Annotated in this window: 52 protein-coding genes and 1 tRNA gene (1 of these 53 running past the window's edge); 30 read left to right on the top strand and 23 right to left on the bottom strand. The window is 67.2% G+C overall.

Annotated features, from left to right (window positions below; all coding sequences use genetic code 11):
• From MTR62_RS02180 to hisS, 8 genes are all read right to left on the bottom strand, one after another.
• On the bottom strand, window positions 1-313 hold the beginning of the coding sequence (locus tag MTR62_RS02180; RefSeq protein ID WP_244016639.1) for a glutathione S-transferase. Its footprint begins 317 nt before the window's first position; the window shows 313 of its 630 coding nt (coding positions 1-313); its start codon is at window positions 311-313; the stop codon falls past the left edge of the window.
• Complete coding sequence (gene trhO / locus MTR62_RS02175; RefSeq protein ID WP_407672579.1) at window positions 310-1,320, bottom strand: oxygen-dependent tRNA uridine(34) hydroxylase TrhO; 1,011 nt, start codon at window positions 1,318-1,320, stop codon at window positions 310-312. The genes MTR62_RS02180 and trhO overlap by 4 nt, the downstream gene beginning before the upstream one ends.
• Window positions 1,321-1,428: 108 nt before the next feature.
• The gene (gene metK / locus MTR62_RS02170; protein WP_244016638.1) at window positions 1,429-2,643 is read right to left on the bottom strand and encodes a methionine adenosyltransferase; all 1,215 of its coding nucleotides are present in this window, start codon (window positions 2,641-2,643) and stop codon (window positions 1,429-1,431) included.
• Between the two features lie 48 nt (window positions 2,644-2,691).
• Entirely contained in the window at window positions 2,692-4,347 is a 1,656-nt protein-coding gene (lnt, locus tag MTR62_RS02165; RefSeq protein WP_407672578.1) for an apolipoprotein N-acyltransferase, read from the bottom strand.
• A 186-nt stretch (window positions 4,348-4,533) separates the two neighbouring features.
• Complete coding sequence (locus MTR62_RS02160) at window positions 4,534-5,418, bottom strand: DUF4167 domain-containing protein (protein ID WP_268739613.1); 885 nt, start codon at window positions 5,416-5,418, stop codon at window positions 4,534-4,536.
• A gap of 244 nt (window positions 5,419-5,662) precedes the next feature.
• Window positions 5,663-6,538, bottom strand: coding sequence for a peptide chain release factor N(5)-glutamine methyltransferase (gene prmC / locus MTR62_RS02155; RefSeq protein ID WP_327194369.1), 876 nt, complete (start codon window positions 6,536-6,538; stop codon window positions 5,663-5,665).
• Window positions 6,535-7,605, bottom strand: a complete 1,071-nt coding sequence (gene prfA / locus MTR62_RS02150) for a peptide chain release factor 1 (RefSeq protein ID WP_244016636.1) — start codon at window positions 7,603-7,605, stop codon at window positions 6,535-6,537. Before prfA ends, prmC begins: the two co-directional genes overlap by 4 nt.
• Window positions 7,602-8,846, bottom strand: coding sequence for a histidine--tRNA ligase (hisS, locus tag MTR62_RS02145; protein WP_244016635.1), 1,245 nt, complete (start codon window positions 8,844-8,846; stop codon window positions 7,602-7,604). Before hisS ends, prfA begins: the two co-directional genes overlap by 4 nt.
• A 101-nt stretch (window positions 8,847-8,947) precedes the next feature.
• Here hisS and MTR62_RS02140 point away from each other — a divergent pair, with 101 nt between their 5' ends.
• Window positions 8,948-10,900: a M61 family metallopeptidase gene (locus MTR62_RS02140; RefSeq protein WP_244016633.1), complete on the top strand. Its 1,953-nt coding sequence runs from the start codon at window positions 8,948-8,950 to the stop codon at window positions 10,898-10,900.
• Between the two features lie 225 nt (window positions 10,901-11,125).
• Complete coding sequence (gene ppa, locus MTR62_RS02135; protein WP_244016632.1) at window positions 11,126-11,665, top strand: inorganic diphosphatase; 540 nt, start codon at window positions 11,126-11,128, stop codon at window positions 11,663-11,665.
• A gap of 243 nt (window positions 11,666-11,908) precedes the next feature.
• Here ppa and MTR62_RS02130 read toward each other — a convergent pair whose 3' ends face one another.
• From MTR62_RS02130 to MTR62_RS02120, 3 genes are all read right to left on the bottom strand, one after another.
• Window positions 11,909-12,235, bottom strand: a complete 327-nt coding sequence (locus MTR62_RS02130) for a WYL domain-containing protein (protein ID WP_244016631.1) — start codon at window positions 12,233-12,235, stop codon at window positions 11,909-11,911.
• A gap of 172 nt (window positions 12,236-12,407) precedes the next feature.
• Window positions 12,408-13,859 (bottom strand): NAD-dependent succinate-semialdehyde dehydrogenase, encoded by a 1,452-nt coding sequence (locus tag MTR62_RS02125; RefSeq protein ID WP_327194368.1) that lies wholly within the window; start codon window positions 13,857-13,859, stop codon window positions 12,408-12,410.
• Window positions 13,860-14,003: 144 nt separating this feature from the next.
• Entirely contained in the window at window positions 14,004-14,294 is a 291-nt protein-coding gene (locus MTR62_RS02120; RefSeq protein ID WP_244016630.1) for a GNAT family N-acetyltransferase, read from the bottom strand.
• Between the two features lie 72 nt (window positions 14,295-14,366).
• Here MTR62_RS02120 and MTR62_RS02115 point away from each other — a divergent pair, with 72 nt between their 5' ends.
• On the top strand, window positions 14,367-15,371 hold the full coding sequence (locus MTR62_RS02115) for a threonine aldolase family protein (RefSeq protein ID WP_244016629.1): 1,005 nt from the start codon (window positions 14,367-14,369) through the stop codon (window positions 15,369-15,371).
• Between the two features lie 11 nt (window positions 15,372-15,382).
• Window positions 15,383-16,288, top strand: coding sequence for a DMT family transporter (locus tag MTR62_RS02110; RefSeq protein ID WP_244016628.1), 906 nt, complete (start codon window positions 15,383-15,385; stop codon window positions 16,286-16,288).
• Here the strand turns inward: MTR62_RS02110 and MTR62_RS02105 are convergent.
• Complete coding sequence (locus MTR62_RS02105; protein ID WP_244016627.1) at window positions 16,198-17,043, bottom strand: Rossmann-fold NAD(P)-binding domain-containing protein; 846 nt, start codon at window positions 17,041-17,043, stop codon at window positions 16,198-16,200. The two genes, MTR62_RS02110 and MTR62_RS02105, sit on opposite strands and share 91 nt — an antisense overlap.
• A 109-nt stretch (window positions 17,044-17,152) precedes the next feature.
• Between MTR62_RS02105 and pepN the strand changes: the two genes are divergently transcribed.
• From pepN to MTR62_RS02055, 10 genes are all read left to right on the top strand, one after another.
• On the top strand, window positions 17,153-19,807 hold the full coding sequence (pepN, locus tag MTR62_RS02100; RefSeq protein ID WP_244016626.1) for an aminopeptidase N: 2,655 nt from the start codon (window positions 17,153-17,155) through the stop codon (window positions 19,805-19,807).
• Window positions 19,808-19,827: 20 nt separating this feature from the next.
• Complete coding sequence (pgeF, locus tag MTR62_RS02095) at window positions 19,828-20,622, top strand: peptidoglycan editing factor PgeF (protein WP_244016625.1); 795 nt, start codon at window positions 19,828-19,830, stop codon at window positions 20,620-20,622.
• Between the two features lie 267 nt (window positions 20,623-20,889).
• Window positions 20,890-21,423, top strand: a complete 534-nt coding sequence (gene petA, locus MTR62_RS02090) for a ubiquinol-cytochrome c reductase iron-sulfur subunit (protein WP_244016624.1) — start codon at window positions 20,890-20,892, stop codon at window positions 21,421-21,423.
• A gap of 23 nt (window positions 21,424-21,446) precedes the next feature.
• Window positions 21,447-22,727 (top strand): cytochrome b, encoded by a 1,281-nt coding sequence (locus MTR62_RS02085; RefSeq protein WP_244016623.1) that lies wholly within the window; start codon window positions 21,447-21,449, stop codon window positions 22,725-22,727.
• Window positions 22,728-22,758: 31 nt separating this feature from the next.
• Window positions 22,759-23,568 (top strand): cytochrome c1, encoded by an 810-nt coding sequence (locus tag MTR62_RS02080; RefSeq protein ID WP_244016622.1) that lies wholly within the window; start codon window positions 22,759-22,761, stop codon window positions 23,566-23,568.
• A 125-nt stretch (window positions 23,569-23,693) separates the two neighbouring features.
• A complete protein-coding gene (locus MTR62_RS02075) occupies window positions 23,694-24,230 on the top strand; it encodes an adenine phosphoribosyltransferase (RefSeq protein WP_244016621.1) in 537 nt (178 codons plus the stop codon).
• A 112-nt stretch (window positions 24,231-24,342) separates the two neighbouring features.
• A tRNA-Gly gene (locus MTR62_RS02070) sits at window positions 24,343-24,416 on the top strand.
• Window positions 24,417-24,690: 274 nt separating this feature from the next.
• Window positions 24,691-26,223, top strand: coding sequence for a CehA/McbA family metallohydrolase (locus MTR62_RS02065; protein WP_244016620.1), 1,533 nt, complete (start codon window positions 24,691-24,693; stop codon window positions 26,221-26,223).
• 44 nt (window positions 26,224-26,267) lie between these two features.
• Entirely contained in the window at window positions 26,268-27,263 is a 996-nt protein-coding gene (locus tag MTR62_RS02060) for an endonuclease/exonuclease/phosphatase family protein (protein WP_456152704.1), read from the top strand.
• Window positions 27,264-27,640: 377 nt separating this feature from the next.
• On the top strand, window positions 27,641-30,382 hold the full coding sequence (locus MTR62_RS02055; RefSeq protein ID WP_244016617.1) for a TonB-dependent receptor: 2,742 nt from the start codon (window positions 27,641-27,643) through the stop codon (window positions 30,380-30,382).
• Between the two features lie 37 nt (window positions 30,383-30,419).
• Here MTR62_RS02055 and MTR62_RS02050 read toward each other — a convergent pair whose 3' ends face one another.
• Window positions 30,420-31,094, bottom strand: a complete 675-nt coding sequence (locus MTR62_RS02050; RefSeq protein ID WP_244016616.1) for a dihydrofolate reductase family protein — start codon at window positions 31,092-31,094, stop codon at window positions 30,420-30,422.
• A 97-nt stretch (window positions 31,095-31,191) separates the two neighbouring features.
• Window positions 31,192-31,563 carry a DUF1428 domain-containing protein gene (locus tag MTR62_RS02045; protein ID WP_244016614.1) on the bottom strand — a complete coding sequence of 124 codons (372 nt, stop codon included), beginning with the start codon at window positions 31,561-31,563 and terminating at the stop codon, window positions 31,192-31,194.
• Between the two features lie 159 nt (window positions 31,564-31,722).
• Here MTR62_RS02045 and MTR62_RS02040 point away from each other — a divergent pair, with 159 nt between their 5' ends.
• Window positions 31,723-32,418, top strand: coding sequence for a winged helix-turn-helix transcriptional regulator (locus tag MTR62_RS02040; RefSeq protein ID WP_244016613.1), 696 nt, complete (start codon window positions 31,723-31,725; stop codon window positions 32,416-32,418).
• Window positions 32,419-32,516: 98 nt separating this feature from the next.
• Here the strand turns inward: MTR62_RS02040 and pyrC are convergent, their stop codons facing one another.
• The 3 genes from pyrC to panC all read right to left on the bottom strand — a co-directional run bounded on the left by pyrC (window position 32,517) and on the right by panC (window position 36,010).
• On the bottom strand, window positions 32,517-33,554 hold the full coding sequence (gene pyrC, locus MTR62_RS02035) for a dihydroorotase (protein ID WP_244016612.1): 1,038 nt from the start codon (window positions 33,552-33,554) through the stop codon (window positions 32,517-32,519).
• Between the two features lie 65 nt (window positions 33,555-33,619).
• A complete protein-coding gene (locus MTR62_RS02030; RefSeq protein ID WP_244016611.1) occupies window positions 33,620-34,912 on the bottom strand; it encodes an aminotransferase class V-fold PLP-dependent enzyme in 1,293 nt (430 codons plus the stop codon).
• Between the two features lie 237 nt (window positions 34,913-35,149).
• On the bottom strand, window positions 35,150-36,010 hold the full coding sequence (panC, locus tag MTR62_RS02025) for a pantoate--beta-alanine ligase (RefSeq protein ID WP_244016610.1): 861 nt from the start codon (window positions 36,008-36,010) through the stop codon (window positions 35,150-35,152).
• 225 nt (window positions 36,011-36,235) lie between these two features.
• On the opposite strand from panC, the gene MTR62_RS02020 reads away from it, so the two are divergent.
• The 4 genes from MTR62_RS02020 (at window position 36,236) to MTR62_RS02005 (ending at window position 41,863) form a co-directional block, all read left to right on the top strand.
• Window positions 36,236-37,048 carry a division plane positioning ATPase MipZ gene (locus MTR62_RS02020; RefSeq protein WP_244016608.1) on the top strand — a complete coding sequence of 271 codons (813 nt, stop codon included), beginning with the start codon at window positions 36,236-36,238 and terminating at the stop codon, window positions 37,046-37,048.
• Window positions 37,045-37,353 carry a molecular chaperone DnaJ gene (locus MTR62_RS02015; RefSeq protein ID WP_244016607.1) on the top strand — a complete coding sequence of 103 codons (309 nt, stop codon included), beginning with the start codon at window positions 37,045-37,047 and terminating at the stop codon, window positions 37,351-37,353. The genes MTR62_RS02020 and MTR62_RS02015 overlap by 4 nt, the downstream gene beginning before the upstream one ends.
• A 338-nt stretch (window positions 37,354-37,691) precedes the next feature.
• A complete protein-coding gene (locus MTR62_RS02010; protein ID WP_244016605.1) occupies window positions 37,692-39,191 on the top strand; it encodes a phosphomannomutase/phosphoglucomutase in 1,500 nt (499 codons plus the stop codon).
• 191 nt (window positions 39,192-39,382) lie between these two features.
• Window positions 39,383-41,863 (top strand): ligase-associated DNA damage response DEXH box helicase, encoded by a 2,481-nt coding sequence (locus MTR62_RS02005; RefSeq protein WP_327194367.1) that lies wholly within the window; start codon window positions 39,383-39,385, stop codon window positions 41,861-41,863.
• A gap of 140 nt (window positions 41,864-42,003) precedes the next feature.
• Here MTR62_RS02005 and MTR62_RS02000 read toward each other — a convergent pair whose 3' ends face one another.
• The 4 genes from MTR62_RS02000 to MTR62_RS01985 form a co-directional block, all read right to left on the bottom strand.
• The gene (locus MTR62_RS02000; protein WP_244016603.1) at window positions 42,004-42,438 is read right to left on the bottom strand and encodes an ExbD/TolR family protein; all 435 of its coding nucleotides are present in this window, start codon (window positions 42,436-42,438) and stop codon (window positions 42,004-42,006) included.
• A gap of 30 nt (window positions 42,439-42,468) precedes the next feature.
• Window positions 42,469-42,999, bottom strand: coding sequence for an ExbD/TolR family protein (locus MTR62_RS01995; protein WP_244016602.1), 531 nt, complete (start codon window positions 42,997-42,999; stop codon window positions 42,469-42,471).
• Between the two features lie 126 nt (window positions 43,000-43,125).
• A complete protein-coding gene (locus tag MTR62_RS01990) occupies window positions 43,126-43,902 on the bottom strand; it encodes a MotA/TolQ/ExbB proton channel family protein (RefSeq protein WP_244016601.1) in 777 nt (258 codons plus the stop codon).
• Between the two features lie 78 nt (window positions 43,903-43,980).
• Window positions 43,981-44,655: an energy transducer TonB gene (locus MTR62_RS01985; protein WP_244016600.1), complete on the bottom strand. Its 675-nt coding sequence runs from the start codon at window positions 44,653-44,655 to the stop codon at window positions 43,981-43,983.
• 544 nt (window positions 44,656-45,199) lie between these two features.
• Here MTR62_RS01985 and MTR62_RS01980 point away from each other — a divergent pair.
• Together MTR62_RS01980 and MTR62_RS01975 are read left to right on the top strand one after the other, a co-directional pair.
• Window positions 45,200-45,862 carry a hypothetical protein gene (locus MTR62_RS01980; protein ID WP_244016599.1) on the top strand — a complete coding sequence of 221 codons (663 nt, stop codon included), beginning with the start codon at window positions 45,200-45,202 and terminating at the stop codon, window positions 45,860-45,862.
• 133 nt (window positions 45,863-45,995) lie between these two features.
• On the top strand, window positions 45,996-47,303 hold the full coding sequence (locus tag MTR62_RS01975) for a homoserine dehydrogenase (protein ID WP_244016598.1): 1,308 nt from the start codon (window positions 45,996-45,998) through the stop codon (window positions 47,301-47,303).
• 107 nt (window positions 47,304-47,410) lie between these two features.
• Here the strand turns inward: MTR62_RS01975 and MTR62_RS01970 are convergent, their stop codons facing one another.
• Window positions 47,411-47,869 (bottom strand): hypothetical protein, encoded by a 459-nt coding sequence (locus tag MTR62_RS01970; RefSeq protein WP_244016597.1) that lies wholly within the window; start codon window positions 47,867-47,869, stop codon window positions 47,411-47,413.
• Between the two features lie 78 nt (window positions 47,870-47,947).
• Here MTR62_RS01970 and glpX point away from each other — a divergent pair, with 78 nt between their 5' ends.
• Window positions 47,948-48,925: a class II fructose-bisphosphatase gene (gene glpX, locus MTR62_RS01965; RefSeq protein ID WP_244016596.1), complete on the top strand. Its 978-nt coding sequence runs from the start codon at window positions 47,948-47,950 to the stop codon at window positions 48,923-48,925.
• A 207-nt stretch (window positions 48,926-49,132) separates the two neighbouring features.
• Window positions 49,133-50,068: a ribose-phosphate pyrophosphokinase gene (locus MTR62_RS01960; RefSeq protein ID WP_244016595.1), complete on the top strand. Its 936-nt coding sequence runs from the start codon at window positions 49,133-49,135 to the stop codon at window positions 50,066-50,068.
• A gap of 78 nt (window positions 50,069-50,146) precedes the next feature.
• Here MTR62_RS01960 and MTR62_RS01955 read toward each other — a convergent pair whose 3' ends face one another.
• Window positions 50,147-51,106 (bottom strand): helix-turn-helix domain-containing protein, encoded by a 960-nt coding sequence (locus MTR62_RS01955; RefSeq protein ID WP_327194366.1) that lies wholly within the window; start codon window positions 51,104-51,106, stop codon window positions 50,147-50,149.
• Between the two features lie 137 nt (window positions 51,107-51,243).
• Here MTR62_RS01955 and hisN point away from each other — a divergent pair, with 137 nt between their 5' ends.
• The 7 genes from hisN to pheT form a co-directional block, all read left to right on the top strand.
• Window positions 51,244-52,071, top strand: coding sequence for a histidinol-phosphatase (gene hisN, locus MTR62_RS01950; protein WP_244016594.1), 828 nt, complete (start codon window positions 51,244-51,246; stop codon window positions 52,069-52,071).
• On the top strand, window positions 52,068-52,517 hold the full coding sequence (locus MTR62_RS01945; protein ID WP_244016593.1) for a gamma-glutamylcyclotransferase family protein: 450 nt from the start codon (window positions 52,068-52,070) through the stop codon (window positions 52,515-52,517). The genes hisN and MTR62_RS01945 overlap by 4 nt, the downstream gene beginning before the upstream one ends.
• Window positions 52,518-52,674: 157 nt before the next feature.
• Window positions 52,675-52,878, top strand: a complete 204-nt coding sequence (gene rpmI / locus MTR62_RS01940; protein WP_007012839.1) for a 50S ribosomal protein L35 — start codon at window positions 52,675-52,677, stop codon at window positions 52,876-52,878.
• Between the two features lie 13 nt (window positions 52,879-52,891).
• The gene (gene rplT / locus MTR62_RS01935; RefSeq protein ID WP_244016592.1) at window positions 52,892-53,251 is read left to right on the top strand and encodes a 50S ribosomal protein L20; all 360 of its coding nucleotides are present in this window, start codon (window positions 52,892-52,894) and stop codon (window positions 53,249-53,251) included.
• 180 nt (window positions 53,252-53,431) lie between these two features.
• A complete protein-coding gene (locus MTR62_RS01930) occupies window positions 53,432-54,319 on the top strand; it encodes a helix-turn-helix domain-containing protein (protein ID WP_244016591.1) in 888 nt (295 codons plus the stop codon).
• A 110-nt stretch (window positions 54,320-54,429) separates the two neighbouring features.
• A complete protein-coding gene (gene pheS / locus MTR62_RS01925; RefSeq protein ID WP_244016590.1) occupies window positions 54,430-55,527 on the top strand; it encodes a phenylalanine--tRNA ligase subunit alpha in 1,098 nt (365 codons plus the stop codon).
• A gap of 23 nt (window positions 55,528-55,550) precedes the next feature.
• The coding region (gene pheT, locus MTR62_RS01920; protein WP_244016589.1) for a phenylalanine--tRNA ligase subunit beta at window positions 55,551-57,056 on the top strand (1,506 nt) is incomplete at its 3' end.

Here is a 57,056-nt window from a genome sequence, read left to right as displayed (position 1 = left end):
CGAGATGGTGCTTGAAGGCGCCGTCGTTGCGCGCCACGAGCGCCGCGTCATCGCGTTCCAGCCAGCCTTCGGGATCATGCCGGGCGAGCGCGTGGCGCATCACGTCGAGGCTCTGCGCAATCACCGTGCCATCGCGCAGCACCAGCACCGGCACCGTGCCCTTGGGCGAGGCGTCGAGCATGGCGGCGGGCTTGGCGGCCAGCTTCACTTCGCGCAAGGCGCACGCCAGTCCGGCGACCTTCACCGCGAGCCTGGCGCGCATGGCGTAAGGGCAGCGGCGAAAGCTGTAGAGAACCGGCAGGTCCGCGCTCATCCGGCGTCGGGGCTTTCGTCCGATGTCTTTTCGCGCGCGCCGGACTTGGGGTTGACGCCGATGTGTTCCTCGCCGCGCGCGTGGGCGAGCTGTTGCTGGCGGTGGCGTTCGCGGTAGCGTTCGCGCTGCTCCTCGCTGCGCGCCGCGTGGCAGTGCGGGCACATCACCCCTTCCTCATAGAAGGGCGAGGCGCGGTCCTGCGCGCTCAGGGGAACGCGGCAGGCGTAGCACAGCGAATAGTCACCCTGTTCGAGCCCGTGGCCGACCGACACGCGGCTGTCGAACACGAAGCATTCACCCTGCCACAGGCTGTCCTCGGGCTTGACCGTCTCGAGGTACTTGAGGATGCCGCCCTTGAGGTGGAACACCTCCTCGACACCCTCCTGCTTGAGGAACGCGGTCGATTTTTCGCAGCGGATGCCGCCGGTGCAGAACATGGCGACCCTGGGCGCCTTGCCCTGGCCGAGCAGCGTTTCGCGGTGCTCGCGAAACCACTGCGGGAACTCGCGAAAGCTTGCCGTTTCGGGATCGATCGCGCCCTTGAAGGTGCCGATCGCCACTTCGTAGTCGTTGCGGGTGTCGATCACGATCGTCGCGGGATCGGCGATGAGCGCGTTCCAGTCCTCGGGCGCGACATAGGTGCCCACCGTCGCGAGCGGATCGGTGCCTGGCTCGCCCATGGTCACGATCTCGTTCTTGAGGCGCACCTTCATGCGCAGGAACGGCATTTCGCGCGCACCCGAATACTTGACCTCGAGCCCGCCGCAGCCCGGCAGGGCGCGAATATGCGCGATCACGCACGAAATGCCCGAATGCGTGCCCGCAATGGTGCCGTTGATCCCCTCGTGCGCCAGCAGCAGCGTGCCCTTGATCCCTTCGGCCTCGCACAGCGCCGCCAGCGGCGCGCGCAAGGCGGCGTGATCGGCAAAGGGGGCGAACTGGTAGAGCGCGGCGACGCAGACCGGCGCGTTGTGCGCGGTGGGCGGAAGATCGGCGGGGTTCATCATCGGACGCGCCCATAGCGCAAACCCGCGCGCAAGGGGAGGGGGCGTGAAAAGGCCCGGCCAGCCGTGTGGGCTGCCGGGCCTTTTCGAATATTTACGATGGCTTCAGGATCAGGCCACAGCGGCCTTGAGATCCTCGACCAGGTCGGTGCGCTCCCAGGGGAAGAAGTCGCCCTGCGCCTTGCGGCCGAAGTGGCCGTAGGCGGCCGACGGCTTGTAGATCGGCTTGTTGAGGCCCAGGCCCAGGCGAATGCCGCGCGGGGTCAGGCCGCCCAGCTTCTCGGCTGCGATCTTGGTGATCGCCGCTTCGATCGCCTCGTCGGCCACGGTGCCGGTGCCGCTGGTGTCGACATAGAGCGACAGCGGCTGGGCGACGCCGATGGCGTAGGAGATCTGGATCGTGCACATCTTGGCAAGACCCGCCGCGACGACGTTCTTGGCGAGGTAGCGCGTGACGTAGGCCGCCGAACGGTCGACCTTGGTGGGGTCCTTGCCCGAGAACGCGCCGCCGCCGTGCGGGGCCGCGCCGCCGTAAGTGTCGACGATGATCTTGCGGCCGGTAAGGCCGGCATCGCCGTCAGGGCCGCCGATCTCGAACGAGCCGGTGGGGTTGATGTGGTAGACGGTCTGGTCCGACAGCAGTTCAGCCGGGATGACCTTGGCCACCACGCTCTTCACGTAGGCCTTGAGTTCGGCTTCCTTCTCGCCCTTGTCGTAGCCCGGCGCGTGCTGGGTGGACACGACGATCGCGGTGCAGGCCACGGGCACGCCGTCCTTGTAGCGCAGCGTGACCTGGCTCTTGGCGTCGGGCTCGAGGAAGGGGGCGGCACCGCTCTTGCGGTCCTGCGCCATCTGGTGAAGGATCTTGTGGCTGAAATCGAGCGTGGCGGGCATCAGGTCTTCGGTCTCGACCGAAGCGTAGCCGAACATGATGCCCTGGTCGCCGGCGCCTTCGTCCTTGTTGCCGCTCGAATCGACGCCCTGCGCGATGTGCGCGGACTGTGCGTGCAGGTAGTTTTCGAAGTCGAAGGTTTCCCAGTGGAAGCCGTCCTGCTCGTAGCCGATCGCCTTGACCGTCTCGCGCACGACCTTCTCGATTTCCTCGAGCGCGCCGGGGGCCCAGTCACCGTTTTCGTAAACGCCCTTGCAGCGGATCTCACCGGCCAGAACGACCTTCTGCGTCGTGGTCAGGGTTTCGCAGGCGACGCGCGCCTCGGGGTCCTTGGACAGGAACAGGTCGACGATCGCGTCCGAGATCTGGTCCGAAACCTTGTCGGGGTGGCCTTCCGAGACACTCTCGGAGGTGAAGACATATTCGCTACGCATGTAGAGTCACCTAGGATATAAAGAATTCTTTAAGTGCGCCTTGGCGCTCTACCCGCGACGGCGGTCGAGTGCAACTGCGGAAAGGGCAAGCAGCAAAAGAACCCCTGCAAGCGCAAGCGGCAGGGCGTTGCCCAGGCGGGCAAAGGCGGTGGGCTTGTGCGGGGGGGGGATGAACCCGTCGAGCCGTCCGGCGGTGTGGCGCGGCACGAATTTGCGCACGATCCCGTCCGCATCGATCACCGCGCTGATGCCGGTGGTGGTCGAGCGCAGGATCGGTAGCCCTTCCTCGAGCGCGCGCAGGCGGGCCTGCGCGAGGTGCTGGGGTGGCCCCCACAGCCCGAACCAGCCGTCGTTGGAAGGGTTGAAGATGTAGTCGGGCCGGTTGAGCGGATCGACCACCTGGCCTGAAAAGATGATTTCGTAGCAGATCTGGATGCCGGCCTTGCCGTAGCTGCCGAAATCGATCGTGCGCGGCCCCGGACCCGGCCAGAAGTCGAGCGATCCGGGCACCAGCCGCGACAGGCCGAGCGGGGTGAGCAGGCCGCGCATGGGCAGGTATTCGCCATAGGGCACGAGGTGCGCCTTGGAATAGCTCGCCAAGAGGTCGCCATAACCGTCAAAGGCGGTGACGTTGTTGCGTGCGGCGACATCCTCGCCGTCCTGCATGACGAGGTCCACCGCTCCGGTCAGCAGCAGCGCGTAGGGGCCGATGACGCGCCCGATCCGCTGGCGGGCGAGCGCGGGATCGCCGGCATACGTGTACATGCGGTAGTAGTAGTCGGGATAGCCGTCGCGCAGATAGTCGCCAAGGCCCGATTCCGGCCAGAACACGACCCGCTTGCGGCCGGGCACTTCGGGCAGCGAGAGCATCGCCATCTTGACGAAGTTGTTCTCGAACTGGCGCGGATCGTCGATGTATTCCTGCCGGATGTCGGGCTGGATCAGCGTGTAGCGGATCGTGCCCTGCTCGCGCGGCGCCCAGCGGTCGGGCAGGAGCATGAGCGCGCCGAGCGCGGCGAAGCCGGCGATCGGCGGCAGGGCCCAGAGCGCGCGGCCAAACGCCGATCGGCCCGCCCCCAGCCGCACGAACAGTCCGGGCACGGCGGCGAGCAAAACGGCCACGCCGCCAAGGCCATAGGTGCCGATCCACGGCGCCAGCAGGGCGAGCCCGCGCGTGTCGAAGGGGCCGAGCAGCGCCACCCCGATGGGGTTCCAGGCAAAGCCCGAAAAGGCCCAGGCGCGCAGCCACTCGGTGACGATCCAGCACGAAGCGAAAGTCAGTGCCAGCGCGGCAAAGGCCAGCGCGCCAGTCCGTCCAACAGTCCGCGAACACAGGTTCCGGGCGAGCGCGCAGGCCAGCGCGGGATACAGCGCGAGATAGAGCGCGAGCAGGAACACCGCGATGCCGCCGAGCCAGGCGGGCATGTTGGCCTGGTAGGTGAAGGCCGTGGCGATCCAGTTGTTGCCGAGCGTGAAATGGCCGACGCCGAAGAACCAGCCGAGCGCGAAGGCGCCGCGCGCGCCGGTGGTCCGCCGCAGAAGTTCGAGCAGCAGGGCAAGCCCGGCCAGCGTCAGCGGCCAGAGGCCCAATGGCTGGAACCCGCACGCCGCGATCGCGCCGAGGGCAAGGGCCTGAAGCCGGGGGGAGCGCCAGAGCGCGATCATGCGTCGGGGCAGGGGTGCGTCATGCCGGTGGGGTGCCATCGGCGGGGGGTTGTAGCCGTGCGTGGCGGCGACGCAAGCAATCCTTGCGTAACGCCCTGTCGGCGATGGCGAGGGGCTGTGCGTGGGACGGAGCCAGGCGATCAAAGGTCAGGCGACGCGCAGGAGCGTGCGGAGCCCGAACGGCAAAAAGGGGAGCACCAGGCTCCCCTTCCAGCGGGTTTGCGATCAGGCGTCGGCGTCGGCGGTGTTGGTCGCCGCGCCTTCGCCTGAGGCGGGCTTGCGCGTAATGCGCCGGCGGCGGGGCTTGGCCTCACCCTCACCCTCGGTCGCAGCGGCTTGGGTGGTTTCGCTCTTGCCGGTGTCCTTGCCCGCGTCCGCCTCGCCGTCCGTGCTCTTGCGGGTGCGGGTGGTCTTGGGCTTGGCCGCCGCGGCCGGAGCCTTGGCCTTGGCGCGGGGGCGCTTGGCCGGCTTGTCTTCGCCGGTCGCGTCGTCCTCGTAGGCTTCGTCACCCGAAGCGCCGATCGAGGGCGGCAGCGTGGCGGGGTCGAAACCGCCGCTGGCGGGGGCGGGTTCGCCCGCGTTATCCTGGCGTTCGTCGTCGCTACGGCGCGGCTTGCGCGGCTTAGGCGTCGTCCGGCTCGAGCGGCTGTCGCGCACGAACGGGTTTTCGGCCGGTTCGTAGACCGAACGCGAACGCTCCTCGCCTTCGCCCTCGACGCTTTCGCCCGACGTACGCGGCTCGGCCGAAGCGCGGGGCTCGGCAGGGGCTTCGTAGCGACGCTGCGTTTCGCGGGGGCGCGGATATTCCTGGTCGGCGCCGTCGTCGTCGTAGTCCTGGCTGCGATCATCGCGGCGCGGCTGACGCTGTTCTTCCTGGCGCTGCTTCTGGTCGGCGATGACACGGAAATAGTGATCGGCGAACTGGAGGTAGTATTCCTCCTGGACCCGGTCTCCGTTCAGCATCGCGTCGTGGGCCAGCTTCTTGTACTTTTCGAGCAGTTGGGGCGCGTTGCCGCGAGCCCGGCTGTCGATCCGGTTGATCTGCTGGCCATTCTGCTGGCGATTATTGCCGCGGCCACGCCTGCGGTTATTACCACGATTGTTATTCAAGGATAATTTTCCTCAAAACCCCTGGCATCCACTCTCACAAAGAGCCGGACTGCCGCATATCGTATGACACGGCGGGCCCCCCGGGCGCCGAGACTTAAGCATTTGCATTGTTGTGACCCGAGAAATTCGGGGTTCTACCCGCAAAGGCTGGGAGCGAACCGGGTTATGGGGAAATTTCATCCATCAACCGGTTCGAGGCAATCCTTAGGCACTCCAATCGCCGATTCCAAGCGAAAACTTGTCCTCAACGGTGGAGAAGTCGAGAAAAAGCGATAATTCGAGGGCGTCCGGCAAGATCGTGATGGAGCCGCGCGGCGAGCCCTGCGGCCGTGCCGAGCGCGGTGACCGCCTCGGCCTGGCGCGATCCGATCTCGACCAGAGCGAGCCCGTGCCCGGTCAGGAGCGCGGGCAGCTGGGGGATCAGCACGCGGTAGGCGTCGAGCCCTTCAGGCCCCGCGAAGAGCGCGCCGTGCGGTTCGAAATCGCGCACCACCGCTTCGATCTCGGCGTCGTCCTCGACATAGGGCGGGTTGGCGAGGATGAGGTCGAACGGCGCGCCCAGATCCGCGCTCCAGCCGGGGGTGTCCCAGTCGCGGTGGTGGAACGCGGCGCGCGCATCGAGCCCGAGGCTTACCGCGTTGCGCTGCGCGACGGCCAGCGCCTGCGCGCTGCGGTCGATGCCTGTGCCCCGAGCCTTGGGAAACAGGCTGAGCGCGGTCAGCAGCAGCGCGCCCGAGCCGGTGCCGCAATCGAGCAGGCGGGCGGGCGGAGCGTCGGCAAAGGCCGCGCGCGCCGCCTCGATCGCGGTTTCGGAATCGGCGCGCGGGATCAGCACGGCGGGGCTGACCTCGAATTCCAATCCGTAGAACTCCGCGGTGCCCAGGATATAGGCGACCGGCTCGTCGCCAAGGCGCCGCGCCAGCAGCGGTTCGAACGCGGCCGGAGCGGGATCGCGCATGTGGCGCAGGAGAACCTGCGAGCGCGTCGTGCCGAGCGCGGCGGCCATCAGCAGTTCGGCATCGAGCCGCGCGGTCGAGGCGAGCGGACCCATCGCCTCGCTCGCCGTGCGCAGCCGCTCGGCGACGGTAACGGGGGCGGTTGGGGGCGCTTCCTGGCTCACGCGTCCATCGCGGCGAGGCGCTTGGCTTCGTCCTCGGCGATCAGCGCGTCGATCAGTTCGCCCAGCCCGGTGCCTTCGAGCACTTCGGGCAGGCGGTGGAGCGTCAGGTTGATGCGGTGGTCGGTGACGCGCCCTTGCGGGAAGTTGTAGGTGCGGATGCGCTCGGACCGGTCGCCCGAGCCGACCATGGCCTTGCGCGCCTCGGCTTCGGCGCCCTGCGCTTCGTCGCGCATCTTCTCGTAGAGCCGGGCGCGCAGAACCTGCATCGCCTTGGCCTTGTTCTTGTGCTGGCTGCGCTCGTCCTGGCAGGTGACGACGATGTCGCTGGGCAGGTGGGTGATGCGCACCGCCGAATCGGTGGTGTTGACGTGCTGCCCGCCCGCCCCGCTGGCGCGATAGATGTCGATCTTGAGGTCCTTGTCCTCGATCTGGACGTCGACCTCGGTGGGTTCGGGCAGCACCGCGACGGTCGCCGCCGAGGTGTGGATGCGCCCGCCCGATTCGGTCACCGGCACGCGCTGGACGCGGTGCACCCCGCTTTCGAACTTGAGCTTGGCGAATACGCCCGTGCCGCGCACGTTGGCGACGACTTCCTTGAAGCCGCCCACGTCGCTGGCGTTGGCGCTGACCATATCGACCTTCCAGCCCTGTTCGGCGGCATAGCGCTCGTACATGCGATAAAGATCGGCAGCGAACAGCGCGGCCTCGTCGCCGCCGGTTCCGGCGCGGATTTCGAGCATCGCGGGGCGCTGGTCGGCGCTGTCGCGCGGCAGCATGGCGAGCGAGAGCGCGCGTTCGCGGCTCGGCAATTCCTCGCGGATACGCGCGATTTCCTCAGCGGCCAGCGCGCGCATCTCGGGGTCGGCGTCCTCCAGCCCGGAAAGCTCGGCGAGTTCGGCGCGCAAAGTGGAGACCTCGGCGGCGATCCGCGCGACGGGTTCGAGCTCGGCGTAGTCGCGGCTGGCCGCGACAAAGGCGTCGCCCTCGAGCGTGCCCGAGGCGAGCCGGGCCTCCAGTTCGGAAAAGCGGTGCGCGATCTGGCGCAGGCGGTCGTCGGTCAGGCTCACGGATGGATCTGCTGGAGGACCTGTTCGACCGCGAGCGATTCGGCGCTGGGCTCGGCCGCCTTGAGGTTGGCGGTGGGCACGCCATCGGTCACGACGAGCGAGACGATGACCTTGGCGCCGGTCTTGACCGCCTTGTCGTAGCGCTTGCGCGCCGAACCGCTGGCGACCATCTCGGCATCGATACCCTGGAAGCGCAGCGCGGTGATCGCCTTTTGCGCATAGGCCAGCGCGCCGTCGTCCTCGACCGCGAGCACGCAGGTGAGCTGGCTCTGCGGCACCAGTCCGGCGTCGGCGACGAGCATGGCGAGGCGTTCGATCCCCGCCGCCCAGCCGATCGCCGGGGTGGCCGGGCCGCCCAGCGCCTCGATCAGCCCGTCGTAGCGCCCGCCGCCCAGCACCGTGCCTTGCGCACCGAGCCGGTCGGTGACGAATTCGAAGGCGGTGTGGCGGTAGTAGTCGAGCCCGCGCACGAGCGAAGGCGTGCGCACGAAGCGCACCGAGGCGGCTTCGAGCCCTTGCGTCACGGCACCGAAGAAGTCCTGCGCCTGCACGCTCAGAAAGTCGTCGATGGTCGGTGCGTCGGCGGTGAAGGGCTTGTCGCGCGGGTCCTTGGAATCGAGGATGCGCAAGGGGTTGCGCTTGAGCCGGTCCTGCGATTCCTCGGACAGCTCGGCGCGGTGGGCGGCGAAATACTCGATCAGCGCGGCGCGCCAGGCCTCGCGGCTCTCGCCATCGCCCAGCGTGTTGAGCTGGAGCGTCACGCCGTCCGCGATGCCCAGTTCCTTGAGCAGCTGGTCGGCCATGACCAGAACTTCGACATCGACCATCGGTTCGGCCGCGCCGATCACTTCGGCGTCGATCTGGTGGAACTGGCGGTAGCGGCCCTTTTGCGGGCGTTCGTAGCGGAACAGCGGGCCGTGGGTGGCGAGCTTGACCGGGGCGAACTGCTTCCAGCCGTTGGTGAGATAGGCCCGCGCCAGCCCGGCGGTGAATTCGGGGCGCAGGGTCAGCGATTCGCCGCCGCGATCCTCGAACGAATACATTTCCTTGGAGACCACGTCGGTGGTCTCGCCCAGCGAGCGCGAGAACACCGGGGTCTTCTCGAAGACCGGCATTTCGACGCGCTGGAAGCGGTACAGCCGCCGCACGCGCTCGAAGGTCTCGACGACATGGGCGAAAGCCTCGGCATCGGCGCCGAAGATGTCCTGGGTTCCGCGAATAGCCTGTGGTGTCTTGCTCATCGCGCGCGTCTAGCCGGAATGCGGGGCGGGATAAAGGGCGTGTGTGGCAAAGCGGCATTCGAAGGTTGCCAAAGCGTGAAACAGACGCAAGGATAGAGGTAATGAAATATCCTGCTGCGCTCGCGTCGCTCTCCGCTCTCCTGCTCGCTTCCACCGCCGTGGTGGCGCAGGATTCCTCCCGTTCCACCCCGATGGCGCCCGCGCTGCCGCCCGCCATGCCCGCGGCCAAGGACGTTGCCTATGCAGGCACCGTCTCGCTCGACATCGATGCCACCGACGTTGAACACGGCGTCTATTCGGTCAAGCAGGTCTTCCCGGTCGCACCGGGCACCAAGGACCTGATCCTGCTCCAGCCGGGCTGGCTGCCGGGCAACCACTCGGAAACCGGGCCCTATTCGCTGCTCGCCAACGCGCACTTCTACGCCGATGGCAAGGAAATCCCCTGGGTGCGCGACACCGTGGCGGTCAACGCCTTCCATCTCGCGCTGCCCGAGGGCACGAAGAGCGTGACCGCGACCTTCCTGCACACCTCGCCGGTGCAGTCGAGCGAGGGGCGCATCACCATGACGCGCGAGATGCTCAACCTGCAGTGGGAGAAGATGAGCCTCTATCCCGCCGGGTACTATACGCGCGACATCCCCTTCAAGGCGACCGTCAAGGTCCCCGCGGGCTGGACCGTCTACACCTCGCTCGACGGCGAGGCGCGTCAGGGCGACACGCTGACCTGGGACGTGACCGATTACGAGCGTCTCGTCGATGCGCCGATCTTCGCGGGCAAGTACGCCCAGCGCTGGGACCTGGGGCATGGCGTGGCGATGGACGCGGTGGCCGACAAGCCCGGTGAGCTCAAGATCGCGCCCGAGCACATGCAGTACTACCGCAATCTGGTGAACGAGGCGGTCTCGCTGTTCGGCGCGCGCCACTTCGACCACTACGATTTCCTGCTCGCGCTGACCGACCGCATGGGCGGCATCGGTCTGGAACACCACCGTTCGAGCGAGAACCAGTACGAGCCCACCGCCTGGACCGAATGGGACAAGATGGACTGGGATCACAACGTGATCGCGCACGAGTTCACGCATAGCTGGAACGGCAAGTACCGCCGCCCGGCCGACCTGTGGACGCCCGACTACCAGCAGCCGATGCAGAACACCTTGATGTGGGTCTACGAAGGCCAGACCCAGTTCTGGGGGTACATCCTGGCGGCGCGTTCGGGCGTGCAGTCCAAGCAGACCGTGCTCGACATGTTCGCGGGCGCGGCGGCCAAGTACCTCGAAGGGACGCCCGGCCGCAGCTGGCGTTCGGTCGAGGACACCACCAACGCGCCGCAGCTGGCGATGCGCCGGCCGCTGCCCTACGTCTCGCTGACCCGCTCGGAGGACTACTACGTCGAGGGTGCGCTGACCTGGCTCGAGGCGGACCAGATCATCCGCGCCGGGACCAAGGGCAAGAAGGGGCTCGACGACTTCGCCAAGGCCTTCTTCGGCGTGCGCGACGGCGACTGGGGGGAGCTGACCTACGATTTCGACGACGTGGTCAAGACGCTCAACGGGGTCTACCCCTACGACTGGGCGAGCTTCCTCAAGACCCGGCTTTACGAGACCAACCAGCCTGCGCCGATGCGCGGGATCGAGATGGCCGGTTACAAGCTGGTGTGGAAAGACGAGCCCAACAGCTATGACGCGGGCATCGCCAGCTACCGCCATTCGCTCAACCTGACCTATTCGCTGGGCGTGACGCTCAAGAGCGATGGCACCGTGACCGGCACCTTGTGGGATTCGCCGGGCTTCAACGCCGGGCTGGTCAGCGGCGCGCAGATCGTTGCGGTCAACGACGAGGCCTATTCGAGCGATACCCTCAACGCGGCGATCACCGCGGCCAAGACCGGCAACGAGGCGGCGGACAAGCCGATCAAGCTGCTGGTCAAGCGCGGCGACCATTTCCAGACGGTCGCGATCGCCTACCACGGCGGCCTGCGCTACCCCTGGCTGGAAAGCACCAGCCCGGGCAAGGAGAACGGTCTCGATAAACTGCTCGACGCGCGCACGCGCTGAACGGGCTCGGAAAGCGGCGTGTGCAATGGTTTACGCGCCGCGCTCTAGACAAAAGTCGGGTTCCAAACCCCGGCTTCTTACGGCTAAGAGCGGGGTCCGGCATGGCCGGGCCCCGCTTGTCGTTTGGACAAGAAGGGTGTTGCGGCGCAACAACCCGGGGGCTAAGCCGCCTCTCGCAACAAGTGATACCAACACGTAGCTGCGTGTTAACAAAGAAGGACGACCATGCGCATCGACATGATTCCCGTTGGCGATAATCCGCCCGAAAGTCTCAACGTCGTCATCGAAGTTCCGGTGGGTGGAGAGCCGGTCAAGTACGAGTTCGACAAGGAGTCGGGCGCTCTGTTCGTGGACCGTATTCTGCACACGCCGATGCGTTACCCGGCCAACTACGGCTTCGTACCGCACACCCTCTCGCCCGATGGCGATCCGCTCGACGCGCTCGTCGTGGCGCGCTCGCCGTTCATTCCGGGCTGCGTCGTGCGGGCTCGCCCGATTGCGGTGCTCAACCTCGAGGACGAGCATGGCGGCGACGAAAAGCTGCTTTGCGTGCCGGTCGATTCAACTTTTCCTTACTATATGGACGTAAAGGAAAAGGGTGACCTGCCCGAAATCGTGTTCGCCCAGATCGAGCACTTTTTCACGCATTACAAGGATCTGGAAAAGGAAAAGTGGGTGCGTGTGGGCACCTGGGGTGACGCACACGACGCGCGCCAGATCGTACTCGAAGCGATCGAACGCTATAACGAGAAAGAAAAGGCCTGATTCGCGTATATCACGAGGTCCACTCCCCCATGTGGAACGAGGGTCGGCGGCGCAAGTCGTCGACCCTTTGCGACCCCTGGTTGGCGTGAGGCACTTTTCCTGACTATCCGGTGATACCCTGTGTCATCGGACGGGAAAAGGCCTGGAGCGGGCCTCGATCCGCGCACAAGGACGATACGAAAAAGGCCGGCCCGCAGCAGCGGACCGGCCTTTTTTGATGGATGCGAGCCTGCTGCCGGCGGTTCAGGCGGTGACGGCGAAGACTTCCTGATCGCTGTCGCGCGGCGGCGCGGGATCGAAATCGGGCAGCGGTTCGAACGTTTCGTCGGTAACGACGAGGTTGCTCAGGCCGTCGAGCTTGAAATGGCCGAGCCGGCGTTCCTCCTCGCTCCTCCAGTTCTTGTTCGGGTTGAACGCGCTGACGAAGAGTTCGTCGTGGCGGCTGAACAGGCGGTGCGGGGCAAGCAGCATCTCGGTGCCGTTGTATTCGGCACGGATGTGGCGCTTGAGGGCAATGGCCTCGATGAGTTTGCGTTCGCTGGTAGCGTCGGTCTGGGAAACAGTCGGCATGGGGCGCCATAATGAAGCCTCGCGGCCAACCTTACAAGCTGGAAAGGTGCAGCGTTGGATGCAACGCCCGTGCCGCTGGGCGGAACTGCGGCGGTGGGAAACCGGCCAGCGGGCCCCCGTGCGGGGGGGCGGGCGCAAGCCGGCTCCGTGCCAGGGCGCGCAAAGGGGCCGCTCAGGCCAGGGTGATCCCCATGCAAAGGTATTTCAGCTCCATGTAGTCATCGAGCCCGTAGTGCGATCCCTCGCGCCCCAGGCCCGACTGCTTGACCCCGCCAAAGGGGGCGACCTCCGTCGAGATGAGCCCGGTGTTGATCCCGACCATCCCGGCTTCGAGCGCTTCGGCCACCCGCCACACGCGGCTGAGGTCGCGCGCGTAGAAATAGCTGGCAAGGCCGAATTCGGTCTGGTTGGCCATCGCGATCGCCTCGGCCTCTTCGGCAAAGCGGATCACGCCCGCGAGCGGTCCGAAGGTTTCCTCGCGCGCGAGGCGCATGCCGGGGGTAACCCCGGCGACCACCGTCGGCGCGAAATAGGTGCCCCCGCGCGCATCGCGCGCTCCGCCCGCCAGCACTTTCGCTCCGCCCGCGAGCGCATCGGCGAGATGCTCCTCCACCTTCTCGACCGCCTTGGCGTCGATCAGCGGGCCGACCTCGGAGCCTTCCTCGAGCCCGTAGCCGACCTTCATCGCCCTGACCCGCGCGGCGAGTTTCGTGACGAATTCGTCGTAGACCCCGTCCTGCACGTAAAAGCGGTTGGTGCACACGCAGGTCTGCCCGGCGTTGCGGAACTTGGAGATCATCGCGCCTTCGATCGCGGCATCGACATCAGCATCGTCGAACACCAGGAACGGCGCGTTGCCGCCCAGTTCCATCGAGCATTTCTTGATCGTCTCGGCCGATGAGCGCAGCAGCTGGCGGCCGATCTCGGTCGAGCCGGTGAAGGTGATCTTGGCGACCTTGGGGCTGTCCGTCAGCGCCCCGCCGATCGCGCCCGCGCTGCCGGTGACGACATTGACCACGCCGGCGGGAATGCCCGCCATCGCGCACAGCTTGGCGATCGCCAGCGCGGAGAAGGGGGTTGCCGAAGCGGGCTTGATGACCATCGTGCAGCCCGCGGCGAGCGCGGGGCCCAGCTTGCGGGTAATCATTGCGTTGGGAAAGTTCCACGGCGTGATCGCGCCGACCACGCCGACCGGCTGCTTGACGACGAGGATGCGCCGGTCCGCGGCGTGGCCGGGAATGGTGTCGCCATAGGCGCGCTTGGCTTCCTCGGCGAACCATTCGATGAAGCTGGCGCCATAGGCGATTTCGCCCTTGCCCTCGGCCAGCGGCTTGCCCTGTTCGCGGGTGAGCAGTTCGCCCAGCTCGTCCTGGTGGGCCATCATCAGTTCGTAGAGCCTGCGCAGCAGCTTGGAGCGTTCGCCCGCGGTCCTGGCGCGCCAGGCGGGCAGGGCCGCCTCTGCCGCGTCGATGGCGCGCCGGGTCTCGTCGGCGCCCATCCTGGGGACCGTGCCCAGCGTTTCGCCCGTGCCCGGATCGATCACGTCGAGCGTGGCCCCGTCCTGCGCGTCGCACCACTGCCCGTCGATGTAGCACTGGGTCATCAGGAAGTCGGTATAGGCCATGGAAAGGGGTCCTCTCGTCGTGTCGGGGGATGGGGGCGGTGACAAACCGAACGAAAGCTCGGTCCGGTTCCCGGCCGTGTTCGCGAGGCAGCCTCGGGAGATGCCAGCAGCGCGTATCCGGGTGGGCGTACCGGGGCGGGTGCGTCAGGCCTTCACGTCGGCCCATTCGGGATGGCGGGCAAAGGCGGCGGCGACATAACTGCACGCGGGCGCGATGCGAAAATGGTTCTCGCGCGCGTCGGCGACCATCGCCTCGACCAGCCGCCCGGCCACGCCGCGCCCGCCGATCTCGGGCGGGACCAGCGTGTGTTCGGCCACCCGCACGCCGTCGCGCTCGGTCCAGGTGAGGCGGCCGATCGCCTCGCTGTCGGCCGGATGGGCGTGGTATTCGCCCGAGCCGGGCTGTTCGTGCTTGGTGATGATGACAGCGACCAAGGGAGGCTCCTTTGCCTGCGATCGAACGTGGGCGCTTGACGGCGCGGCGACTTGCTGCACAGGCATATGGTCATGCAGTTCCTTTCCGACAATGCCGCCGCCGTTCACCCCGCCGTCTGGACCGCGATGCAGGCGGCGGACGAAGCTGATGCGCCCTACGATCACGACAGCCTGAGCCGCACGCTCGACGCTGCCTTTGCCGATCTGTTCGGGCGCGACTGCGCGGCGCTGTGGGTGGCGAGCGGGACGGCGGCCAACTGCCTCGCGCTGGCGACCCTGGTCGAGCCGCATGGCGGCGTGCTGTGCCACGAGGAAGCGCATATCGAAATGGACGAGGGCGGAGCGCCCGGCTTCTTCCTTCACGGTGCCAAGCTGATGCCGCTGCCCGGCGCGCGGGGCAAGATCACCCCCGAGGCGATAGCCGCGCGCCGCGCGCAGGTGCGCGAGGGTGTGCACCAGGTCCACCCCCACGCGATTTCGATCACCCAGGCGAGCGAGGTGGGCTGCGTCTATCGGCCCGAGGAGGTCGCCGCGATCGCGAGCGCGGCGCAGGCCGGGCCGGGGCGGCGGCTGGGGCTGCACATGGACGGGGCGCGGTTCGCCAACGCGGTGGCCTTCCTTGGCGGCGCGCCGGGGGCCTGTCTTGCCGGGGTCGATGCGTTGAGCTTCGGCTTCATCAAGAACGGGGCGATGAGCGCGGAGGCGATCGTGCTGTTCGATCCGGCTGCGGCCGATCTGGCGCGGTTTCGCCGCAAGCGCGCCGGGCACCTCCAGTCCAAGGGGCGCTTCCTTGCCGCGCAGATCCTCGCCATGCTGAAGGGCGACCTGTGGCTCGCCAACGCGCGCGCGGCCAACGCCGCCGCCGCGGAACTGGGCGCGGCGGCGAAGGATCGTCTGCTCCACCCGGTCGAGGCGAACGAGGTCTTCATCGCTTGTACCCATGACGAACGCCAGGCGCTGCGCGGCGCGGGCTTTGCCTTCTACGACTGGGGTGATGGCGCCGCGCGGATGGTCACGGCCTGGGATGCGCGGGCGCAGCACGTCGCCGCGCTCGCGCGTGCGCTGGCCGCGCTCTAGAGGCACGCCCAATGAGCGAGACTTCGATGCTGCGCCCGGGCGTCGCCTTCCCCTTTGCGCTGGTCAGCCTGATCTGGGGCTCGACCTGGTGGGTCATTACCGGCCAGATCGACGCGGCGCCCGCCAGCTGGTCGGTCGCCTTCCGCTTCGCGCTGGCAACGCCCGCGATGTTCGTGGTGGCTGCGGCGATGAAGCGTTCGCTGCGGCTGGGGCGTGACGGGCAGGTGCTGGCGCTGCTGGTGGGCATCGCGCAGTTCTGCGGCAATTACAACTTCGTCTACCGCGCCGAGGAGCATCTGACTTCGGGCATCGTGGCGGTGATGATCGCGCTGCTGCTGGTTCCCAACGCGCTGCTCGCGCGCGCTCTGCTGGGCCAGCCGATCACCCGGCGTTTCATGGCCGGAAGCGCCATCGCGATCGCCGGGATCGGCCTGCTGCTGCTCCACGAGGCGCGCGCCGCGCCGCTGGGCGGGCAGGTCTGGCTGGGCGTGGGCTACGCGCTGATCGCGATGCTGTGCGCCTCGATCTCGAACGTGGTGCAGGCCAACGAGACCGGGCGCCGCCTGCCGATGGTCAGCCTCCTGGCCTGGGCGATGTTCTACGGCACGGTGATCGATGCCGCGATCGCCTGGGTGAGCGAGGGGCCGCCGGTGCTGCCCACCGCGCCCGCCTACTGGCTGGGCACGGGCTATCTGGCGCTGTTCGGTTCGGTCGTCACCTTCCCGCTCTACTACACGCTGATCCGCACGCTGGGGGCGGGCCGCGCCAGCTACAACGGGGTCGCGGTGGTGGTCATCGCGATGCTGCTTTCGACCCTTCTCGAAGGCTATCGCTGGTCGCTGCTCTCGGGCGCCGGGGCGGCCCTGGCAACGCTCGGGCTGATCGTGGCGCTGAGCGCGCGCAAGCCCGCCGTGTAATCGGGATAGCGCGGCTTCCAGCCGAGCACGCGCCTGGCCTTGCCGTTGGCAACGCGCCGGTTCTCGGCATAGAAGGCGCGGGCCATCGGCGAAAGTCCCGCCTCGTCGAGCGTCTGGAGCGGCGGCAGCGGCAGGCCCAGGAGCGCGCAGGCGTGTTCGACCAGCGCGTTCTGGTGGCACGGGGCATCGTCGGCGAGGTTGTAGGCGCCGGGCGGTCCGTCGAGCCCGGCGATCACGCCGCTGGCGATGTCCGCGACATGGACCCGGCTGAACACCTGGCCCGGCAGGTCGATGCGGTGCGCGCGCCCCTCGATCACGCGCTCGAGGATCGAGCGGCCCGGGCCATAGATGCCGGGCAGGCGGTAGACGCGGGCTCCGCGCGCGCACCACCGGGCGTCGGCCTCGGCGCGCGCGGTGCGCCTCCCGGTCCCGGTGGGGGAAGCCTCGTCGACCCAGGCTCCGCCCGCATCGCCGTAGACCCCGGTGGAAGAGAGGTAGGACAGCGCCTTGCCCTTCAGCGCATCACCGTAGCGTTCGAGCACGGCGTCAAGCGGCTCGCCGCGCGCCTCGCGCCCCGGCGGAACCGAGGAGAGCACGTGGTCGGCATCGGCCAGCGCCACGCGCACGCTGCCTTCGTCGTCAAACGACAGCGTGCCCTCGCGACCGGTCGAGACGACCTCCCAGCCAAGCGGTTCGAGCGTGCGCGCGATGTGGCCGGCGGTGTAGCCAAGGCCGAAGATGAACAGACGGGGCATGAGCCGGGGCCTAGCACGGGCGCGCCCTATTCGCCAAAGATCGCCATAGCGGGTGCGAATTCGCATCCACCCATCTGGCAATCGCGCGTAGAGGGGCTAGATAGTCTGCATGGATATCGCCAGCAGACCCGCAGAGCCCGCCCAGAACCCCCAGATCGCGGACGCCGCGCCCGCGCCGCAGGCGCCTCCGGTGATCCGGCGCGAGGACTATCTGCCCCCGGCCTGGCTGGTGCCCGAAATCGCGCTCGACTTCGCGCTTGGGCTCGACGCGACCACGGTGGTCTCGCGCCTTTCGGTGCGGCGTAATCCGGCGGGCAACGGGGCGCAGACGCTGCGGCTCAACGGCGACCAGATCAGCCCGGTCGCGGTCCACGTCGATGGCGAGGCGATCAACGACTGGCGTATGGACGGCCCCGACCTGCTGATCGAGCTTTCGGGTGAGGCCCATGAAGTGCGCGTCGAGACCGCGCTCGTCCCCTCGGGCAACAGCCAGCTGATGGGGCTCTACGCTTCGAACGGGATGCTGTGCACGCAGTGCGAGGCCGAGGGTTTTCGCCGCATCACCTTCTTTCCCGACCGTCCCGACGTGCTTTCGACCTATTCGGTGCGCATGGCGGGCGCCAAGGCGACCTTCCCGATCCTGCTCGCCAATGGCAACTGCACCGCGCAAGGGGAGGGCGAGAACGGCACCCACTGGGCCGAGTGGCACGATCCCTGGCCCAAGCCCAGCTACCTCTTCGCGCTGGTCGCGGGCGAACTGATCGCCAACCACGCCACCTTCACCACGATGGGCGGGCGCACGGTCGACCTCAACGTCTGGGTCCGTCCGGGCGACGAGGGGCGCACCCAGCATGCGCTCGATTCGCTGATCGCCTCGATGAAGTGGGACGAGGAAACCTTCGGGCGCGAATACGACCTTGACCTGTTCAACATCGTTGCGGTGTCCGATTTCAACATGGGCGCGATGGAGAACAAGGGGCTCAACGTGTTCAACACGCGCTATGTCCTGGCCGATCCCGAAACCGCGACCGATGCCGATTACGACGCGATCGAGGGCGTGATCGGGCACGAATACTTCCACAACTGGTCGGGCAACCGCATCACCTGCCGTGACTGGTTCCAGCTCAGCCTCAAGGAAGGCTTCACGGTGCTGCGCGACCAGCTGTTCAGCGCCGCGATGGGCTCCGAGCCGGTCAAGCGGATCGAGGACGTGCGGGTCCTGCGCATCGCCCAGTTTCCGGAGGATTCGGGCCCGCTGGCACACCCGATCCGCCCGGATTCCTATCAGGAAATCAGCAACTTCTACACTGCGACCGTCTACAACAAAGGCGCCGAGGTGATCCGCATGATGCGCACCATGGCGGGCGAGGAGCGGTTCCGCCAAGGCACCGATCTCTATTTCGAACGCCACGACGGCGAAGCGGCGACCTGCGAGGATTTCGTCAAGGCGATCGAGGATGGCGCCGGGCTCGATCTGACCCAGTTCCGCCTGTGGTATTCGCAGGCCGGTACGCCGCAGGTTTCGGCCTCGCTCAAGGTCGAGAACGGCACGGCGGTGCTCAGCCTGCGCCAGAGTGTTCCGGCAACGCCCGGCCAGCCCGAAAAGCAGCCCATGCCGATCCCCTTGCGCGTCGCGCTGTTCGACCGCGCCAGCGGCACGCACGGCGGTGAGAGCCTGATCGTGCTCGACAAGGCCGAGGACAGCTTCACGTTCGATGGCGCAGGCCACGATCCGATCCTCTCGATCAATCGGGGCTTCTCGGCCCCGGTCTCGATCGAGATGGCGCGTCCCGATGCGGATCTGGTGTTCCTCGCCGCGCACGACGATGATCCCTTCGCGCGCTACGAGGCGATGCAGAGCCTCGTCGTCCAGCACCTCGTCGCCGCGGTTGGCAGCGGGCTTAACGAGGCCCAGCGCGAAGCGGGCCGCGAGGCGATCGGAGAAGCCTTCGGTGCGATCGTCACCGATCCCGAGCTGGACGACCTGATGCGCGGCGAATTGCTGCTGCTGCCGGCCGAATCCTACCTTGCCGAGCAGCTGCTGGTGTCCGATCCGGGCGCGATCCACGCCGAGCGCGAAGGGCTCAAGGCCTGGCTCGGCCGCAAGCTGGGTGGGGAACTGCGCGCCTTGCACGACCGCGTCTCGGCCGTACCCTACAGCCGCGAGGCCGCCGCGCGCGGCGCGCGCAAGGTCAAGACCCAGGCGCTCGTCTACATCGCGGCGGGCGATCCCGCCGAAGGCGCGCGGCGCGGCTACGCGCAGTACCAGGCGGCCAGCTGCATGACCGACCGGCAGGGCGCGCTGATGGTCCTCGCCAGCCTCGATTGTCCCGAGCGCGAGCTGGCGCTGGCCGATTTCCTCGCCCGGTACGAAGGCAACGCGCTGGTCATCGACAAGTGGTTCTCGCTTCAGGCGGGATCGCTTCACCCGCGTGTACTCGATCATATCAAGGCGCTGGCGAGCCACCCGGAATTCCGCATGTCGAACCCCAACCGCGTGCGCTCGCTCTACATGGCGGCGGCGATGAATCCGGTGGCGTTCCACGATCCGGACGGCGAGGGCTATCGCATGATCGGCGATCTCATCCGCCGGCTCGATCCGATCAACCCGCAGACCGCCGCGCGTTTCGTCGCCTCGCTCGGCCGCTGGCGCCGGGTCGAGCCACAGCGCGCCGCGCTCATGCGCGCCGAACTGGAGCGGATCGCGGCGCAGGCCGATCTCTCGCGCGACGTGCGCGAGCAGGTTACCAAGAGCCTGGGCTGAGCGAGGCCGCGAGAGGCAGGATGAACGCCGTGACCACCGCCGAACCCGTCGATGTTGCCCGCGCGCGGGCACTGGCCGATCTGGAGGGCATCGCCCATGGCTTTCTCGGGCGCCGGGGCGGCGTTTCGAACGGCGAGGTGGCCGGGCTCAACGTCGGCTACGGCGCGGGCGATGATCGCGCCGCGGTGGAGGAGAACCGCGCGCGCGTGGTCGCCGCGGTGTTGCCCGGGGCCACGCTCGCCACGCTCTATCAGGTCCATTCGGCCGACTGCGTGACCGTTTCCGATCCGATCTGGAGCAACGAGGAACGTCCGCGCGCCGATGCGCTGGTGACTAACCGTCCAGGGGTTCTGCTGGGCATCCTGACCGCCGATTGCGCGCCCGTCCTGCTCGCTGACCGCGAGGCCGGGGTAGTGGGCGCGGCGCACGCGGGCTGGAAGGGCGCGTTTGGCGGCGTGACCGATCGCACGGTGGCGGTGATGGAGGCGCTGGGTGCCCGGCGCGAGGCCATCGTGGCCGCTGTCGGCCCGTGCATCGCGCGGCGCAGCTACGAGGTCGACGAGGCGTTTTTCCGGCGTTTCGTCGAGGCCGCGGCGGCGAACGAGGCGTTCTTCGGCGGCGGCCGGGAAGGGCACTACCAGTTCGACCTCGAAGCCTATGTCGCGGCGCGCCTGGCGGCCAGCGGGGTGACCCGGATCGAGACCCTGGGGCTCGACACCTACAGCGCGCCCGAACGCTATTTTTCGTTCCGCCGCGCGACGCACAAGGCCGAGGCGAATTACGGTCGGCAGATATCCGTGATTGGCTTGACCTAAGTCAAACACCTTTCGAATTCAGTCCCTAAAACGCAGCGCAGGGCGCTTTCATGCGGTTAGCTTGACCAAAAAGGCGGTTGGCACGGCTGGTTTTCCTGTATATCAGCCAAGCCTAGTCGATATTGGGCAAGGGTTATACCTTGTCCAAATGTCGATCGTTGGGGGGATCCAAGCGAACTAGTCTAAGTGAGCATCCTGGCTCCCGCGTCGGTTCCGGCAACGGACGGAACCGGTAAGGGGGTTGTCTAAAGCAAGGCAAGGGCAAACATGGCAGAAGAAGATGGCGTGCGGAGGCGCGATTTCATCAATGTCGCGGCGGTAAGCGCGGCAGGAGTCGCTGGAATAGGGGTAGTCATTCCGCTGGTAAGCCAGATGTCGGCTTCGGCCGACGTTCTTGCCGCATCGACGACCGAAGTCGATTATTCGTCGGTTCAGCCGGGGCAGGCGATCAAGGCGATCTTCCGCAAGCAGCCAGTGTTCATCCGCAACCTGACCCAGGCCGAGATCGACGCCGCCAACAAGGTGGACATTTCCACCCTGCGTGATCCCCAGACGCTGGCCGAGCGGACCAAGCCGGGCAAGGAAAACTGGCTCATCACCATGGGCGTGTGCACCCACCTGGGCTGCGTGCCGCTGGGCGCGGGCGAGGGTGAACCGCGTGGCGAATTCGGCGGCTATTTCTGCCCCTGCCACGGCTCCTCGTACGATACCGCCGCGCGCATCCGCAAGGGCCCCGCTCCGTTGAACCTGCAGGTTCCGGACTACGCCTTCACGTCCGACACCGTCGTCACGATCGGTTAAGGCCAAGAGAGAGGATCAAGAACATGAGCTTTCCCTGGGCCAAGGAATACACGCCGGCGCATCCCTTCATGAAGTGGATGGACGAGCGTCTGCCGATCCCGCGCCTCGTCTACAACGCCGTGGGCGGCGGGTACGAGGTTCCGCGCAATCTTAACTATTTCTGGAACTTCGGTTTCCTCGCGGGGCTGTGCCTCGTGATCCAGATCGTCACCGGCATCGTCATGGCGATGCACTACGCGGCCAATTCGGCGGTGGCGTTCGACACCATCGAGATGACCGTTCGCGATGTGAACTGGGGCTGGTTGATGCGCTACGCGCACGCCAACGGCGCCTCGGCGTTCTTCGTCGTGATCTACGTCCACATCTTCCGCGGCTTCTATTTCGGCTCGTACAAGGCCCCGCGCGAGATGGTGTGGCTCCTTGGCGTGGTGATCTTCCTGCTGATGATGGCCACCGCCTTCATGGGCTACGTGCTTCCCTGGGGCCAGATGAGCTTCTGGGGCGCCAAGGTCATTACTGGCCTGTTCAGCGCGATCCCTCTGGTGGGCGAACCGCTCCAGCAGTGGCTGCTCGGCGGCTTCGCACCGGACAACGCCGCGCTCAACCGCTTCTTCTCGCTGCACTACCTGCTGCCCTTCGTGATCCTGGGCGTGGTGATCCTGCACATCTGGGCGCTGCACATTCCCGGCTCGTCGAACCCCACCGGTGTCGAGGTCAAGAGCGAGAGCGACACGGTTCCCTTCTATCCCTACTACGTCGCCAAGGACGGCTGGGCGATCGGGGTCTTCGCGATCCTTTACTGCGCCTTCGTGTTCTTCGCGCCCAACTACTTCGGCCACCCGGACAACTACATTCCGGCCAACCCGATGTCGACGCCCGCGCACATCGTGCCCGAATGGTACTTCTGGCCGTTCTACGCGATCCTGCGCGCCTTCACCCAGAACTTCTTCTTCATTCCGGCCAAGCTGATGGGCGTGCTGGCGATGTTCGGGGCGATCCTGGTGTGGTTCTTCCTACCCTGGCTCGACAAGTCGCCGATCCGCTCGGCCTCGTACCGGCCGGTCTACAAGGCGTTCTTCGTCGTGCTCTGCCTCGACATGCTGGTCCTGTTCTACTGCGGTGGGGCCGAGGCCAAGGAACCCTACGTCATGATCAGCCAGATCGCTGCGATGTACTACTTCGCGCACTTCCTGATCATCCTGCCGATCGTTTCCGCCATCGAGAAGCCCAAGCCGCTGCCCTATTCCATCACCGAGGCTGTCCTCGGCAAGGATGATGCCGCGCGGCTCGAGCCCTCGGCCTGATCAACAGCAAGACACGAAAGAGACGAAAGACATGGCACGCATTCTCTCGATCCTCGTCGGGCTGTTCTTCACGGTGGCCCTGCTCTGGTCCTTCGGGAACGGTTTCTACACCTGGGCGATCGACCCGGCTGCGGAAACCGCCGAGGAGGTCTTCCACAAGCATCCCGAGGCGCACCACTTCAGCTTCGACGGTCCGTTCGGAACGTTCGACCATCAGCAGCTCCAGCGCGGCTTCCAGGTCTACCAGCAGGTCTGTGCGGCCTGCCACGCTCTCAAGCACGTTGCTTTCCGCGACCTGGCGCAGCTGGGCTACAACGATGCCGAGGTAAAGGCGATCGCGGCGCAGTTCCAAGTGCCCAAGTACGACGCGGCAACGGGTGAGGTGACCACCAACCCCGGCGCGCCGACCGACTACTTCCCGCCGGTGGCCTACGCCGGGCAGGGTTCACCGCCCGACCTTTCGCTGGTGGTCAAGGCCCGCCACGGCGGCGCGCAGTACGTGCGCTCGCTGCTGACCGGCTACACCGACCAGCCGGCCGCGCTGCTCAAGGAGTTCCCCGATTCCAAGACGCCCGACGGGCTTTACTACAACCCGTATTTCGCCAACCTCAACCTCGCCATGCCGCCGCCCCTGGTCGATGACGCGGTGACCTACTCCGACGGCACGCCGGCCACCACCGCGCAGGAAGCGACCGACGTCGCCGCCTTCCTCGCCTGGGCCGCCGAACCGACGATGGACAAGCGCAAGCAGACCGGTTGGCCGATCCTGGGCTTCCTGCTCTTCGCCACGATCCTGGGCTACATGTCCTATCGCAACATCTGGGCGAACAAGAAGCACTGACACGCGATCGCCGCATGGCTTTGCCAAGCGGGGTTTGATAGGGCCCCTGCCGTCCCCGCGACGGCAGGGGCCCTTTTCTTTCCAGCCGGCACAGGTGTTGCCGGTGCAACGGGAGACCTTTCGACGTGACCCCTGAAGATCTGAAGTTGCTCGTCCGCACGATCCCGGATTTCCCCAAGCCCGGCATCCTGTTTCGCGACGTGACCACGCTGATGGGCCACGGGGAGGGCTTTGCCGCCGCCGTTGCGCTGATGGCCGACAAGGTGGCTGCCAGCGGGGCCGAAGCGGTGGCCGGGATCGAGGCGCGCGGCTTCATCTTCGGCGCGGCGATCGCCGCGCGGCTGGGGCTGGCCTTCATCCCGGTGCGCAAGCCCGGCAAACTTCCCGTGCCGGTCCTGGCGATCGACTACGCGCTCGAATACGGCACCGACACGCTCGAGGTCGATCCGGGCGCGGTGGGCGAGGGGCGCCGGGTGGTGTTGATCGACGATCTGCTGGCGACCGGGGGCACCGCGCTCGCCGCGCTCGAACTGCTGCGCCGCGCCGGGGGCACGGTGAGCCATGCGCTGTTCCTCGTCGACCTGCCCGATCTTGGCGGTGCCGAGCGTCTGCAGGGCGCGGGAATCGCGGTAGAGGCCCTGCTCGATTATCCGGGGCACTGAGGGCAACCGGCGGCCGGGGCGAGGGTGCCCAAAAAGAATGATTGACGAGCTGGGGACTGTCGTGGCAAGCGGCACGCCTTGGCTGCGAGCACCACGCTTCGCCTTTCGGCATGCGGGTATAGCTTAGTGGTAAAGCCCTAGCCTTCCAAGCTAGTTATGCGGGTTCGATTCCCGCTACCCGCTCCAGCCGCCTCCCTCAGCTTGCCGTTGCCCTGCGGCTCGGCCGCGTCTGATCGCCGCGCTAGCGGCGTGCCATGCTACGGCCGCGTGGGCTCCGGGTTAGGATGTCGCCGCGCGGGCGACGTGTCATGATAGTGCTATCGAGCGTCGGCATAGAGCTCTCATTTCTTTGAAATGAGACGAAATTATGCAATCTTTTGGAATAGGGTCGCGACCGCCTCGGCGGTTGGCCGGACAGTTGGCCGCACTGGCGCTGGTCGCCGTGATGCAGGTGCCGGGGATGGCTCGGGCGGAAGATGCGCCGCAAGATGGCGCGTTCGATGACGTGATCGTGAGCGGGGTCCTGCACGACAGCGACCGCGCGAGCTACCGCGAATTGCCTTTCACGGTGCCCGCAGGCGTCAGCAAGATCACGCTGCGCCTCGAAGGCAACGATCCGGACAAGGGCACTTATCTCGTGCTGGGCGTCTACGACACCGAGCGCCTGCGTGGTTGGGGCGGGGCGATCAAGCCCGAGGTGACGATCGCGCGCACCTTCGCCTCCACCTCCTATCTGCCGGGGCCGCTGCCCGCCGGGCAATGGCGCGCGAGCCTTCGTGTCGCGAGCATCCGCAAGGGGGTCGCCGCGCCTTACCGGCTCGTCGTGCATTTCGAGCGGGGCGCCCCGGCGCAGGCGCTCTACGATGCGCCGGTGCGCCAGGGGCGCGCGTGGTACCTTGGCGATTTTCACACGCACACCGGGCAAAGCGACGGCAAGTGCCGCTCGCGCCCCTCGGGCAAGGCGGTGCCCTGCCCGGTGCTGCGCACGCTCGAGGCGGCCTACGACCACGGGCTCGACTTCGTTTCGGTAAGCGATCACAACGTCGCCGCGCAGGACGCCGAACTGGCGGTCGATGCGGCCTATTTCGATGCGATGCTGGTCATTCCCGGCCGCGAGATGACGACCGCGCAAGGCCACTTCAACCTGACCGGTGTGACCGACTATGTCGACTTTCGGCTCGGCGCCCCCGGTCCGCGCGACATCAATGCGATCTTCCGCGCCGCGCGTCCGACCGGGGCGCTGCTCTCGATCAACCATCCCGAGATCCCGACCGGCGAGGCGTGCCTGGGTTGCGGCTGGTCGGCGCCGGACACCGACTTTTCACTGCTCGATGCGATCGAGGTCGCCAATGGCGGCGTCGCGGCCGATGCGAAAGGCCACTTCGACGATGGCGAGGGTTCGGGCACGCAGTGGTGGGAGCGCCTGCTGAACCGGGGCTACCACCTCACCGGGATCGGCGGGAGCGACAACCACGATCCGGTCGACGGGCACGCCGGGTCCTCGCCGGTGGGCGAACAATCGCCCGTCGGTACGCCCGCGACCGCGGTCGAGGCGGCGGACCTTTCGCAGCCCGCGATCCTTGCCGGGGTGCGCGCGGGCCGCGTGTTCATCGACCTGACCGGCGCGCACCATGACCATGGTCTCGATCTGGAAGCCAAAGCGTCCAGCGGCGCGCGCGTGGCGATGGGCGGGACGCTGCGGCTGGGCGCGAAGGACACCGTTCGGGGCGCGGTGCTGGTGCGCGGGCTGGCGGGCGCGCGGGTCGACCTGATCCTCGACGGGCGCCATCTGCCGCTGGGGGCAGGGGCTGTGGTCGGCGCGGATGCCATCGGTGCGGGGGCAGGCGATGGCTGGGCGCGGGTGTCGTTCGCCTTTGCCGCGCGCGATCTTGCCAAGGGGCAGGCGGGGCACTGGCTGCGCGCCGACGTGCGCGATGCGGCGGGCACGCGGCTGCTTATCGGCAATCCGATCTATCTGGAGCCGGGTCAGTGAAGCGCGGCGGACGGAGCGCGGCGGTGCGCCGGTTGGCGCCGTTCATGGCGGCGCTGGCGCTGATGGGGTTCGCGGCGCCCGTGGCCGCGCGCGATCTCGTGGTCATGAGTTTCAACGTGCGCTACCCCAATCCCGACGACGGGCCCGACGTGTGGGAGAAGCGGCAGGGGGCGACCATCGCGGCGATCCGCAAGGCGGCGCCCGACATCATGGGCACGCAGGAACTGTTTCAGCGCCAGGGCGATGCCATCGTCGCCGCGTTGCCGCAGTATCGCTGGTTTGGCACCGACCGGCGCGGCGGCCACGCCGACGAGCACATGGGCGTGTTCTACCGGCAGGACCGGTTCGAACTGGTCGAGCAAGGGCAGTTCTGGCTGTCCGACACGCCCGAGGTGGTGGGCAGCATCACCTGGGGGCAGCCGCTGCCGCGCATGGTGACCTGGGGCCTGTTCGCGGTGCGTCGGGGGAAGGACAAGGGACGCCGGTTCTATCTCGTGAACACCCATTTTCCCTATCGCGAAGCGGATACCGCCGCCCGCACCAAGGCGGCGCAGCTGGTGGCGCGCTGGATCGACGCGCGGCCCGCGCCGATACCGGTGATCCTGACCGGGGACTTCAACACCGGGCCGGACAGCGCGGCGCACGCGCGGCTGACCCAGAGTCTCACCGACACCTGGACCGCGGCGCCTGGCCGACGCGGCCCAGCGCCGGGTTATCATGGCTTCGCGCCAGTCCCGGCCGAGGCGCGGATCGACTGGGTGCTCGAGCGGGGGATGCGGGTAGTGGGGGTTCACAGTCCGCACGCCCGGTATGGCGGACACTATCCGTCCGATCACTATCCGATGGTCGCCCGGTTGGCCTGGCCCGCGTCTCCATCGCCCGCATCGCCGGGCGCGCTGGCACCGGCCGGGGCGGCATCGGCNCGCGCCGCGCGTGATGGTCGAGCTGCGCCACGGTGGCGAACCGGTCAATCCGCTGCAATATGTGCGGGATATCTGACCCCCCCTTCCGCAAGCGGGAGGGATGCAACGGTCCCTTAGAGCATTTTCCAGTCAGGTAGAATCACCTGACGGTTCAAAAAATGCGCAAAAACAAAGATATAAAGCGGTCGATCCGATGCAATCGGATCGACCGCTCCAGCCGGGGCCGCAGGGCGGACCGCGGCGCCGGGCATTGGGCGCGCGAATCGGCATCACCGGTCGCCTCTCGTAGCGCCGAACGGGTGGTGTTTTGATTTGTTCATTTAAGCGTCAAGTATTTGTCGTAATTGATAAAAATGTGAATTTTTGGGGGTGTGAGGCAAATTTTGTCCGACATTTGGACAATCCGGGCCCGGATGACTTCAATCTGTAATTTGGGCGCACTAGCGGGGCGCCGCGGCAACGCACCATAATCTTCATAATTCGGGGTCCAATCCATGTCTTTGCTTCGTGCAAGGCCCGCATCGATGATGCTGGGCTGCTCCTTGCTGTCGATCGTTCTCGCGCATCCTGCCCTCGCCCGCGATGCCGCTGCCGGGGGCGTGGCCGACACGGCGGCCTTCGACGATGCGGATGCTGCGGCGCGGCGCGATTCGAGCGACACCATCACCGTCAACGGCGAGCGCCAGGACGCGATTGCCTCCGCGCAGAGCGATGCGATCAACGCGTCTTCGCTGACCACCATCGTTTCGGGCGAGGAGCTGCGCGCACAGCCCCAGCAGAACCTGGCCGATCTTCTGGCCAAGCTGCCCGGCCTCAATTCCTCGGTCGACATGTCGCGCCAGGCCGGCGCCACGGGCGAGGCGCAGTATCTTTCGATCCGCGGGTTCGACAATTCGTACAACGCCTATGAGCTCAACGGCGTGCGCATGGCGCAGACCGATGCCAGCACGCGCGCGATCTCGATGAACCTGCTTTCGCCCTTCGCCGTCTCGCAAGTACGCATCGACAAGGCGCCCAACGCTGCGCAGGATGGCGATGCGATCGCGGGCATCGTCGACCTGCGCATGATGAGCGCCTTCGACGCGCCCGAGAACTACGTCCAGATCCGCGCCCAGGGACAGCTGGCGGGCCGTGCGGTCAAGCAGGACCAGGCGCCCTTCGGCGGCGACGTGCAGATCGAGACCGCGCAGCGCTCGGGCGATTTCGGGGTGTTCGCTTCGGCCTACTACGGCAAGAAATCGGTGTTCGCCGAATCGACCGCGATCCACAAGGACTACGTCCTGTCGAACGAGAACACCGAGGGCGACGTGCGCGACAACCTCGATGCGATCACCGGCCGGGGTGTCGAATGGGTTGCCTACCGCAGCAAGATCGAACGCTGGGGCGGCGCGCTCAACTTCGACTGGAATCTCGATGAGAGCACCCACCTCTATTGGCAGAATACCTACGGCGAATACCGCCTGAAGAGCTATTCGGACCAGATGGCAGTCCGCCAGATCAACGACGTGTCCTATGACGACAACGGCGATCTGGAGATCTACGGTCCGGGCGCCAGCTATTACGCGCGCACCGAACACTCGGTCCAGACGCTGTTCTCGAGCAAACTGGGCGGCGAGACCAAGGCCGGCGACGTGACGATGACGTATCACGCCGCCTATTCGAAGGGCACGCAGACCTATCCGCTGCGCCTTCAGGCCAAGTGGCAGACCGATGCCTACGACACGGACGACACCCGCCTGATCACCACCCAGACCAACTCCAAGGCCCCGCAGGTCGTGCTGTCGGACGACGCGCTGTCCTATTTCAGCGATGCGGCCAACTACAACCAGAAGTACATCACCGCGCAGTGGTCCAAGACCTGGGAATCGCGCTGGGAAGGCCAGTTCGATGCCGACTGGCAGGTCAATGACGCGCTGAGCGTGAGCGCGGGCGCCAAGGCCGAATCCTCGGTCCACTTCCACAACGACCTGTCGAGCGACAGCGCGCTCGAATACGATTTCGCCGATGGCGAGGGCACCACCCTCGATCAGGTGCCGGGCACCTGGCTGTCGAGCATCCTGGGCGGGGCGAACCAGATTCCGGTCTTCCTCATCAACGAGAACTATCTCGAAAACCTCGCCAAGACCTATTCGCTCTCGCTGTCGGACAGCGTCGATGCCGACTACCTGACCGAAGATCGCCTGCGCGCGGTCGAGCGGCGCTTCTCGGGCTATGTCATGGCCAACCTGGAGCTGGGCGAGGTGAAGGTGACGCCGGGCCTCAGGCTCGAGCACAACCAGTTCGCGGGGTATTACTACTCCTACGTCGAGGACGCCGACGGCAACTCGGCGCTCGAAGCGGACAGCTCCTCGCGCAGCTACGACATGCTGCTGCCCTCGGTGATCGCGACCTGGCGGCCGAACGCGGACAGCGTCTACCGGTTCTCGGTGCGCAAGAGCTACACCCGCCCCGCGCTCGACCTGCTGCTCGGCGCCACGCAGCGCAGCTACGACGAGGACGGCAATCTCGCCTACGTCTTCCAGCCCAATCCCGATGCCAAGGCGACGACCTCGTGGAACGTCGATGCCTCGGCCGAATTCAAGGGTTCGGGCGCGGACATGTTCTCGGTCGCGGTTTACTACAAGGACCTGACCCACGTCATGTTCTCGACCGGGACGACCGACGCGAGCGGCGACTGGAACGTGTGGAGCACCGATTCCACCTCGAGCGAGGGGGTCGAGGTCTCGACCGTCGATACCTCGGCGACGGGCCATGCGGTGGGCATCGAGCTGGCCGGGCGCTACGCCCTCAAGGGCCTCGAAGGCAGCGTGGCCGATGGCCTCGGGATCAACGGCAACGTGACCTTGCAGCGCACCCACGCCACGGTGACGGTGGCGGGCGAACAGCGCGATCGCTCGCTGCCGCAGGCGCCCGACCTCATGTTCAACCTCGGCCTGTTCTACCTGCACGGTCCGGTCAGCGCGAACCTTGATTATTCGTACCAGGGCAAGAAGCTTTACGACCTGCGCTCAACCCAGCCGGACACCTATATCCAGCCGGTGGGCAACGCCAACTTCGCGGCGAGCTACGCCGTCACCGATCGCCTGACGGTGGGTGGCTCGATTTCCAACCTGTTCAACGCGCACACCTACTGGGCGACGGCGGGCAGCGGGACCGGGCTGCTCTCGGTCGATCGCAAGGGGGGCTACCTCGAAGTGGGCCGCACCTACATGCTCAACGCCAGCATGCGCATGTGATCGAAGTCCGCGCGAGCGGAAGTCTGTGCGGGGGCGGCTACCAGCGGCCCTCGCGCAGGCGCTTCTGGCGCTGCTCTTCGCGCGCGCTGGTCGAAGGCGGCGGCGCGTCGGCGGGGTAGGGCGGCAACCCGCCAGCGGGGCGATAGGTCGCGATCACCGTGCCCTTCGCGGTCACCTGGTGATCGGTCATGTCGAGCCGGCCGACCGGCGTTCCTTCGCCCAGCAGGCGCTTGCCGCGCCCGAGCATGAGCGGATAGGTCATCACGATCAGCTCGTCGATCAGCCCTGCCGCCAGGAGCGGCGGGTAGAGTGTGCTCGATCCCTGGATGACGATGTCGGGACCTGCCCCGGCCTTGATCCGCGCGACGTCCGCGATCCCCGCCAGAGCGTGGCTGTTTTCCCATTCGAGGCGATGCGTGGCGTGGGTCAGGACGTACTTGCTGGCGCGGTCGAACGCGGTCCCCAGCGCCTTGGCTTCGCCCGTGACGTAAGGCCAGTAAGCGGCGAAGATATCGTAGGTGCGCCGTCCCAGCAGAAGATCGAAGGGCTGGCCGAACAGCCGCCCCAGCGTTTCCTCGATGCCCGGATCGCCGATCCTGAACACCCAGCCGCCTTGCGTAAAGCCGCCTTGCGTATCCTCGCCCGGACCGCCCGGCGCCTGCATCACCCCGTCGAGCGAGACGAACGCGGCGCCCCGGATCGTGCGCGCCATGGGCTCAGGCTCCCCGGCGTGCGGCGTAAAACGCGGCGGCCGTCTCGCCGTCGCGATCGCACCACACGAGTGTGGTCAGCGCTTGAGGGGTCATGGTTCAGGCCTGCGTGTCGAACAGGAGGTCGAACCCACCGATGACCATGCGTTTGCCGTCAAAGGGCATGGCGCTGCCGTCGGGCGGGCCGAATTCGGTCTTCATGCGGGGATCGGCCATCATGCCGGTGCGGGCCTCGTCGGCGGTTGCCCTGTCGGGCCAGATCATCCAGCTGAACACCACTTTCTCCCCCGGCTGGAGGTCTACGGCCTTGCGAAAGTCGGTGTACTGGCCGTCCTTCACGTCGGCCTCCCAGGTTTCGACCTGGCGCTGGCAGCCGTAGTCGCGCGCGATCGCCCAGAACTTTTCGGCGACCGTGCGGTAGGCCTCCTTGCTGTCGGAGGGGACGGGGACGAGGAATCCTTGAACGTACATGGCTCGGGGCTCCTGATTGGGAGTCGGGGCGTTGTCGCACGGGGGACGAAATTGCCGCACGGGTGACGAACAGGCAGCCTTGGACAAGACATTGGCGCTTGCCCAAGGCCGCGACTCCGGTCTTGCCGAGTGTGCCATTTCTCGTTACTAAAAACAACAATGACGTTACCAAAGAGAACAAAGGCTTCCCCGCCGCGCCACGGACGCTGGTATGGCGATGCCTGCGGGGCGGCTTTCGCGATGGAACTGCTCGGAGAGCGCTGGGCGCTGCTCATCGTGCGCGAGCTGATGCTCGGCGCGCGGCGCTTTACCGATCTGCGCGCCAGCCTGCCGGGGATCAGCGCGCGCATCCTGACCGAGCGGCTCGAAGGGCTGGAGGCGGCCGGAATTCTGGCCCGACGCCAGTTGCCGCCGCCGGGCAAGGCGCAAGTCTACGAACTGACCGCGTGGGGCGCCGCCGCCGAGCCGCTGATCCAGGCGGCCGGGCGCTGGGCCGCGCTCTCGCGCGCGCACGATCCCACGCTGCCGCTTTCGCCGGTCTCGCTCATGCTTTCGCTGCGCGCCATGGTCGATCGCGCGGGGCTGGGCGAGGTGGCAGGGCGGATCGGCTTCGTCATCGGCGAGGATCGTTTCGTGGCGACGCCTGAGCCCGGTGACCTGGCGATCGTGCGCGGCGATGCCGAGGGCGCCGATGTGGTTCTTGCCGCACCGAACGCTTCGGCGCTGGCTGCCGGGATCTACGCCGGGGTGCCCTGGGCTGAACTCAAGCGCAAGGCGGGGGTTTCGATCACTGGCGAGCGCGCGCTGGCGCAGCGTTTTCTCGCGCTGTTCCGGCTCCCGCCGCCGCTTGCCTGAAGCGGGCAAAAAGAATGGCGCCCGCAGCCGTTGTCGGCTGCGGGCGCCTTCTATTCTTGGGACCCGCGCCGATTGGCGCAGCAGGTCCGCGTGGGCTGTCAGCGGGCGAGGCGCCAGCGCAGCGTTTCGCCCGCGTGGAAGGGCACGATGGCCAGATCGCCCGCGGTGATCGTCTCGGGAACCGTCTCGTCTTCGCGTTCGAGCGTGACCGTGCCTTCGTTGAGCGGCAGGCCGTAGAACGTGGGGCCGTTGATCGAGGCAAAAGCCTCGAACCGGTCGAGCGCGCCTTCCTCGTCGAACACCTGGACATAGCTTTCCAGCGCATAAGGCGCGTTGAAGATGCCCGCGCAGCCGCAGGCGGCTTCCTTGCGACCGATCACGTGGGGCGCGCTGTCGGTGCCGAGGAAGAACTTGGGCGAGCCCGAAACGCCCGCCTTGCGCACCGCGAGGCGGTGCTGTTCGCGCTTGGCGATCGGCAGGCAATAGGCGTGCGGGCGGATGCCGCCATCGAAGATCGCGTTGCGGTTGATGATCATGTGCTGGGGGGTGATGGTCGCGGCGATCAGCGGGCCGCTGGCTTCCACGAAGTCCACCGCGTCGGCGGTGGTGATGTGTTCGAGCACGATCTTGAGACCGGGATAGTCGCGCACCAGCGGGGCGAGCGTGCGTTCGATGAACACCGCCTCGCGGTCGAAGATATCGACCTCGCGGTCGGTGACTTCACCGTGGATGAGCAGTGGCATGCCGATGCGCTGCATCGTCTCGAGCACGCCGGTCAGCGCGCGGATGTCGGTGACGCCGTGGGCGGAATTGGTCGTGGCGTGCGCGGGGTAGAGCTTGCAGGCGGTGAACACGCCTTGCGCAAAGCCGCGCTCGATCTCGGCCGGATCGGCCCCGTCGGTCAGGTAGCAGGTCATCAGCGGGGTGAAGTCCAGCCCGGCGGGCACCGCAGCGAGGATGCGCTCGCGGTAGCCCTGTGCGGCGGCGACGGTGGTCACCGGCGGGGTCAGGTTGGGCATGACGATGGCGCGCGCGAACTGGCGGGCGGTATAGCCCACCACCGCTTCCATCATTTCGCCGTCGCGAAAGTGAAGGTGCCAGTCGTCCGGGCGGCGGATGGTGATCTGCTGAGTCATGCCCGTGCCCTATCGCGCCGATCGCGGGGCGTCGATGGCCGCGGGGCAAAAAATTTGACGCCGCCTCACCCGCGCCGCAGTTCGGGGGCGAGCGCCCTGAGCGCGGTGCCGAGCGCGGCCACGTCGCGCGCCGAGGTGAACAGCGCGGGCGAGACGCGCACGCAGGCCCCGCCCGCGACCCCATCGCGCATGACGGTGAACACACGGTGCTCCTCGAGCAGGCGCCGCGCGATCCGCGTGTTGTCCGCCGCGCTGGTGCACCCGGCGATGCGAAACGCGGTAATGCCGCCGTGGAGGCGCGGATCGGGCGGGGTGAGCACTTCCAGACCGGGAAGATCGCGCAAGTCTTCGGCCCAGGCGTTGCGTAAGTGGGCTAGGCGCGCGCTGCGCAGCGCCTGCGGTCCGACCCGGTCGAGAAAGGCGAAGGCGTCCGGCACACTGAGCTGCGCGGCGTAATCGAGCGTGCCGGTGTGGACCCGCGCCGCAGCGCCGGCCGGCGCGGTTTCGCCGGGGCCGGGAAGGGGATTGTCCATGTCGGTGTCGATCGCGCCTTCGCAGCCCTTGCGGATATAGACCAGCCCCACGCCCAGCGGCGCACCGATCCACTTGTGCAGGTTGAACCCGGCGAAATCGACGCCGAGTTCGGGCAGCGAAAGCGGAATCTGCCCCCAGCTGTGCGCCGCATCGAGGATCACGTCGACCCCGCGAGCGCGGGCCATCGCGGCAATTTCGCGCACCGGCTGGACCAGCCCGGTGCGGTGGCTGAGGTGGGTGAGCAGCATCAGGCGCACGCGCGGATGCGCCTTGAGCGCGGCCTCGTAGGCGTCGATCAGCCCCTGGTGGCTGGCCGGTTCGGGCAGCGCGATGCGCACGACGTCGGCTCCGCTGTGCGCGGCCAGCCAGTCGAACCCGGCCTGGACGCTGTCGTAGTCGAGATCGGCGTAAAGCACACCGTCACCCGGTCGTAGCCGGTTGTAGCCGCCGTGCAGCGCCTTGAGCGCTTCGGTCGCGTTGCGGGTGAAGGCGATCTCCTCGGGCGCGACGCCGAGTCTTTGGGCGACGTTCGCACGGATCGCGGTCAATTCGGGCCACAGGCCCCGGCGTGCGAAGTAGCTGGTCTCCCGGTTCACCCGGCGCAGCTTCGCGGTGTAGGCGGTCAGCACCGGTTCGGCCATCATGCCCCAGTTGCCGTTCTCGAGCTGGATCACCTCCTTCGTGACGTCGTACTGCGCGGCGATCGCGGCCCAGAACGTCTCGTCGTCGGGCGCGGCGGAGGAGGGGCCGGGGGCCGCCTCAAGGCGCGGGGCAAGCGGTAGTGCGGCGCTTGCGGCGATCAGGCTTCGGCGGGACAGGGGCACGCGCGTCCTTTCCGTGTCGGGGCGATGGCGCGCGCAGCATGGCACGCCTTGGCCGACAAGGGTATGACACGATTATGCGGAAAAAAGGCAGGACCTTCGGCATTTACCGACCATCCGGTCCACGCGCCGGCACCATGCCGCGCGCCGCAGGTGGCTTGTCGTGGCCCTAGTGGTTCGATTCTGACATATGCAGACCCATCCCAGCCGCCAGGGGATGCAAATGTCGAAATCAATCCACTAGAACGCGACCGCCCTGTTGTCGATCAGGCGGGTGCGGCCGATCCTGGCTGCGACGAGCAGGCGCATCGGCGCCGCGATGCGCGCATCAAGCGGGGCGAGCGAGGCGGCATCGCGCAGTTCGGCATAATCGACCGAGGCGAACCCGGCGCGGTGCAGCGCGGTGGTGAGGTCGGCCAGCGCGGCGGGGACCGGCTCGCCCTGTTCGATGCGCGCGGAGGCGGCCTGCATGGCGGCGGGCAGTGCGGCGGCACGGGCGCGTTCGTCGGCGGTGAGATAGGCGTTGCGTGAGGACATCGCGAGCCCGTCCGCCTCGCGCACGATCGGCACGCCGTGGATCTGGGTGACGTGGGGGCGCAGCAGGTCGAGGTCGTGGGCCATGCGCCGGATCACCGCAAGCTGCTGCCAGTCCTTCTCGCCGAAGAAGGCCATGTCGGGCTGGACCTGGTTGAACAGCTTGGCCACCACCGTTGCCACGCCGTCGAAATGGCCAGGCCGTGCACCACCGCACAGCCCCTCGCTTACCCCCGCGACGCGGATCGTGGTGGCAAAGCCTTGGGGGTACATCGCCGAAACGCTTGGCGCCCAGAGCAGGTCGACCCCTTCGGCCTCGAGCAGGCGGGTGTCGCGGTCGACCACGCGGGGGTAAGCGTCGAGATCCTCGTTCGCACCGAATTGCAGCGGGTTGACGAAGATCGACACGGCGACGACCTCGGCCCGCGCACGCGCCTCGCGCACGAGTGTCAGATGGCCTTCATGCAAGGCGCCCATGGTCGGCACGAGCGCGACGCGCGTGCCGCCCGGCTCGCGCAAGGCCTTCAGGGCACGGCGCAGTGGATCAAGGGCGCTGACGGTTTGCATTGGCGGGGGCTGCTCCGATAAGATGCTTTTCGTCCACGGCCGGACGTGCGATGCCGTCCCTTAGCGGGGGCATCGACGTCCCGGCAATGGATTTGAGCGCGCGTTGCGGGCTCGGGGGCCGCCCTGGCGGTGCTTGATGATGACTTGGAATACTTGAAATTCAAGGGGATCGGTGCGCGGCGGCACGTCTGTCGGGCGCCACTAGGAAGAGCGAACTCAGGACCTGTGACAGCGCATCGTATCGTCTTCGCCAACGAAAAGGGCGGCACCGGAAAATCCACCACCGCCGTTCACGTCGCCATTGCCCTGGCCTATCAGGGCGCCAACGTGGCGGCGATCGATCTCGACCCGCGTCAGCGCACGCTGTACCGCTACCTGGAGAACCGGGTGGAGACGGAGCAGCGGCGCGGCATCGCGCTGCCCGGCGCGCGCTTCGCGGTCTACGATGGCGATGACATCAACGAGCTGGACGATCTGGCCGAACAGATCGCGCATGGCTACGATTTCCTGATCTTCGATACCCCCGGCCGTGACGATGCCTTCGCGCGCCACGTCGCGGGCACCGCGGACACGCTGGTCACCCCGCTCAACGACAGTTTCATCGACTTCGATCTCATCGGCCAGGTCGAGAACGAGACGTTCAAGGTGAAGAAGCTCTCGTTCTACGCCGAAGTCATTTGGGAGGCGCGCAAGAAGCGTGGGCTCAAGTTCAACGAGAACGGGCGCAGCGAACTGGACTGGGTGGTCGTACGCAACCGTATGCAGCACGTCGAGGCGCGCAACATGCGGCGCATGGACGGCGCCTTGCAGGAGCTTTCGCGGCGCGTGGGCTTTCGTATCTCGGGCGGCCTGTCCGAGCGCGTGATCTTCCGCGAGCTGTTTCCCGCCGGGCTGACCCTGCTCGACAAGGGGCACCTGGGGGAACTGGGGACGAGCCATCTGATCGCCCGGCAGGAACTGCGCGGGCTGGTCAAGGGGCTCAACCTGCCGCGCCCGCAGCCGCGCGATGCCGATCTGGCGATGGCGCCAAGCCGGTGAAGCTGCTCTGGATCCTGGTGCTGGCGGCGATCGCCTGGCGCATGGGCTTTGGCCGCTGGCCCTGGCAGTCGCTGGGGATCAGTTCGTGGCCCGACAAACCCAAACCGCGCGCGTCCTTCGCCGAAGTCGAGGCGCGCGCGCTGCTGGGCGTGGCGAGCGGGGCGGGGCGCAAGGAGATCCTCGAGGCGCATCGCCGCCATCTCGCGGCGGTCCATCCTGATCGTGGGGGCAGCAGCGAGCAGGTCCATGCCGCCAACGCCGCGCGTGATACGCTGCTCGCCGCGCTCGGGCGCGACGGGAGCTGACCATGGGCGCCGCGCCGCGGGACCCGCAGTCGGCAAGCGCGGCGGCACGCGCGCCCGTCTTGGCTTCGCACCCGCCCGCGACGCCAACCCCTTCTGTCCAACCGGCCAGCCCTCCCCAGGGTGATGGCCTGGCGCCGGGGGCAGGGCCTGTCCGGGCCAGTACGCCGCCTCCGCCGGATGATGTGGCCGCCGATCCTGCCCTCGCTATGCCGGCAACGCCTATCCCAGCAACGCCTATCCCAGCAACGCCTATCCCAGCAACGGGCGCCTTGCGAGCCGGTTGCGTTCGTGAAAGCGCTGCGGAGACAGGGGATCGGGCAAGGATCAACCCGGCGATCGTGCGCGAATACGATCTGCGCGGGACCTTCGGCAGAACTCTCTTTCCCGCCGATGCTTATGCGCTGGGGCTGCGCTTTGCCGCGCTTGTTCGGGGCGCGACGCCTTGGGGGCCATCAGCGGCATCGTGGCCATCAGAGGCCCGTCCGCGCGTCGTGGTCGGCCGCGACGGACGGCTCAGTTCACCCGATCTGGAAGCCGCGCTGGTCGACGGGCTGATCCGGGGCGGGGTGGACGTGATCCGGATCGGCTTGGGACCAAGCCCGATGCTCTATTTCGCCGAAGCCTCACTGGAGGAAGTGGAAGGCGGCATTCAGGTAACTGGCAGCCACAATCCCGCCGATGATAACGGCTTCAAGATAGTACTGCGGGGACGAGCGCTCTTTGGCGAGGCGCTCAACCGGCTCTGCACGCAGCCGTATCCGGGGGGTGCCGCGTGCGATGAAGCCATCGCGACGAACCTTGCCGAAGCTGCGGGCGCTGTCGGGACGTTCGCGCCCAGTGCGTTCGAGTCCAGTGCGTTCGAGTCCGGTGCGATCGCGCCGGGCGAGGTCGAGGAGCGCGACCTTGCCGGTGCCTACGTCCGCGTTCTGCTCGGTGCGCTGGACGGGATCGAGCCGGGCGCTCTGGGGCAAATGGCGCTGGGTTGGGATGCGGGCAACGGTGCGGCCGGCCCCATCGTCGAGCGGCTGTGCGAAGGTCTTGCGGGCAAACACCATGTGCTCTTCTCCGAAGTTGACGGGCGGTTTCCCAATCACCATCCCGATCCCACCATTGCTGAAAATCTGGCAGATTTGCGGGGGCTCGTCGCGGCGAAGAACCTCGATTTCGGAGTGGCCTTCGATGGCGACGGGGACCGCATCGGGGTGATCGACGGCGCGGGGCGGGTGCTCTGGGCCGATCAGTTGCTGGCGCTCTTCGCGGATGAGGTTCTCGGGGTTTTTCCGGAGGCTGGCGTGGTCGCCGACGTCAAGATGTCGGCGGCGGTCTTCGATGCCGTGCGAACGGCGGGCGGCCGGGCGATCATGGCGCCGAGCGGGCATTCGCATATTAAGTCCACAATGAAGGCATCGGGTGCGCTGCTGGGCGGCGAGATGAGCGGGCACCTGTTCTTTGCCGACCGCTATTTCGGCTACGACGACGGCCTCTACGCCGCCTTACGCCTGATCGCGCTGGTCGCGCGGGCGGGGGTGTCGCTGGCCGCGCTGCACGACCGATTGCCGGTGACTTTCGCGACGCCCGAGATGCGCTTTCCCGTCGCGCCCGAGCGGCGGCTGGCGGTGGTCGCCGAGATCGGCGCGCGTCTGGCGCAGGCCGGGCGCGAGGTGGTGGCCATCGATGGGCTGCGCGTGGCGGGCGAGGAGGGCTGGTGGCTGCTGCGCGCGTCGAACACGCAGGACATGCTTACCGCGCGGGCCGAAGCCGCCAGCGAGGCGGGGTGCGATCGGCTGCTGGCCGAAATCGATGCGCAATTGCGGCTGTCTGGCGTGACGCGCGGTTGAACACCGACCCGATCAGGCCCAGATCGGGGAACCGGTGTTGCTTGCGGGCCTTGCCTGCCCGTAATTCTGAAACGGTCTATCTGATTGCATCGGATAGACCGTTTGAGGCCCTTGTCTCGACGCATTTTCTAAATCGTCAGGTGATTTCACCTGACTGGAAAATGCTCCAGGCTGCGCGAAGGAGAGCGCCCGTGACCAGTCCAGCCGCTGTGCCCGAAGAGCCGGTCCGGCTGCCCGCAGAGATCGCGGCGTGGTTCGCCGCGCGCGGCTGGAAACCGCGCGCGCACCAGTTGGGGATGCTGGCGGCGGGGGATGCGGGCGAGCACGCGTTGCTGGTCGCCGATACCGGGGCGGGCAAGACGCTGGCCGGGTTCCTGCCCACGCTGGCCGCCTTTACCCCGTCGCGCCTCGCTGGCGATCGGGTGCCCGAGGGGCTCCACACGCTCTATATCTCGCCGCTCAAGGCGCTGGCGCACGATGTCCAGCGCAACCTGCTGACCCCGATCGAGGAGATGGGCCTGCCCATCCGGGTCGAGACGCGCAGCGGCGATACGCCGTCCGATCGCAAGGCGCGCCAGCGGGCCCGTCCGCCCCATGTCCTGCTCACGACGCCCGAATCGCTTTCGCTGCTGCTGACCTACCCCGAGGCCGAGACGCTGTTCGCAACGCTGCGCCGGGTGGTGATCGACGAGGTTCACGCCTTTGCGACGGGCAAGCGCGGCGATCTTCTGGCGCTTGCGCTTGGCCGCTTGCAGGCGCTGGCGCCGGGCCTCCAACGCGCGGCGCTGTCCGCGACCTTGGCCGATCCCGACGCCTATCGTGGCTGGCTGGCGCCCTGGGGGGACATCGATGGGGTGGCGCTGGTCGAAGGCGAGGCGGGGGCGTCCGCCGAGGTATCGATCCTCCTCCCGCGCGAGGAGCGTATTCCGTGGAGCGGGCACGCGGCGACCTGGGCGATCCCGCAGCTGATCGAGCAGATCGCGGCGCACCGCACCACGCTGGTCTTCACCAACACGCGCTTCCTTGCCGAATACATCTTTCAGGCGCTGTGGAACGCGAACGAGGACACGCTGCCGATCGGAATCCACCACGGCTCGCTGTCGAAGGAAGCGCGGCGCAAGGTCGAAGGCGCGATGGCGCGTGGCGAATTGCGCGCGCTGGTGTGCACGGCCAGCCTCGACCTGGGTATCGACTGGGGCGATATCGACCTGGTGGTGCAGATGGGCGCGCCCAAGGGCTCCTCGCGGCTGTTGCAGCGCATCGGACGGGCCAACCACCGGCTCGACTGTCCGAGCGAGGCGCTGCTGGTGCCGGGCAACCGGTTCGAGTTTCTCGAGGCCTTCGCGGCGTGCGAGGCGGTCGATGCGGGGCAGCGCGATGGCGAGGGGTTCCGGCCGGGCGGGCTCGACGTGCTGGCGCAGCATGTCATGGGACGGGCCTGCGCGGGGCCGTTCACCGAAGCCGGCCTGCTTGACGAGGTGCGCTCGACCAGCGCTTATGCGCACATCGATGCGGGCGGACTGGCGCGTGTGCTCGAATTCGTGGCGACGGGGGGGTATGCGCTGCGCAGTTACGATCGTTTTCGCCGCATCGTGCGCGAGCGCGACGGGAGCTGGCGGCTGACCCATCCCGAACACGCCGCGCGCCACCGCCTGAACGCGGGGATCATCGTCGATTCCGAAATGCTCGAGGTGCGCTTTCGCAACGGCCGTTCGCTCGGCCGGGTCGAGGAAGCGTTCGGTGCCAGTCTCGAGCCGGGCGACACCTTCCGGTTTGCCGGGCTCGACCTCGAAGTGGAATCGCTCAAGGATCTGGATCTGGTGGTGCGCGCGGCGCGCCGCTCGGCCACGATCCCCAGCTACATGGGCCAGCGCATGCCGATCTCGACCCATCTGGCGGGGCGGGTGCGCGCGATGCTGGCCGACCGGGCCGGCTGGGCGCGCTTTCCCGACGATGTGCGCGAGTGGCTCGAAGTGCAGGACTGGCGCTCGCACCTGCCGGGACCGGGGCGGCTGCTGGTCGAGAGCTTTCCCCACCAGGACCTGCACTACACCGCGTTCTACACCTTCGAGGGGTGGAACGCGAACCAGTCGCTTGGGATGCTGATTACCCGGCGCATGGAGGAGCGCGGGCTTTCCCCGCTGGGCTTCGTGGCGACCGATTACACGCTGATCGTGTGGGGGCTCAAGCCGGTGGAGGAGCCTGCCAGCCTGCTCTCGCCCGACATCCTGACGCATGAGTTCGTCGAGTGGGTGCAGCACAGCTATCTGCTGCGCCGGGCCTTTCGCGAGGTCGCGGTAATTTCGGGGCTGGTCGAGCGCCAGCAGCCGGGCAAGCGCAAGTCGGGGCGGCAGGTCACCTTTTCGACCGACCTCATCTACGATGTCCTGTGCAAGTACGAGCCTGACCATCTGCTGATCGAGGCGGCCTGGGCCGATGCGCGCGCGCGCCTGACCGATGTGGCGCGCGTGGCCGACGTGCTCGAGCGGGCCGGGCGCGAGGTCGATCATGTCCGGCTCGACCGGATCAGCCCGCTCGCAGTGCCCGCGCTCTCGATGATCGGGCGCGAGAGCCTGCCTTCGGGGGCGGCGGACGAGGACCTGCTGCACGAGGCCGAGAGCCTTGCCGCGATGGCGATGCGGGTCGATCCGCTACCGGACGAGGGCGATTGAAGCCACGGAAGGCAGAGAGGTAGCGCGTTGGCTGGCGTCGCCGAGACGGCCGCGGGGCGGCGCGCAAGGCCGACACGAAAAAGGGGCGGATTGCTCCGCCCCTCGTTCGCCGGACCCGAAGGTCCGATGGAGTTCGCCGCTTACTTGCTGAATTCGGCGTACTGCTCGTTGCCGACAAAGCCGAACTTGGAAACGTTCGAAGCCTTGATGAGCTGGAGCACGTTGGCCGACAGTTCGTAGCTTGCTTCCGGTTCGGGCTGGAACTGCAGTTCCGGCTCGACCGGGTACTGCAGCGACTGCTGGAGCAGATTGACCAGACCCGGACCGTCCACCTGGTTGCCGTTCCACAGAATCTTGTCGTCCTTGGTGAGGACAACCTTGTTCTTGATCGGATCGACCGGAGGCGGAGTGTTCGTGGGGGGCGTTGCGACCGGCAGATCGATGTTGATCGAGTGGGTCGCAACCGGGATGGACATGATGAACATGATGAGGAGGCAGAGCATGACGTCGATCAACGGCGTCGTGTTCATTTCCATCATCGGCGCGCCATCGTCCTTGCCGCCTGACATTGCCATGAGGTGTTTCTCCTGTTCCTGCCGCGGCGCTTAGTTCGGATCGATCGGGTTGGTGATGAAGCCAACCGTCGGGTAACCCGAAACCTGCACGTTGTAGATCGTACCGGCGACGCAACGCCACGGGGCGTTCACGTCACCGCGGATCTGCACCTGCGGGACGAGATCCGGATTTTCCCGCAGAGCCTGGGGACCGCCAGCGCGCTTGACGATGTTGTCGAGACGCTTGAAGGCGCGGTCACGCAGTTCCTCGGAGGAAACCGGAGTGATGTTGTTGAAGTAAACGCGGCACTGGCCGTTGCGCGATGCGCCCTGGAAGCCCGGTTCACCTGCGCTGCGACCGGCATCGTCGGTGGTGGAAACGGTGAGGAGCAGGTTTTCGACCTTATCCTTCGATTCCTCAGCGACAATGATCGGGATACGCAGCTTCTCGATCGTCTGAATCGCAACCGGAACTGCGATCAGGAAGATGATCAAGAGCACCAGCATGACGTCGACGAGCGGCGTCGTGTTGATGTCGGACATCGGTGTCTCAGCACCGCCTCCGCCCGAAGATATCGCCATAGTCTTATCCTAATCCTTGCGTTGCCTTGGGGAAGGCGACGGGCAGCGCATGCATCCGTCCGTCGCCTGGGTTCCCCGGAAGGATGCGGGAGGCCGGCGAATCCGGCTCCCGCAAGCCCGGACTAATTACGACTTGGCGGGAGCGGGCTTGGCCGGAGCGGCCGGAGCGGGCTTCTTGGCAGCCGACGCGGTGGCGAGCTCGGGCTTCACGGCGCCCTTCGAGGTGATGTTGGCAAGAACGTCGCTCGAGAAGCCGGTCAGCAGCTCGGCGATGCGCTTGTTGCGGGCCTGCAGGAAGTTGTAGGCCAGAACCGCGGGAACGGCGACGATGAGGCCCAGAGCGGTCATGATGAGCGCTTCACCGACGGGACCTGCGACCTTGTCGATCGAAGCCGAACCGGCGAGGCCGATGGCGATCAGGGCGCGGTAGATGCCGACGACGGTACCGAACAGACCGATGAACGGTGCGGTCGCGCCGACGGTGGCGAGGAAGGGCAGGCCGCCGGCGAGGCGGGCGTTGATCGAGGCTTCCGAGCGCGCGAGAGCCGAGTGCAGCCAGTCGTGGGCTTCGAGCTCGTCGGTCATCTTGGAGTGCTGCTCTTCAGCGACGATGCCGTCTTCGACGAGCTGGCGCCATGCGCTGTTCTTCTCGAGCTTGGTGACGCCTTCCTTGATCGTCGGAGCCTTCCAGAACGAGGTGCGAACCACGCCGAACTGGCGATTGATCTTCGACTGTTCGAACCACTTGGTGAACAGGATGTAGAACGAACCGAACGACATGATGCCGAGGATCACGACGGTGGCGTACGAGATGAAGCCGCCAGCCTGGAGGGCTTCGACGAAGCCGAACTTGTTCTGCGGCGCGGCTTCGCCCGCGGCGGCGAGGATATCAACGATAAGCATGCGAATTACCTCTCAAGAAGAATGCAGGATTAAAGGGCCGTCTCGCGCGGAGGGATGGGGACCCTAGTATCAATTGGCTTAGTTGAGCTGGTAGACGATCGTGGTCGAGAAGCTGCTCGAGATCGCGTTGCCGGCTGCGTCCAGTGCCGGGTCGAACCGAGCGTAACGGTTCATGCCGTCACATGCTGCCTCGTCCAGATCCGGGCTGCCGCTCGAACTGGTGACCTGGCAATTTTCGGCGCGGCCATCGGGCGTGACCGTCACGCGAACGCCCACGCGGCCTTCACGGCCCTCACGGGCGGCGCGGCTCGGGTAGTTGCGCTGGATCTGCGAGGCCCAACGGTTCTGGCCCTTGGTGCGCACGCCACGGGCCTGCGACGGAGCCGGAGGGGCGGGCGGTGCAGGCGGTGCCGGCGGAGCAACCGCGATCGGTACCGTGACCGGGGGAGCTGGCGGAGCCTTGACCACCGTTGCGACCGGCGGCGGAGCGACAGCGATGTCGATCGGCGGCGGCGGTGCCACGATGGGCGGCGGCGGCACGTCCGGCTGCTTCTTGGGAGGCGGCGGCGGCGGCTCTTCCTTCGGTTTTTCAGGTTCCTTGATGTCCACTGTCGTCACCTTCTCGGCGATCTTCTGCACCGCCTGATAGGCAAGGCCTGTGACGAGCGCATAGCCGACGAAGACGTGGATCAAGGCGACGATGACAATAGCGGTAATTTTACTACCGCTCATTTGCTGGTCAGCATAAGCCATTCAGACGCATCACTCCATTACCAAGCCCCGGACCTGCGCAAAAGGCACGAGTCCAAGGGCGCCGATGGTCTTCGCTAAAAGCGAAGCCCATGACGAAACTCGAAATTACCCACCCTGACGGCTGACAGTCCACTTCAAAGTCGTCACGCGACAGCGAAGCTTACCGCGGAGCTTGTTTGTGTTTTCGCCCCGTTTGGCAGTTTTCTTAGCGGTGAAGGTTCCCCTGCGCAACGCCCAATCGCCAGACCCCCGGGTTAACCTTCAATTAAGCCACGATTCGAGCATGGTGGCTTGCGCGGTGGATTGCGGCATCCCCGTTCAGTCCCCATAAAGCCGTGCGTTTATAACGGAGTCCGTTTCTATGTCTGTCGCGCTTCGCCCGGTCCTTGCGGGCCTGGCTGCCACGTTTCTTGTCTCGCTTTCAGGCCCCCTCGAGGCGGCTGAGCCGGCGCCGGCCCCGCCTCGCGTGACCTTCGCGGATCTTGCCGACAGGGCCGATTCGGCCCAGCTTGTGATCCACGCCAAAGTCCTCAAAACTGTTCGCGTGGCGAATGAACGGGCTCCCGGCGTGAAGCCCGGCTTTGGCCGTTTCTACGTCGAGGCGCAGACCCTGGGCCTGCTTGCGGGCAGCAGCGGGATCGGGGCCTCGCTGCGCTATCTGGTCGATCTCCCGCTCGATGCGCGCGGCAAGGGACCCAACCTCAAGAAGCAGGACGTGATGCTCTTCGCGCGCGCGGTTCCGGGCCGTCCGGGCGAAGTCCAGCTGGTCTCGCCCGATTCCCAGCTGCTGTGGACGCCCGCGCTCGATTCGCGCCTGCGCGACCTCCTGCGCCAGATGGTCGCGCCCGATGCGCCGGCGCCGATCACCGGGGTGCGCGAACTGCTCTACGTGCCCGGAAACCTCGCCGGGCAGGGGGAGACGCAGATCTTCCTCAAGACCAAGGACGGTTCGGCAGCGTCGATTACGGTACGCCATCAGCCCGGACAGGGGGACGTGTGGGGCGCCTCGTTCTCCGAACTGGTGGCCGACGTGACCCGCCCGCCCGAACCCGATACGCTTGAATGGTATCGCCTTGCCTGCTTCCTGCCGCCGTATCCGCCAGCGCAGGCCAACGTCTCGGCAGACTATGAGGCGAAGCGTCAGGCGCAGGAGGATTACCGCTTCGTGCTGGCCAAGCTTGGCCCGTGCGAACGCACGCACGACTGACGCGCGAACGCGCGGACGATTGATCCTATCGTGCGCCCTTGGGGGTATCGTGCCTTGATTGCCGCTTTTTGGCGTCAAGGTGCTGGAAAATTGCGAGCGGCTGGCTTAGGGCGCGCAGCCGAAAGGGAACCAGATGACAGAACCGCTCAAGATCGCACTTGCAGGCCTCGGAACCGTAGGGACCGGCGTTGTCCGCCTGATCGAGACCAACGCCGACCTGATTGCCCGCCGCGCGCGGCGGCCGGTGCGCATTACGGCCGTGAGCGCGCGCGACCGGACCAAGGATCGCGGTGTGGACCTGTCGCCCTATGCCTGGGTCGATGACCCCGCCGAACTGGCCGCGCGCGAGGATGTCGACGTGGTGGTCGAAATGGTCGGCGGCTCGGACGGGCCGGCGCTGGCGTTGGCGCGCACCGCGCTCGCCAACGGCAAGAGCTTCGTTACCGCCAACAAGGCGATGATCGCGCACCACGGGCTCGAACTGGCCAAGGTCGCCGAGGACGCCGGTGTCGCGCTCAAGTTCGAGGCGGCGGTGGCGGGGGGCATCCCGGTCATCAACGGGCTGATCGACGGCGCTTCGGCCAATGCGGTCGAGCGCGTCTACGGCATCCTCAACGGTACCTGCAACTATATCCTCTCGACCATGGAGGACACTGGTGCGGACTTTGGCGAGGTGCTCGCCGAGGCGCAGCGTCTGGGCTATGCCGAGGCCGATCCGACCTTCGACATCGAAGGCATCGATGCCGGACACAAGCTTTCGATCCTGGCCGCGATCGCGTTTGGCGCCAAGCTCGACTTCGGCGCGGTCGAGGCGCAGGGCATCGCGCAGATCAAGGCGGCTGACATCGAGCAGGCGCATGGGCTGGGCTACGTCATCCGCCTGATCGGTTTCAGCGAGGTCGATCGCCACGACGGCATGCCGCGCCTGTTCCAGCGCGTGCGGCCCTACCTCGTGCCGCTGGGCCATCCGCTCGCCAATGTCGATGGGCCGACCAACGCGATCGTCGCCGAGGGCAACTTCGTGGGGCGCCTGCTGTTCCAGGGCGCGGGTGCGGGCGACGGCCCGACCGCGAGCGCGGTGGTGGCCGACATCATCGAGGTCGCGCGCGGCGAGATGGGCCCGGCCTTCGCCATGCCGGTCGAGGAACTCGAACCGATGGCCGCGGCCGCTTGCGGGCACCGCGTGTCGAGCGCCTACATCCGCTTTACCGTGCTCGACCGTCCGGGCGTGCTCGCCGAGATCACCGCCGCGATGCGCGATGCGGGCGTCTCGATAGAGAGCATGATCCAGAAGGGTGATCCCGACCAGGACGGGGTGGTCATCCTTGCCGTGGTCACGCACCAGGGCCCCGAGGCGGGCGTGGTCGAGGCGATGCGCATTCTCGAAGGCTCCTCCAGCCTGACCGCGCCGCCGCTGGTGATGCAGATCCTGGCCAACTGAGCCTGTCGTTGCCGCCCTTTTCCGGGGCTGGGCGATGGCGAAAACGAAAAGAGCGCGAGGGGGCCAGGGCCTCTCGCGCTCTTTTGCTGTCGGTGCGGTGTCCGGCGTCAGGGCACGCGCATCTCGCCCTTGGCGATCTTGTCCGCGTCCGAGCCTGCGGGAGCCTCGGGAATGGCGCCCAGGTCGATCAGCAGCGGTTGCGCGCGCGGGCAGGGGCCGATGAAGCACATGCCGCTCGCGGTGGCCTTGCCCTTGAAGATGCCGTCGCCCGCGACGTCGGGCGGGGTGAGGCGTCCGTCGTCGGTCCCGGCTTTGCCGGTGGGGTCGAGATCGGCGGAGGATTCGACGCGGTTTTCCTCCTCGTCGGGCGCGCAGACCACGATCTCGCCCTTGCGGATGGTGCGCAGGCAGTGGCGGCGCGAGGTGTCGCGCGTGACGTGCCCGTCGTTGCCCAACATGCTTTCGGCGATTGCCCTGTCCGCGTCGGAAACGGCGCTCGCGCTGGCGGTGGAGCCGTCCTGCGCCAGGACCGGCGAGGAGAGCAGGGCGGCCAGGGCCAGAAGCAAAATGGGACTTCTCGACAATTCAAATTCCTCTGTCTAAGGCGGGCATACCTTCCCTCTTCGGCTTAATCCGGAGTGAACATGTCCGAACCGACTCCCGCCAGTAAAGTGCTTGACCGCGTCCTCGTCCTGGAAATGGTGCGCGTTACCGAAGCGGCCGCGATCGCCGCATCGCGCCTGGTCGGGCGCGGGGACGAGAAGGCGGCCGATGCGGCGGCGGTTGAGGCCATGCGCGCGGCCTTCGATGAACTCTATATGGACGGGACCGTCGTGATTGGCGAGGGGGAACGCGATGCGGCCCCGATGCTGTTCATCGGCGAGAAGGTCGGTGGGGCGCCGGGCAAGGGGCCGCGCATCGACATCGCGCTCGATCCGCTTGAAGGCACCACGATCACCGCCAAGGCTGGACCCAACGCGCTCGCGGTGTTGGCTGCGGCGGAAGAAGGTGGCCTGCTCAACGCGCCCGACGTCTACATGGACAAGATCGCGGTCGGCCCCGGTTATCCGCCGGACGTGATCGATCTTGGCAAGTCGGTGCGGGAGAATGTCGAGGCGGTGGCCGCCGCCAAGGGGGTGAGGCCCGAGGACATCATCGTGTGCGTGCTTGACCGGCCCCGCCATGGCGAGCTGATCGAGGAACTGCGCGCGCTGGGCTGCGGGGTCGTGCTGATCGGCGACGGCGACATCGCCGGCGTCATCGCGACGACCGATGAGAACACCACGATCGATCTCTACATGGGCTCGGGCGGCGCGCCCGAGGGCGTGCTGGCGGCTGCGGCGCTGCGCTGCGTGGGCGGGCAGTTTAACGGCCGCCTCCTGTTCCGCAACGAGGACGAGCGCGCGCGGGCGCGCAAATGCGGGATCGAGGACCTCGATCGCATCTACAAGCTGGAGGACCTGGCGAAGGGCGACTGCATCTTTGCGGCGACCGGGGTGACCGACGGGTCGCTGCTGGGCGGGGTCAAGCATTTCAAGGGTGGGCGCATGACGACCCACAGCGTGGTGATGCGCGCCAGTTCGGGCACGGTGCGTTGGATCAAGGGCGAACACCGCGCCTGAGCGCGTGGTTCGTTTCGCGCAACCTCTTGTCGGTTCATGAAAAGGCCGCTTCCGGGTGATCGGGAGTGGCCTTCTGGCGGAATACGGCCAGCTCGGCCCCAAATCCGGTCACTGGTGAAAAACCGGCGTGTTTCTATTGCAATCGGATGACGCATCACTAAGGGCGGGCGCGATCAAGGCACTTTCTGGCGCTTTCGGGGATTCGCAATGAAGATCATGTCGGGTAACAGCAACCTTCCGCTCGCACGTGCGGTCGCGGCCTATCTTGAGCTGCCGCTCACGGACGCCAGCGTGCGGCGCTTCGCGGACGAGGAAATCTTCGTCGAGATTCACGAGAACGTGCGCGGCGAGGACGTCTTCGTGGTCCAGCCCACGAGCTACCCCGCCAACGACAACCTGATGGAGCTGCTGATCTGCATCGACGCGCTGCGCCGGGCCTCGGCCAAGCGCATCACCGCCGTCGTGCCGTACTTCGGCTACGCCCGCCAGGACCGCAAGCCCGGCCCGCGCACGCCGATTTCGGCCAAGCTGGTCGCCAACCTGATGACCGAGGCAGGGGCCGACCGCGTCCTTTCGATCGACCTGCACGCGGGCCAGATCCAGGGTTTCTTCGATATTCCGACCGACAACCTGTTCGCCGCTCCGGTGATGGCCGCCGACATCCAGGCGCGCTACGGCGATGAATCGCTGATGGTCGTCTCGCCCGACGTTGGCGGCGTGGTGCGCGCCCGCGCGCTCGCCAAGCGCCTCGACAACGCGCCGCTGGCGATCGTCGACAAGCGTCGCGATCGTCCCGGCCAGTCCGAGGTCATGAACATCATCGGCGACGTGAAGGGCCGCGCCTGCATCCTGATCGACGACATCATCGATTCGGGCGGCACGCTGTGCAACGCGGCGCAGGCGCTGATGGACGAGGGCGCCGCGAGCGTCACCGCCTACATCACCCACGGCGTGCTTTCGGGCGCTGCGGTGTCGCGCGTGAACAATTCCGCACTGAAGGAACTGGTCATCACCGATTCGATCCAGTCGACCCAGGCGACGCTCGATTCCGATCGTATCCGCGTGCTGACCGTCGCCCCGCTGGTGGGCGAGGCGATCCGCCGCATCGCGGACGAAAGCTCGGTGTCGAGCCTGTTTGACTGATCACTCGCCGCAAGACGGCTCGAAAAAGCCCCGTAGCCATCGGCTGCGGGGCTTTTTCGTTTGGCGGGCCCGGCGGGTTCAATCCTGTGGCACTTCCCAGGGGCGCACGGCGCCGGGCGCGATACGATCGAGTTCTTCCAGCCGGCGCGCCTGGCGCGATTCGAGCGTGAGCGTGAGCAGCGGCTGGGGCGCTTCCACGAACTGGCGCGGCGCCATCCCGAACAGCTGGATGAATTCGTGGATGAGATGGCTCTCGTCGTAATAGCGCAGCATGATGTCCTCGGCCTCGGCCCGGTCGGCGACACCGCGCAGCTGGCTGGCCATGTCGAGCGCGCGGGCCCGGCGGAAGACCTGCTTTGGGGTAACCCCGAAATCGCGCTGCACGGTGCGCTCCAGCCGCCGCCGTTCGACCCCGCAGGCCCGCGCGGCCTCAGCGATGGTCATCGCGGGTGAGCGGAAGGCCAGTTCCTCGAACTGCACGGTGAGCGGGTCGGGCTCGCGCGCGCCGGTCGCCGCGATACGCTCGCGAAACAGGTCTTCGAGCGCGCAGGCCCAGTCCTCGGGCGAACCGTCGGGGGCGAAGCGGGCGAGCACCGCGTTCTCGTCGAGCCCGGCCAGCCCGGTGGGCACCGCCCGGTCGAGGATCTGGGTCAGGCGCGGACCCTTGAGCGCGGTGCAGGCGCCCGGACGTACGGTGACGCCGATCGAGATGAAGCTGCCGGTGACGCGGATCGGCATGCGGTGGGTCTGCGGCCCGAACAGCAGCGCCGAGCGTCCGGCGATGAGCGGGCCGTCGGCGGTATCGGCCTGCCAGGCCCCCGCGAGCTGCACGCGCAGGCACGCGACGTCGTTGAACAGGCCGCACGACAAGGTGTAGTCGGCCGGGGCGAGGACCTTGGTGATGTAGATCCGCCCGATCCACGGCGCGAGTTCGACCGCGGGCGCGCGGTTGTACGACAGTGGCTGCCCGTCGCGCGAGACTCCCTGTTCGGGCGCGATCCGTGGATCGACGCCCGGTGCCTTCCTGTGCCGCATCATGCCTCTCGTATCTGCATGCCCCGGACGGGGGCGTAAGCGGGGACGGCAGCGCCGACAAGTCAAATCGCCGTCATGATTCGTGCCACGATCTTGTCCGGGCTTGACCAGCCCGCGACCCAGCGGGCACAGCGCAGGCCATGACCATGGAACAGGACCTCGCCCTTGCCATGCGCCTCGCCGATGCGGCAGGCGCGGCCATCCGCCCCTATTTCCGCTCGCCCGACATCGGCACCGAGACCAAGGGCGATGCCTCGCCGGTCACCGTGGCCGACCGCGCGGCCGAGGAGGCGATGCGCGCGATCCTGCGCGCCGAGGCGCCCCGGGACGGCATCATCGGTGAGGAATTCGGCACCGAGAAGGGCACCTCGCGGCGCGACTGGGTGCTCGACCCGATCGACGGTACGGTTTCGTTCGTGGTCGGGCGGCCGATCTTCGGCACGCTGATCGCGCTGCTGGTCGATGGCTGGCCGGTGCTCGGCGTGATCGACCAGCCGATCCTGGGCGAACGCTGGGTCGGCGCGAGCGGGCGGGCGACGACCTTCAACGGGCAGCCGGTGCGCACCCGGCGCTGCGCGCAGCTTTCGGATGCGGTTCTGGCCACCACCGGGCCGCATTACTTCGACGCGCATGAGGGCGAGCATTTCATGGCGCTTGCCGCGCAGACCAACCACAAACGCATGGTCATGGGCGGCGACTGCTACAACTACGGCCTGCTCGCCTCGGGGCATATCGATCTCGTCTGCGAGGCGGGGCTCAAGCTGCACGACTGGGCCGCGCTGGTGCCGATCGTGGAGGGTGCGGGCGGCACGATGTGCGACTGGAACGGCGATCCGCTCCACGCCGCGTCCGAAGGGCACGTGCTGGCGATGGGCGATGGCGCCCGGCTCGAGGACGTGGTCGAGGCGATGGCCGCCAGCCATGACCATGACCACGGCTCCCACGGCCACCACCACGACCATCCTTGAACGCGCCGCGCCGCTTCTTCTTCTACGGCACGCTGCTGGCGGGCATGGACAACGCGGTCGCGCGCGTCGCGCACCGGGTGCTGCGCTGCGAAGGCGCGGCGCGGGTGCCGGGCGCGCTGTTCGCCATCCCCGACCGCGCGGGGTGGTATCCCGCGCTGGTTGCAGGCGAGGGGTGGGTGCAGGGGCAGATCTGGAGCGTTCTGGCGGGCTTCGCGGGGGCCGACCTCGCCGCGCTCGACGCTTACGAAGAGTGCCGGGCGGCCGACCGGGCGGGCAGTCTCTACTGGCGCTCGGGTGCCTGCGCGGTGCGGGGTGACGGGGGACGTCAGGCGGTGCAGCTCTACCGCTACGACAGGCCCCTGCCGCGCGGGGCGCGGCCGATTGCAGGCGGTGACTTTGCCGCCTGGCTGGCGGCGCAGCGACAGGCTGCGTACCGGCCCTGCTGAGCGCGGTGCGCGGGGGGGCTTGCCTTTGTCCCGATTGCCCGGTAATGGGCCGCCCTTCAATCGACACGGTTGAGTCTTTCACAAAGAGATTCGCGGGTCGGCCTGGCGACAAGGGCTGCCAGGGTCGGCCGGACGTGTCCCTGCAAAGGAGACGAAAATGCCCAAGTTGAAGACGAAGAGCGGCGTCAAGAAGCGCTTCAAGCTCACCGCCACCGGCAAGGTGAAGCACGGCGTGGCCGGCAAGCGCCACCGCCTGATCAGCCACAACGGCAAGTACATCCGCCAGAATCGCGGCACCGAGGTCATTTCCGACGCCGATGCCAAGACGATCAAGAAGTGGGCGCCCTACGGGCTCAACTGAGGAGTACTGACCAATGAGCCGTATCAAGCGTGGTGTGACCACCCGTGCCAAGCACAAGCGTATTCTCGACCAGGCCAAGGGTTTCCGCGGCCGTCGCAAGAACACGATCCGTATCGCTCGCCAGGCCGTCGAAAAGGCCGGTCAGTACGCGTACCGTGACCGCAAGATCAAGAAGCGCAACTTCCGCGCTCTGTGGATCCAGCGCATCAACGCCGCCGTGCGCAACGAAGGCCTGACCTACTCGCAGTTCATGCACGGCGCCAAGCTCGCCGGCATCGAGCTCGATCGCAAGTCGATGGCCGACCTCGCCATGAACGAGGGTGCGGTGTTCTCGGCCGTGATCGCGCAGGCGAAGGCCGCGCTTCCGGCCTGATCGGCCGATCGCGAAACCGTTTGACGGGGTGGGCCGCAGCGCGGCTGCCCCGGCCCGGACAGAAAAAGGCGCAAAGGATTTCCTTTGCGCCTTTTTTGTGTTTTGCATCCCCTTGCACGCCCCTTGTGCGCGTGTTGCAAACGTCTTAATCGTGGCGGTCTTGTTGGTATCGGAGACCGAATGTCCGCGCGCTGTACAGTCACAGCCAACTATCTGAGGACGGTTCCCGAACTGCGCCGCTATTTCGCGAGCGTCTTCCTGATCGAGATCGATGTCGCCGACGGCGGGGCGATCGAGGATTTCATGTTCCCCGACTGGGCAACGCTGCGTTTCAACGCCCAGCCGAGCATCGCGGGCAATACCCGTGCGGGCGAACCTTTGCCGAATTCGCGCTTCATCGTCTCGGGGCCGCGCTCGCAGGAAGCCTACATGCACACCGCTAGCCTGCGGCAGTGGGGCGTGCTGCTCCATCCGCTGGGCTGGTCGCTGCTGATCGGCGAGCCGGCCAGCGCCTTTGCCAACCGGCTGGCCGATGGCATGACCCACCCCGCCTTCGCCGCGTTCCGCCCACTCGCCGCCACGCTCTATGGGGCCGAGCCCGATCGCGAGGGCGAACTGGCCCGGCTGACCGACTTTTTCCTGGGCATCACCCCGCGTGCGGAACCCGCCGAGGAGGCCATCATGCGCGCTTACCACGCGCTCGACGATCCTGAGGTGGACAGCGTCGACAAGCTGGCCGAGCGGGCCGGGATCAACCGCCGCACGCTGGAACGCTTGTGCCAGCGGGTCTTCGGTTTTCCGCCCAAGCTGTTGCTGCGCCGCCAGCGTTTCCTGCGCTCGCTTTCGCAGTTTACTGCCGATCCTTCGCTCAAATGGGTCGGCGCGCTCGACGCCGGGTACTACGATCAGGCGCAGTTCGTGCGCGATTTCCGTGAGTTCATGGGCATGACGCCGAGCGAATACGGCCAGCGCTGCAAGCCCGTGGTCGAGCCGGTGCTGCGCGAAAGGGCGCGCTACCGCAGCGAATGGCTGCGCGAGAGGCAACTGGGCGCCTATCTGCCGGGCTGAGCGTGACGGGCGAGCGGGTTTCCTCGCGGCTTGCGTCGTTGCGATTTGTCCGCGAGGCTCCTAAGGAGCCTCGCTCAGGACATGAACAGATAGACAGGCAGACACCCGACGTGGATTACCTAGCAACCGGCCAGGACGCCCTTTCGCGCATCGAAGCGGCCAGCGATCTTGACGCCCTCGAGGCGCTGCGCGTCGCGTTTCTGGGCAAGCAGGGGTCGATCTCGGGCCTGCTCAAGACGCTGGGCAAGATGACCCCGGACGAGCGCAAGGAAGAGGGGCCGAAGATCCACGCCCTGCGCGAAAGCGTGACCGCGGCGCTCGCCGATCGCAAGGCCGCTCTGGAAGGCGCCGCGCTCGAGGCGCGCCTCGCCGCCGAGACGATCGATCTTTCGCTGCCCGCCCCCGAAATGCCGCGTGGTTCGGTCCACCCGATCGCGCAGGTCATGGACGAGCTTGCCGAAGTCTTCGCCGACATGGGCTTTGCCGTCGCCAGCGGCCCCGAGATCGAGGACGACTGGCACAACTTCACTGCGCTCAACATGCCCGAGACGCACCCCGCGCGCGCCATGCACGACACCTTCTACTTCCCCGACAAGGACGATGAAGGCCGCGACATGCTGCTGCGTACGCACACTTCCCCGGTGCAGATCCGCGCGATGATCGCGCAGGGCGCGCCGCTGCGCATCATTGCGCCGGGCCGCGTCTACCGCTCGGACAGCGATGCCACGCACACCCCGATGTTCCACCAGATCGAGGGTCTGGTGATCGACAAGGGCATTCATCTGGGCCATCTCAAGTGGACGCTCGAGACCTTCCTCAAGGCCTATTTCGAGCGCGAGGACATCGTCCTGCGCCTGCGCCCCAGCTACTTTCCCTTCACCGAGCCTTCGGTCGAGGTGGACGTGGGCTATTCGCAGCAGGGCGGGCGCCGCGTGGTGGGCGGCTCGGGCGATGCGCCGGGCCATGCCTGGATGGAAGTGCTCGGCTCGGGCATGGTCAACCGCCGCGTGATCGCCGCCGCCGGGCTCGACCCGGACGAATGGCAGGGCTTTGCCTTCGGCACCGGCGTCGACCGCCTCGCCATGCTCAAGTACGGCATGGACGACCTGCGCGCCTTCTTCGACGGCGATGTGCGCTGGCTTTCGCATTACGGCTTCTCCGCCCTCGACGTGCCGACCCTCTCGGGTGGCGTCGGCACCCCGGCCTGAGCGGATAAGAGGACTCCAAGACGATGAAATTCTCGCTTTCCTGGCTCAAGCAGTACCTTGAGACCGACGCCGGCATCGAGGACGTTGCCGCCACGCTCAACCGCATCGGCATCGAGGTCGAGGGTATCGAGGACCCGGCCGAGAAGCTGGCCGGTTTCCGCGTCGCCAAGATCCTGACCGCCGCGCGCCACCCCGACGCGGACAAGCTCCAGGTGCTCACCGTCGACACCGGTGAGGGTGATCCGCTCCAGGTCGTGTGCGGCGCGCCCAACGCACGCGCAGGCCTCGTCGGCGTGCTTGGCCTGCCGGGCGCCAGCGTGCCCGCCAACGGGATGGTGCTCAAAAAATCGGCCATCCGCGGCGTCGAATCGAACGGCATGATGTGTTCGGTGCGCGAGCTGGAACTGGGCGATGCCCACGAAGGCATCATCGAACTGCCCGAGGATGCGCCGGTCGGCACCCCGTTCGCGCAGTACCATGGCGCCGATCCGGTGATCGACGTCTCGATCACCCCCAACCGGCCCGACTGCATGGGCGTCTATGGCATTGCGCGCGATCTTGCCGCGGCGGGGCTGGGCACGCTCAAGCCGATCGAGGCCAAGGCCATCGCCGGGACCTACCCGTGCCCGGTCGCGATCCGCATCGAGGACGCGCAAGGCTGCCCCGCCTTTTACGGCCGGGTCATCAAGGGCGTGACCAACGGCCCTTCGCCGCTCTGGCTGCAGGAGTGCCTCAAGGCGGCCGGGCAACGTCCGATCTCGGCGCTGGTCGATGCGACCAACTTCGTGATGCTGGGCTACGGGCGCCCGGCGCACGCCTATGACCTCGCCAAGCTCAACGGCGCGGTGACCGCGCGCCGCGCGGTTGAGGGCGAGACGGTCGTTGCGCTCAACGAGAAGGAATACACGCTCACCGCCGAGATGACGGTGATCGCCGACGAGGCGGGCGTGCACGACATTGCCGGGATCATGGGCGGCGAGCATTCGGGCTGCGACGAGGCGACCCGTGACGTGCTGCTCGAAATCGCCTACTTCGATCCCGAACGCATCGCGCTGACCGGCCGTGCGCTCAATCTCACTTCGGACGCGCGCGCGCGGTTCGAGCGCGGGATCGATCCGGCCTTCCTCGACACCGGGCTTGACCTGCTGACCGCGCTGATCCTCGATCTGTGCGGCGGCGAGGCGTCCGAGGTGGTGCGCGTGGGCGCAGCTCCGGCGAGCCCCAGGATCGTCCACTTCACGCCTGCGCTGACCGCGCAGTTGGGCGGGGTGCCCATTCCCGAGGCGGAACAGCAGCGTATCCTGGAAAACCTGGGCTTTGCGGTCGTGGCCGAACAGGCCGGGTTCGAGGCGGGCTGGGCGGTCACCGTTCCCGGCTGGCGCCCGGATGTGGATGGCGCGCCCGACATCGTCGAGGAAGTGGTGCGTATCCACGGGCTCGACAACATCGAAAGCGTCGCGCTGCCGCGCGCCGATGGCGTTGCGCTGCCCACCGCCACGCCGGCGCAGGCGCTTGAGCGGCGGGTGCGC

The organism is Novosphingobium organovorum (assembly GCF_022832435.1).
Classification (GTDB): domain Bacteria; phylum Pseudomonadota; class Alphaproteobacteria; order Sphingomonadales; family Sphingomonadaceae; genus Novosphingobium; species Novosphingobium organovorum.
This window is presented reverse-complemented; position numbering and strand designations above follow the sequence as displayed.

Excerpts from the sequence above, each read along its gene's own strand:
- trhO (WP_407672579.1), bottom strand. The coding sequence starts at position 1,320 with ATGATGAACCCCGCCGATCTTCCGCCCACCGCGCACAACGCGCCGGTC.
- metK (WP_244016638.1), bottom strand. The coding sequence starts at position 2,643 with ATGCGTAGCGAATATGTCTTCACCTCCGAGAGTGTCTCGGAAGGCCAC.
- lnt (WP_407672578.1), bottom strand. The coding sequence starts at position 4,347 with ATGGCACCCCACCGGCATGACGCACCCCTGCCCCGACGCATGATCGCG.
- hisS (WP_244016635.1), bottom strand. The coding sequence starts at position 8,846 with ATGAGCAAGACACCACAGGCTATTCGCGGAACCCAGGACATCTTCGGC.
- MTR62_RS02140 (WP_244016633.1), top strand. The coding sequence starts at position 8,948 with ATGAAATATCCTGCTGCGCTCGCGTCGCTCTCCGCTCTCCTGCTCGCT.
- ppa (WP_244016632.1), top strand. The coding sequence starts at position 11,126 with ATGCGCATCGACATGATTCCCGTTGGCGATAATCCGCCCGAAAGTCTC.
- MTR62_RS02130 (WP_244016631.1), bottom strand. The coding sequence starts at position 12,235 with ATGCCGACTGTTTCCCAGACCGACGCTACCAGCGAACGCAAACTCATC.
- MTR62_RS02125 (WP_327194368.1), bottom strand. The coding sequence starts at position 13,859 with ATGGCCTATACCGACTTCCTGATGACCCAGTGCTACATCGACGGGCAG.
- MTR62_RS02115 (WP_244016629.1), top strand. The coding sequence starts at position 14,367 with ATGCAGTTCCTTTCCGACAATGCCGCCGCCGTTCACCCCGCCGTCTGG.
- MTR62_RS02110 (WP_244016628.1), top strand. The coding sequence starts at position 15,383 with ATGAGCGAGACTTCGATGCTGCGCCCGGGCGTCGCCTTCCCCTTTGCG.
- MTR62_RS02105 (WP_244016627.1), bottom strand. The coding sequence starts at position 17,043 with ATGCCCCGTCTGTTCATCTTCGGCCTTGGCTACACCGCCGGCCACATC.
- pepN (WP_244016626.1), top strand. The coding sequence starts at position 17,153 with ATGGATATCGCCAGCAGACCCGCAGAGCCCGCCCAGAACCCCCAGATC.
- pgeF (WP_244016625.1), top strand. The coding sequence starts at position 19,828 with ATGAACGCCGTGACCACCGCCGAACCCGTCGATGTTGCCCGCGCGCGG.
- petA (WP_244016624.1), top strand. The coding sequence starts at position 20,890 with ATGGCAGAAGAAGATGGCGTGCGGAGGCGCGATTTCATCAATGTCGCG.
- MTR62_RS02085 (WP_244016623.1), top strand. The coding sequence starts at position 21,447 with ATGAGCTTTCCCTGGGCCAAGGAATACACGCCGGCGCATCCCTTCATG.
- MTR62_RS02080 (WP_244016622.1), top strand. The coding sequence starts at position 22,759 with ATGGCACGCATTCTCTCGATCCTCGTCGGGCTGTTCTTCACGGTGGCC.
- MTR62_RS02065 (WP_244016620.1), top strand. The coding sequence starts at position 24,691 with ATGGCTCGGGCGGAAGATGCGCCGCAAGATGGCGCGTTCGATGACGTG.
- MTR62_RS02055 (WP_244016617.1), top strand. The coding sequence starts at position 27,641 with ATGTCTTTGCTTCGTGCAAGGCCCGCATCGATGATGCTGGGCTGCTCC.
- MTR62_RS02050 (WP_244016616.1), bottom strand. The coding sequence starts at position 31,094 with ATGGCGCGCACGATCCGGGGCGCCGCGTTCGTCTCGCTCGACGGGGTG.
- MTR62_RS02045 (WP_244016614.1), bottom strand. The coding sequence starts at position 31,563 with ATGTACGTTCAAGGATTCCTCGTCCCCGTCCCCTCCGACAGCAAGGAG.
- MTR62_RS02040 (WP_244016613.1), top strand. The coding sequence starts at position 31,723 with ATGACGTTACCAAAGAGAACAAAGGCTTCCCCGCCGCGCCACGGACGC.
- pyrC (WP_244016612.1), bottom strand. The coding sequence starts at position 33,554 with ATGACTCAGCAGATCACCATCCGCCGCCCGGACGACTGGCACCTTCAC.
- panC (WP_244016610.1), bottom strand. The coding sequence starts at position 36,010 with ATGCAAACCGTCAGCGCCCTTGATCCACTGCGCCGTGCCCTGAAGGCC.
- MTR62_RS02000 (WP_244016603.1), bottom strand. The coding sequence starts at position 42,438 with ATGGCAATGTCAGGCGGCAAGGACGATGGCGCGCCGATGATGGAAATG.
- MTR62_RS01995 (WP_244016602.1), bottom strand. The coding sequence starts at position 42,999 with ATGGCGATATCTTCGGGCGGAGGCGGTGCTGAGACACCGATGTCCGAC.
- MTR62_RS01990 (WP_244016601.1), bottom strand. The coding sequence starts at position 43,902 with ATGCTTATCGTTGATATCCTCGCCGCCGCGGGCGAAGCCGCGCCGCAG.
- MTR62_RS01985 (WP_244016600.1), bottom strand. The coding sequence starts at position 44,655 with ATGGCTTATGCTGACCAGCAAATGAGCGGTAGTAAAATTACCGCTATT.
- MTR62_RS01975 (WP_244016598.1), top strand. The coding sequence starts at position 45,996 with ATGACAGAACCGCTCAAGATCGCACTTGCAGGCCTCGGAACCGTAGGG.
- glpX (WP_244016596.1), top strand. The coding sequence starts at position 47,948 with ATGTCCGAACCGACTCCCGCCAGTAAAGTGCTTGACCGCGTCCTCGTC.
- MTR62_RS01960 (WP_244016595.1), top strand. The coding sequence starts at position 49,133 with ATGAAGATCATGTCGGGTAACAGCAACCTTCCGCTCGCACGTGCGGTC.
- MTR62_RS01955 (WP_327194366.1), bottom strand. The coding sequence starts at position 51,106 with ATGATGCGGCACAGGAAGGCACCGGGCGTCGATCCACGGATCGCGCCC.
- hisN (WP_244016594.1), top strand. The coding sequence starts at position 51,244 with ATGACCATGGAACAGGACCTCGCCCTTGCCATGCGCCTCGCCGATGCG.
- rpmI (WP_007012839.1), top strand. The coding sequence starts at position 52,675 with ATGCCCAAGTTGAAGACGAAGAGCGGCGTCAAGAAGCGCTTCAAGCTC.
- rplT (WP_244016592.1), top strand. The coding sequence starts at position 52,892 with ATGAGCCGTATCAAGCGTGGTGTGACCACCCGTGCCAAGCACAAGCGT.
- MTR62_RS01930 (WP_244016591.1), top strand. The coding sequence starts at position 53,432 with ATGTCCGCGCGCTGTACAGTCACAGCCAACTATCTGAGGACGGTTCCC.